The following is a 54,762-nucleotide window of genomic DNA, read 5'->3' on the forward strand; positions in this document are numbered from 1 at the left end:
GGAGTCGCCCGAGACGATGTCGGCGTCGATCCGGATCAGCCCGTCGAGGGTCTCGCCCGAGATGCCGTACTCGCTCTGCGTGGTGATGGTCTGCTCGAGTGCGGCAACGGCGCCGGCGGCGGCCACGAGGCCGCCCGTGCCCTGCGCGTTGCCGACCGCGGTGACGGCGTCGCCCGCGGCGAGCGCGCCCGAGGTGTCGAGGGCGGCCGTCGTGAGGCCGCTCGCGCCGTCGAGCTGCAGCACGGCGATGTCGTGGGTCTTGTCGGTGCCGACGACCGTGGCGGAGTAGCTCTCGCCCGTCAGCTCGTCGGTGACCCGGATGCTCGTCGAGCCCTCGATCACGTGGTTGTTCGTGAGGATCATGCCGTCGGAGGTCAGCACGATGCCGGTGCCGGCCGACTGGGCGCCCTGGTAGCCGAGGTCGGAGACGATGGTCACGACGCCGGCGGTCTGCGCCGCGGTCGCCGCGACCGCGGAGGTCTGGGTGCTCGTGCCGCTGCCGGTGCCGGATCCAGTGCCCCGGCCGTAAGGCGAGGAGTACCCGTATCCCGGAACCTGGGACGACGGAAGGTCGAGCACGGTGGTGGAGGAGGTGCCGGTGGGGGCGGTGCCCGCCGACGCCGTCGCGGCGGCGAGGCCAGAGGCGTACGAGGCACCGCCGACGATGAGCAGGGTGGCGGCGCCGAAGGCGGCGAGGCTCGAGACGATCGCGACGCGCCCGCGCCGGCTCCGCCGCCGAGCGGCGCGGTTCGGGACGGAAGGGGTGGGTGGGGCGGGCTGCGCGAAGTGCACGGGCCCGTCCGCGGTGTGGGCGATGAGCCGGGGCGGGAGGTCACGGGGGTCGGTGTCGGTCATGCCTCCATTCCACGGCGGCCGCCCGAGGGCCGGCTTCGGCCCGGCTAAGAGCTCCCTATGACCGACGGGCGGCGCGAGCATCCTGAGCCGTTTCACGGCACCTTCCGTTCACCGCCCGGCAGTACGGTAGGCGCATGACCGACGGCGCTCCCCTGACGACCACGTCCCCCGCCGCGGTGCGGCCCCAGCGCCGGCACGTGGTCGCCTGGGGGCTGTGGGACTGGGGCTCGGCCTCGTTCAACGCCGTGATCACGACCTTCGTGTTCACCGTCTACCTCACCAGCGACGCGTTCGGCGGCGAGACCGCGGTGTCGGCGCAGCTCGGCATCGCCATGACGATCGCGGGCGTGCTGGTGGCCCTGCTCGCCCCCGTCCTGGGGCAGCGCAGCGACCGGCGCGGCCGCCGCAAGCTCTGGCTCGCGGTCAACACCTACATCGTGGTGCTGCTGTCGGCGCTGATGTTCTTCGTCGCGCCCGACGCCTCGTACCTCTGGCTCGGGCTCATCCTGCTCGCCGTCGGCACGATCTTCTTCGAGTTCGCCTCGGTGAACTACAACGCGATGCTCTCTCAGGTCTCGACGCCGGCGACCGTCGGCAAGGTCTCGGGCCTGGGCTGGGGGCTCGGCTACGTGGGCGGCATCGTGCTGCTGCTGTTCGTCTACTTCGGCTTCATCGAGCCGATCGGCGGCTCGGCACTGTTCGGCGTGCCCTCGACCGACGGTCTCCCGGTGCGGGTGACCGTACTGGTCTCGGCGATCTGGTTCGGCGTCTTCGCCCTGCCGGTGCTGCTGACGGTCCCCGAGAACCGGCCGGTGACGGATGCTCGCGCCGCCCTGCCCCGCGTGGGCATCGTCGAGTCGTACCGGATCCTGTTCCGGCACATCCGCACGCTCTACCGCGAAGACCGGCAGACCGCATACTTCCTGATCGCGAGCGCCGTCTTCCGCGACGGGCTGACAGGCGTGTTCACCTTCGGCGGCGTGCTCGCCGCCGGATCGTTCGGGTTCAGCTCGGGCCAGGTCATCATCTTCGCGATCGCGGCGAACGTGGTGGCCGGGGTGTCGACGATCCTCGTGGGGCTCCTCGACGACCGCTTCGGGCCGAAGCCCGTCATCGTCACGGCGCTGGTGGGGCTGATCGTCTGCGCGGCCTTCGTGTTCGCGCTGCACGAGGGCGGGCAGATCGTGTTCTGGACCTTCGGGCTCGCCCTCTGCGCCTTCGTGGGGCCGGCACAGTCGGCGAGCCGCTCGTTCCTGTCGCGGCGCATCCCGAAGGGCCGCGAGGGCGAGCTCTTCGGGCTCTACGCCACCACCGGGCGGGCGGCGTCGTTCCTGGCGCCGGCGATGTTCACGCTGTTCATCGGCATCGGCGCCGCGGTGAGCCCGGCGGGCGCGAACGTGCAGTACTGGGGCATCGTGGGGATCGCGCTGGTGCTGCTCGCGGGGCTGCTGCTGCTCATCCCGGTGCGCTCCCGCACCCGCTAGCGGCTGCCTGGACGGCGGGCCGTCGGCCGCGGTCGGGTCGGCAGCCGGCACCCTCCCCGTCAGGCGGCGGGGAGGGTGCCGAGCCAGAGGCCGAGGGTCGCGACCGCGACCGACGCCACGAGCATCCCGAGCCCGTTGGCGAGCGCGGCGCCCGGGCGACGCAGCTGCAGCAGTCGCACGGTCTCGAAGCTCGCGGTGCTGAACGTCGTGTAGCCGCCGAGCAGCCCGGTGCCGAGCACGACGAGCCACTGCTCCGACACCAGCTGCCCCAGCGCGAGCCCCGTCAGGAGCCCCAGCAGGAACGACCCCGTCACGTTGATGATCGTCACCCCGACGGGATAGCTCGAGCGGATGCGCGCGCGCACCACCCCGTCCACGACGAAGCGCAGTGCCGCGCCGACACCCCCGGCCGCTGCCACGGCGAGGAACAGCAGCGGCGTCATCGCGGGTCTCCCGACGCGTCGGAGTCGACGGGCATCCGGTCGCGGCCCTCAGGGGAGCCGAGTGCCGCCCCGAGCGCGATGCCGGCCCAGCTGGCCAGCGCGCCGAGCACGACGGTGGCGAGGCCGTAGCCGAGCGCCAGCGCGACGCCGCCCGAGGTGAGCAGCACCGCGCTGTCGGACGAGAGCGCGCTGTAGGTGGTGAAGCCGCCGAGCACGCCGGTGCCGAGGAGCAGGCGGAGCGTGCGCCGTCGCCCCGTGTCGGGGCCGCGGGCGGTGAGGGCCTGCAGCAGCATCCCGAGCACGAAGGCGCCCACGATGTTGATGCCGAAGATCGCCACGGGGAACCCCCCGATCGGATGCACGAGCAGCCCGATGCCGGCCCGCAGCGCCGTTCCCACCGCTCCCCCGGCGGCCACGAGGGCCACCGGCCCGGCCCGGAGGTGGTCGGCCCGTCGCGCTCTCGTCACGCGCTCAGGCTACTCCGACCTCCGCGCCGGACCGGTCGCCCCGGCCACCCGGGTCAGGCGCTGGGGCGCCTCCTCAGCACGACCGCCAGCACCACGACGACCGCGAGGAGCAGCAGCACGGCCGCACCGACACCGACGAACACGAGCGGCACCGCCGCGGAGCCGTCGGCCGCAGCGGGCGCGGGCATCGCCGAGGCGGTGGCCGACGAGGTGGGCGCGGCAGGCGCGGCGGTGGCCGTCGCGCTCGGCGCCTCACTCGGTGCCGCAGGTGTCGGCGCCGCGGCCACCGGCCCCTGGTAGTCGAAGGCGTACTCCCCCGACACCGGATGCCCGTCGGACGAGACCGTCTGCCAGATCACCGTGTACGAGCCGACGGTGGTCGGCGCCACCGCGATGCCGAGCGTGCTGTCGACGATCGACACCTCACCGCTGGAGACCGTCGCCCCGGCCGGATCGTTCACCTGGACGGCGATCCCCGCCCCGAGCTCGGTCAGCGGCGGTTCGTTGAACGTGAGCGACACCTCGGTCAGCGCCTCGGTCACCGTCGTGTCGGCGGCCGGCGTGGTCGACACGAGGAAGTCGTGAGCGGATGCGGCGGAGCCGCCCGCCACGAGACCCGCCAGGCCGAGTCCGGTCGCGAGCACCCCGGCCACCAGACCGCGGAGCACGCGCCGCCGCGCCCCGGCGACCGCCGGGCGCCGGTCGTCCCCGCGCCTCATCGGCCGACCGTCCCGGCTCCGGCACCCGGACGGCGGCGCACGAGAGCCACCGCGGCCAGCACCAGGGCGCCGGCGCCGAGCACGAAGCCGCCGATGCCGAAGCCGAGGCCGAGGGCCCCGAGGTCATCCGATTCCGAGCCGGAAGCCGTCGCATCCGATCCCGAACCCGCCGTCACCGGCGCCATCCCCGCGTGCTCGTCCACCGGCGGGGCGTCGTTCACGTACAGCACGGGCGCCGGGTGCTCGGGCTCCGACCCGTCGTCACCGAGCGGCTCGTCCCAGTGCACGACCGAGCCGTCCGAGTACCCCTGATGTGCAGGCAGCGCGATCGACCCGGTGTCGGGCACCGGCCCGACCGAGATCGGGAAGAGCTGGAACTCCCCGTCCCCGATGCCCTCCCCGGTCGCGGTCCAGGTCACCGACACCGGGGCCTCGGTGATGGTGGCGTCGCCGACCTCGATCGGTTCGGGCAGCGCGGCCTCGGTGACCTGGGCGGTCCAGCCGGGCACGGGCTGGTAGCTGACGCTGGTGAAGGGCGTGCCGGTCGGCAGGTCGACGGTGAGCGAGGTGGTGCTCGCCGTGGCCGACTCGTTCGGCACCTTGAAGGTGAGGGTGGTGTAGCCGCCGGGGCTCGCCTGGCCGGGGTCGACGCGCACGTGCGCGCTGGCCGAGAGGGGTGCCGCGATCGCGAGGGCGAGGGCGGCGAGACCCGAGAGGGTCGCGATTCCGGTCGTGCGGGCACGCCGGGAAGAGGTCTGAGAGGTCATGGTTTCCGATTTCGTTCGAAGGAGAGGGGTCGCGGGAGCGCGCGCACCGGCCCTTCGGAACTCGCAACGAGCTCAGAACGACGGATGCGCGGCGAACCCCGTCGGCGGCCCTCGGTGACCGCGGCTTCCGAGCGCGAGCATCCACTCCCTCAGGGCCGGCCCCACGGCGACGCTGAACTGCCGCAGCCGGTGGACCGGGGGTGAATTCTCGGTGACCGCCCCGTGCAGCACGACGGCGAGACGCGCGAGCGTCACCGTCGCCACCCGTCCGGCGAGCACCCGCACGGGCTCCCAGATCCGGTGCCGGCCGAGCGCCAGGAGCCGCCGCGCCGCGAGCTCGCCGCGGGCCAGCACCAGCACCGTGAGCACCGCCGCGACCGCGTGCGAGACCCACATCCAGCCGGAGTCGTGGGCGTGCGCGGGGGCGGTGGCGAGGGAGCTCTGCAGAGCATCCGGAACCAGGGTCGACACCGGGCGGCCGTGGTGGTGGGAGGTCGCGACGGCGAGCCCGGAGCCCGTGCCGCTGCCGACCGCGAAGAGCAGGTGGAAGGCGAACTGGCTGATCAGCACGGCGATGGCGAGGCGGGGAACCGAGAGCCGCCGACCTGCGAGGCCGACGCAGACGAGGGCGGCGAAGGCCGCGGCGAGCGCCGCGCCGGCCTGGCCGGGGGCTCCTCCCCCGGCCGCCACGTGCGAGAGGGCCGCGAGGAAGAGGGCGATCGCGGCGGCGGCGAGACCGCGTGCGGCCCTCGTCGTCCTGCTCGTCATCCGCTCGCCTCTCCCGCGTGCGCGAGTGGCGCCGCACCCTCGATCTTAAGTCGCGAAACGAACCGGCTCGGCACCCACTTGACTTAACTTCTGACAGACGAGAAGTTAGACGAACTAGATACATGGCGTTAAAGCCGGCGGATGTCAACCCCCTATGTCCCCATTAGGGGGCACAGCCGGAGGCGGGCTAACCTGCCGATACGACCGGGATGAACGCACTGCACCGCACGGCTCGGGTGCAGTCGCAGTGCAAGCGAAGCAGTCGAAGCAGATACGGAGATGAAGATGTCACGCTCAACAGTCACGACCGCACCGGAGATCGACGAGGCCGAGCCGCAGGCACGGCTGAGCGACATCCGAGGCGCCTCCGAAGACCCCGTGAAGGACTACCTGCGCCAGATCGGGCGCACCGCCCTTCTCACCGCCGAGGACGAGGTCGACCTCGGCCGCCGCATCGAGGTCGGCGTCATCGCCGACGCGAAGCTGGCCGAGAACCCCGTCATCGACGCCACCCTGAAGCGCGAGCTGCAGTACCTGGCCCGTGACGGCCAGGCCGCGAAGCGCCAGCTGATCCAGGCCAACCTCCGCCTCGTGGTCTCGATCGCCAAGCGCTACCTCGAGCGCGGCCTCCCCTTCCTCGACCTGATCCAGGAGGGCAACATCGGCCTCGTGCGGGCCGTCGAGAAGTTCGACTACCAGGCCGGCTTCAAGTTCTCGACCTACGGCTCCTGGTGGATCAAGCAGTCCATCAACCGTGCCCTCGCCGACAGCGGCCGCATCATCCGCATCCCGGTGCACACCTCGGAGAAGATCTCCTCGATCACCCGCATGCAGCGCCGGCTGATGATCGAGCTGGGCCGCGAGCCCTCCATCGACGAGGTGGCCGCCGCGGTCGACCTGCCGCCCGCCAAGGTGCAGGAGCTCATCCGCCACGGTCGCGACACCGTCTCGATCCACACGCCCGTCGGAGACGACGACGCCGAGCTCGGCGACCTGATCGAGGACACGACCCAGGCCCAGCCGTTCGACGCCGCCGCCGCGACGCTGCAGCACCACGACCTCTCGGTGGCGCTGGCCACCCTGCCTCCCCGCGAGGCCCGGGTCGTCTGCATGCGCTTCGGTCTCGACGGGGAGGACCCCATGTCGTTCGACCAGATCGGCGACGTGCTCGGCGTCTCGCGTGAGCGCGCCCGCCAGATCCAGCGCCGTGCGCTCGGCATGCTGCGCGACGAGGCACTGCACGACTACCTGATCGCCTGACGACCCCGGCTCGCCATCCGGTCGCATCTCCACTGACGCCCGTCCCTCCGGGGGCGGGCGTCAGCCGTATCCGGTGCCCGCCCGTCCCTCCCGGGGCGGGCGTCAGCCGTGTGCGGGCGGTTCGGGTCCAGACTGGATGCAATGACCTCCCCCGACACCCGACCCGCCCGAACGCCCCTCGACCTCGTGCGGGTGCGGGGCGCCCGCGAGCACAACCTGCAGGACGTCGACGTCGACCTGCCCCGCGACGCCCTCGTCGCCTTCACGGGCGTCTCGGGCTCGGGCAAGAGCTCTCTGGCCTTCGGCACGCTCTACGCCGAGGCCCAGCGCCGCTACTTCGAGTCGGTCGCCCCGTACGCCCGCCGCTTGATCGACCAGGTCGGCGTGGCCGACGTCGACTCGATCGAGGGGCTCCCGCCGGCCGTCGCTCTGCCGCAGCAGCGCTCGGGAGGCAGCGCGCGCTCGACCGTCGGCAGCGCCACCACCATCTCCAGCGTTGTGCGCATGCTCTTCTCGCGGGTCGGCACCTATCCTCCCGGCGCCCCGATGCTCTTCGCCGAGGACTTCTCGCCCAACACCGTGCAGGGGGCGTGCCCCACCTGCCACGGCATCGGCCGGGTGTTCGACGTGCCGCTGGAGCTGATGGTGCCCGACGACTCGCTGAGCATCCGTGACGGCGCCCTGGCCGCCTGGCCCACCGCCTGGCACGGCAAGCAGCTGCGCGACAGCCTGATCTCGCTCGGCTACGACATCGACGTGCCGTGGCGCGACCTCCCCGAGGAGCAGCGCGACTGGGCGCTCTTCACCGACGAGTCGCCGCAGGTGCCCATCTTCACCGACCGCTCGCCGGCCGAAGTGCAGAAGGCGGTCGCCGCCGGACGCCAGCCGCGCTACATGAGCACCTTCCTCGGGGTGCGGCGCTACGTGCTCGACACCTTCGCCAACTCCAAGAGCGCCCGGATGCGCGAGCGCGCCTCCTCGTTCATGAGGAGCGTGCTCTGCCCGAGCTGCGGCGGGCGGCGCCTGAAGCCCGAGGCCCTGGCCGTGACCTTCGAGGGCCGCGCCATCACCGACATCGCGGCGATGCCGCTCGACGAGGTGGCGGAGCTGATGGGCGTCGCGCTGGCCCCCGGGTGGGAACCGCAGGGCGCCGGGCCGCTCGCTCCCGAGAAGCGGCTGGCCGCCCAGCGGCTGGTGGCCGAGCTGCTCGCCCGGCTCTCCCCCATCACCGACCTCGGCCTCGGCTACCTCTCGCTCGACCGCACCACGATCACGCTCTCCTCGGGCGAGCTGCAGCGGATGAGGCTGGCCACGCAGGTGCTCTCGCAGCTGTTCGGCGTGGTGTTCGTGCTCGACGAGCCGTCGGCGGGGCTGCATCCGGCCGACACGACGGCGCTGCTCGGCATCCTGCGCCGGCTGCGGGACAGCGGGAACACGGTGTTCTTCGTCGAGCACTCGCTCGACGTCATCCGCGAGGCCGACTGGATCGTCGACATCGGCCCGGGTGCGGGGGCGACGGGTGGACGGGTGGTCTACTCCGGCGAGCTCGAGGGCCTGCGCGACGTGACGGAGTCGGTCACCCGCCGGTACCTCTTCGGCGGACACGGCGGCGACGCCGGAACGCCGGCCCGCGCATCCGCCGCTCGCGACACCGGCACCCGGACGACGTTCAGCGACGTGACCCGCAACAACATCGAGGGGCTGTCGGTGTCGTTCCCGCTGGGCTGCCTGACCGCGGTCACCGGCGTCTCGGGGTCGGGCAAGTCGACGCTCGTGAACCAGGCGGTGCCCGAGCTGCTGCGCACGAGCCTGGCCAGCGAGGTCGACGAGCGGGACGGCGGCGCCGGCGGCGGCGGCGGCGGCGAGACGACGGTCGAGGATCCGCCCGCCGACGCGCTGCTGCTCACCCCCTCCCCCGTGGCCACCGCGGGGCGCGCCTCCGGCCCGGCCGAGAGGCTGCGGCGGATCGTGCAGGTCAGTCAGAAGCCGATCGGCCGCACGCCACGATCGAACGTGGCGACGTACACGGGCCTGTTCGACCGCATCCGCTCGCTCTTCGCCGCGACCCCCGAGGCGAAGAAGCGCCGGTACGCCGCGAGCCGCTTCTCGTTCAACCTGCCGAGCGGCCGGTGCCCGACCTGCAAGGGCGAGGGCACGATGGAGGTCGAGCTGCTGTTCCTGCCGACGGTGCACGCGCCCTGCAGCACCTGCCACGGCGCCAGGTACAACAGCGAGACGCTCGAGATCCGGTTCGAGGGCGCGACCATCGCCGAGGTGCTCGGGCTCAGCGTCGCCCGGGCGCGCGAGCTGTTCGCCGGCGATCTCGAGGCGGTGCGGCACCTGGATGCCCTCCTCGACGTGGGGCTCGGCTACGTCGCCCTCGGGCAGCCGGCCACCGAGCTCTCGGGCGGCGAGGCGCAGCGGGTGAAGCTCGCCTCCGAGCTCCGCCGGGTGCAGCGCGGCGACACGCTGTACCTGCTCGACGAGCCGACCTCGGGCCTCCACCCGGCCGACACCGACCGCCTGCTGGAGCATCTGCAGCGGCTGGTCGACGGCGGCAACACCGTGATCATGGTGGAGCACGACATGCGGGTGGTGGCGCAGGCCGACTGGGTGATCGACCTGGGCCCGGGCGCCGGTGACGCCGGCGGCCGCGTGATGGCCGAGGGCACCCCGCGCGAGGTGGCCCGCGCCGAGCAGAGCGTCACGGCGCCCTTCCTGGCGGCCGCCCTCCCCGCCGACTGACCGGCCCCCGGCTCGGCGGCAGGCCCGGCGGCAGGCCCGTCAGCGGGTGGCGGCTCAACCGACGCGCCCGCGACTCCGGCCGACCGCGCGCACCACGAGGCGGCCGAGCAGCCCCACCGCCACCACCGCGGCGCCCGCCACCACCGAGGGCACGGGCAGCGTCACCACGAGCACCGCGCAGCCCACCGCGCCGAGCACCGGCAGGGCGCGCGGGTACCGCCGCGCATCCGGAGCCTGGGTGAACGCCGCCGCGTTCGCCACGAAGTAGTAGAGCAGCACCCCGAACGACGAGAAGCCGATCGCCCCGCGCAGATCGACCGTCAGCACGATCAGCACCACCACGGCGCCCAGCACGAGCTCGGCCCGCCGGGGCACCCGGTGGAGCGGATGCACGGCGGCGAGCCCCCGCGGCAGATCGCCCTCCCTGGCCATCGCCAGCGCGGTGCGTCCCACCCCTGCCACGAGCGCGAGCAGCGCCCCGAGGCACGCCAGCGCGGCGCCGACCCGCACGACCGGCGCCGCCCGGTCCCACCCGTTCGCGCGCACCACGGACACGAGCGGATCGGCCGACGACGCCAGCCCCACCGGCCCGAGCGCGCCCAGGGCGACCGCGGCGATGACGGCGTAGAGCACGAGCGCGATACCGAAGGCGACGGCGATCGCGCGCGGGATAGTGCGGGTGGGGTTCCGCACCTCCTCCCCCAGGGTCGCGATGCGGGCGTAGCCGGCGAAGGCGAAGAAGAGCAGGCCGGCGCCCTGCAGCACGCCGTAGGCATCGGGAGCGACGGCGACGGATGCGCCAGCCGCCGCTTCCGCACCGCCCGACGCCGCACCGCCGACCAGCGCCGGCACCGCCGACACGGCCACGAGCACCAGCACGGCCAGCACCGCGACCACGAGCACCCGTGCCAGCCGCGCAGTGCGGGTGATGCCGAAGGAGTTGACCGCGACCAGGGCCGCGACGGCGAGCGCCGCCACCGGCCGCTGCCACGCGGGCGGAACGGCGTAGGCGGCGAAGGCGAGCGCCATGGCCGCGCAGCTCGCGGTCTTGCCGATCACGAAGCACCAGCCGGCGGCGAAGCCCCACCACTCCCCCAGCCGCTCGCGCCCGTAGACGTAGGTGCCGCCGGCCGAGGGGTACTGGGCGGCGAGCTGGGCCGACGAGCTCGCGTTGGCGTATGCCACGACCGCGGCCACCAGCAGCGCGACGAGCAGCAGCGACCCGGCGGCGCCCGCGGCGGGCGCGAGCGCCGAGAAGATGCCGGCTCCGATCATCGCGGCCAGCCCGATCACGACGGCGTCGCCGAGCCCCAGCCGCCGGGCGAGGGGTGCGGCGGCGTCGGGCGCGGAGGGCGCTGAGGTGCTCACGCCCGCACCCTACCCGTCCCCTGTGAACGGCTGGCGGAAGCCGCTCTCAGAGCCGCGGCACCGGCACGAGCCCCGCGATGATCGAGTGGCCGCGCGCCGAGAAGTGGATGCCGTCCGCGTCCACGTCGGGTCGGAGCAGCGAGGGCTGCAGCGGATCCCGCAGCGCGTAGTCCGCGTCGATCACCCGGTCGACGCCGGGCGGCACGAGCCCGAGCCACGCGTTCCAGTCGAGCCGCGTCTGCTCCTCGGCGGGGCCGAGATCGCGGGGCGGCTCCGTCATCGCGTACACCCGGGCATCCGGCCACAATCGCTTCACCGTCGACACGATCGCCGACCAGTCGCGCTGGATGTCGGCGAGCGGTCGCCCGTGGGCGATGTCGTTCGAGGCCGTCCAGATCGTGACGACGTCGGGGTCGAGCTCGCCGTACTCCTGCCACTTCGCGGATGCGGGCGCGAACACCGGCGTCTGGGCCCCCGGCGACGCGAAAGTCACCGCGGCCGCGTCGTTCGACAGGGCCCACTGCTGCGGCCACGCGGTGGCCTGACCCCGGGTCGGCGAGGCGGCCTCGTCGTAGCTGCCCGGCGCGTTCAGCGAGTGCCCGATGCTCACCAGCACCGGCACGCCGGGGTCGACCTGGTACTCGATCCAGATGTCGAAGTAGCCGAGCGACACCGCCTGCCCCACTGCGCCGGCCGCCGCGAAGCGCTGCGACGCCCCACCGGTGTCGAGCCACGAGACGCCCGGCGTCGTGGCGAGCGTGGCGCCGGCCGGCGTGCTGAAGCCCAGGGCGAGCAGGTAGCTCGTATGAGCGTCGAGCTCGAAGCGGTCGGGCTCGATCCAGTCGGTGACGATCCCCTCGGCCGCGAGGTTGACCGTGCCCGAGACGCCGACGGGCGTGCCGTCGAACTGGCCGGTGAGTCCGGTGACGGATGCTCCGCCCGCCCCGATGGGCGCGGCCAGCTGCTCCCCCACCGCCATGCCCGTGATCGTCACGGGGTCGGTGAACACCTCCTCGGTGTTGAACTGCCAGTTGCGGAGGTGGATGCGGAACGCCCCCGCGTCGGCGCCGAGCTCGAACGGCAGGCGCATGCTGGCGTCCAGCCGGGCCGACGGGCTCGGCACCGCCCGGTCGATGGTGTGGCCGAAGCTGTAGTCGACCGTGCGCTCGGGACTCCCGGCCTGGCGCTGCAGGGTGAGCCCTGATGGTCCGGGCCCCTCGGCGGCGAGCGTCGGCTCAGGAGCCGGCTCGGAGGCGACCGCCCAGACCGAGACCCCGGTGGCCACGAGGGCGAGCGCCGCGCTGGCGGCGGCGATGCCGATCAGCAGCCGGGGCCGGCGCTCGGCCGCACCGCGCACGCGCGCACGGGCGTCGCCGATCCGGTCGCGTGCGGGCCTGCGTTCCATCACAGAAGTGTAGGCAGACCTCCGGGGGTGCTAGGGACGCAGCACCCAGGTCCAGATCAGCAGCATGGTCACCACGAAGCCGCTGAGGAAGTTGAACCAGAGGAAGCGCTTCCACCCCTTGTTGGCGGTCTCCGCATCCTCGTCGCGCACCGACCAGTAGGGCACGACGCTCAGCGCGTAGGGCAACGCGAGCACCGCCGCGATCGGGCCGGGCCACTCCGAGGCGAGCAGCAGCAGCCCCGCCAGCACGTAGCACGCGAACGCGAACCGCACGGTCGCGCGCCCGCCGATGACGGTCGCGATCGAGGAGATGCCGCCCTCGCGGTCGGCCACGATGTCCTGCACCGCCCCGAAGGCGTGGCTCGCGACGCCCCAGAGGAAGAAGGCGCCGAGCACCGCCCAGAGCGCCGGGGTGAACACCGCCCCCGCCAGCACCAGGCCGTAGACCAGCGGGCTGACGAAGTGCGTCGACGAGGTGAGCGAGTCGAGGAAGGGCCGCTCCTTGAAGCGCAGCCCCTTCATGCTGTACGCGATCACGGCGAAGACGCTCACCGCGAGCACGAGCCACGACAGCGGCGACCCCACGGCCACGAGATAGACGAGGAACGGGATGTTCGTGATCACCACGGCCCAGAGCGTGACCTTGTGCAGCGAACGGTCGAGCACCGCGCCCTCGACCCCGCCCTTCCGGGGGTTCCGCAGGTCGGACTCGTAGTCGAACACGTCGTTGATGCCGTACATCGCGAGGTTGTACGGGATCAGGAAGTAGATCGTGCCGAGCACGAACACGAGGTCGACCTCGCGCGTGGTCATCAGGTAGCCCGCCGCGAACGGGAAAGCCGTGTTCACCCACGACAGCGGGCGTGACGAGACCAGCAGCTGGCGGATCATGCGCGGCTCCTCGAACCCAGCAGCAGCCACAGCGAGGGCAGCAGCACGGCGGCCGCGAGCGCGTAGGCGAAGTCCTCGAGGGGCGCGATGCCGATGAACGCACCCGAGATGCGTCCCTCGTCGTAGCCCACGAGGCCGATCGCGATCATCACGTTGTCGAACAGCGCCGTGAGCACGAGCAGCAGGCCGGCCGTGAGACCGAACACGCCCAGAAGGTTCCGCCGGGCATCCGGATGCGCGCGCCGCACGACCACGGCGGCGAGCACCGCCACGACCGCCACCACGCCGAGGAACACGGCGTTCAGGGCCCAGTAGGTCATGCCGCCCTCCGCCGCTCGAGAAGGAGCTGCGCGCCCCGGAACACGTTCATCGTCAGGTAGCAGAGCAGGGTGAGGAAGAACAGCTCCTCGACCGGCAGCTCGGGCGCCACCTGCAGCCCCGTCATGAACGAGGTCTCGCCGCGGAAGAAGATGCCGAGGCCGATGCCGAACAGGTCCCAGACCACGAAGAACAGCACGCCGGCCACCAGCACGATCGCCGCTCGCCGCGGCCGGTCGAAGAAGAACAGCCCGAAGCGCCGGTCGAGCACCACCATGCCGGTGAGTGACACCAGCAGGGCGGCGAGGTACAGGATGCCCATCCGGGCGCGCCCTAGAGCGCGAGCGGCTCGGGCAGAGCCGTCGTCGTGGTGTCGCCGTGCAGGCGCTTCAGCACCAGCTCGGCGCTGATCAGGCACATCGGCAGGCCGATGCCGGGGGTGGTCGACCCGCCGGCGTAGTAGAGGCCGTCGACCTTGGTGCTGACGTTGCGGGAACGGAACATGGCGCTCTGCCGCAGCGTGTGCGCGGGGCCGAGGGCGGTGCCCCGCCAGGCGTTCAGCGTCTCGAGGAAGTCGGCCGGGCCGATGGTGCGGCGCACGACGACGCGCTCGGCGAGGTCGGGCACGCCCGCCCAGGTGGCGATCTGCTCGATCACGGTGTCGGCGAGCTGCTCGATGCGCGGGTCGCCCGCGCCGTCGACGCCGCCCTTGCCGATCGACGGGTCGGGCGGCAGCGGCACCAGCACGAAGAGGTTCTCGTGACCCTCGGGGGCGACGCCGGGATCGGTGGCGCTGGGCTTGCAGACGTACAGCGAGGCCGGGTCGGGCACCTCGAGGTCGTCGAAGATCTTGCTGAAGTTCGACTTCCAGTCCTTCGTGAAGAACAGGGTGTGGTGCTCGAGCTCGGGCAGCTCGCCCTTCACACCGAGCAGCACCAGCAGAGCGCTCGGCCCGGCGGTGCGCTTCTCCCAGTAGGACTCCGGGTAGGTCTGCAGCTCAGGCAGCAGCATGCTGGTCTCGGTGTGCCAGAGGTCGGCGGTCGAGACGACCACGTCGGCCTCGAGCGAGTGGGCGCGGCCCTCACGGTCGGTGTAGTGCACGCCGCCGACGTGCGGGCGGCCCGCGGCGGGGGTCTCCTCCTCGGCGTCGCCCTCGCGGGTGGGCTCGCCGCTCGGCTCCTCGCCGGCCAGCAGGCGCGCGAGCTGGTCGCGGTCGATCACGTCGGTGTCGTACATGGTCGTCTCGTAGTCGAAGGCGTCGACCGGCTGGGGCACGTCGGCCGCCGCACCGTCGACGGCGGTCACGATGCGCTTCACATCGGCGCCGGTGACGATCTCGACACCCTCGGCACGGGCGATCCGCTCGATCGCGGCGATCACCGTGGTGATGCCGCCCTGCGGGTAGAGCACGCCCTCGTCGAGGTCGAGGTGACTCATCAGGTGGTACATGCTCGGAGCGGCATACGGCGAGCTGCCGAGGAAGACGGCCGGGTACCCGAGCACCTGCACGAGCCGCGGGTCCTTCACGGTACGGCCCGCGAACGAGTTCAGCGGCTCGGTCAGCAGTCGCAGCAGGCGCGGGAGGCGCTTCAGCACCGGCTTGGCGGTGAACACCGGCCCGAGCTTCTCGAAGGTCGAGTAGAGGAAGTACTCCTTGGCCAGCTCGTAGGTCTGCTGCGCCGAGTCGAGGTAGCCGGCCATCCGCACGCCGGAGCCGGGTTCCAGCGACTCGAAGAGGTCGAGGTTCTTGGCGCGATCGGCCTGGAGGTCGATCGGCTGCTCCTCGCCCTCGAAGTAGACGCGGTAGCCCGGGTCGAGCTTGACCAGCTCGAGCTCCGCCTCGGCGGTGGTGCCGAAGAGCTTGAAGAAGTGGTCGAACACCTCGGGCATCAGATACCAGGAGGGGCCGGTCTCGAAGTGGAAGCCGTCCTTCTCCCAGGTGCCCGCACGGCCGCCGAGCTCGTCGTTCTTCTCGAGCAGGGTCACCGTGTAGCCGTCGCGCGCCAGCAGGGCGGCGCTCGCGAGTCCGCTGATGCCGCCGCCGATCACGAGTGCTGTCTTCGCCGTCACGTGGTCGTGTCTCCCTCGGTGGCCGCAGGGGCCGTGGTGGTCGTGTTCCGCTCGCGGGGCAGCCGCCCCACCGCCGCCGCCAGCGCGAGTCGCGCCTTGACCGGGTTGGGCACCCGGATACGCGAGGTCGCGAGCACCGCGGCGGGCGTCGCGCGCAGCCGGTCGGTGAGCTCCTCGAACAGGCTCTGGGCGAGCGCCACCGCGCGGCGACTGCTCGTCGGCAGGCCGGGCAGGCTCGCTCGCGCGATGCGCAGGTCGTCGTCGATGTCGGCGATGATGCGGATCTTCTCGGCCTCGGTGAACGTGGTCACGTCGATTCCGGGGAAGTAGCTGCGGCCGAGCGCGCCGAAGTCGGCCGCGAGATCACGCAGGAAGTTGATCTTCTGGAACGCCGCCCCGAGGTGCCGGCCGCCGTCGACGAGCACCGCATGCTCGGCCGGAGTGACCCGTTCGCCGCGCAGGAAGGCGGCGAGGCACATCAGTCCCACGACCTCCGCGGAACCGTAGACGTAGTCGGCGAACGACTCGGGTGTGTGCCGGCTGGCCGAGATGTCGGCCCGCATCGAGCGGAAGAAGGGCGTGGTGAGCTCGTCACCGAAGCCGGTGCGGCGGGCGGTGAGCACGAAGGCGTGCACCACGAGGTTCGTGCTGTAGCCGCAGAGCAGCGCGCTGCAGGTCTCGCGCTCGAGGGCGTCGAGCCGCTCGGTGATCTCGACGGTGCTGAGCTCGGCCGAGGCGGCGACCCCGTCGACGACCTCGTCGGCGAGGCGCACGAGGGCGTAGATGTTCTCGATGTCCTGGCGCACGGCGGGAGCGAGCAGGCGCGACGCCAGCCCGAAGGAGGTGGAATACCGCCGGATGACGACCGACGCGGTCTCCATCGCGACCTGGTCGTAGAGGCTCGGCCCGGTCATGGCCTCAGCGTACCCGCCCCAGCACCGAGGCGACCACGGGCTGGAACTCCTGGCGGACGGCCTCGGGGAGGGCGTCGGTGACGAGGGCCTCCCAGGCCCGGTTGGCGAAGTCGCGGGCGAGAGCCTCGGCGAAGCGGCGCGATCCGCCCTCCTCCAGCACCGAGCGGATGCGGTCGGCGCCCTCGGGAGTCAGCTCGGGCGAGCCGAAGAGCGTCTCGACCGCGGCCCAGCCCGGCTGGGTGACCGCGTGGGCGAGCAGCACCGTGCGCTTGCCCTCGCGGAGATCGCCCATCGTGGTCTTGCCGGTGTCGCCCTCGTCGCCGAAGACGCCGAGCAGGTCGTCGACGATCTGGTAGGCGATACCGATGCTGCGACCGTACCGTCCGAGGGCGTGGACCGCCTCGCCCGAGGCTCCGGCCAGCACGGCACCCGCCTGCAGCGGACCCTCGAAGGAGTAGCCGGCGGTCTTCAGCCGCTCCATGTCGACGATCTCGTCGACCGTCGGCGGCTCGGCGCGGATGGAGAAGTCGACGTCGTAGAGCTCGCCGGCGGCCGAGACGAACATCGCCTCGTCGAAGATGTCGTGCAGCCGAGTGCGCACGACGCCCTCCGCGCCGGAGCGGTCGAGCATCCGGTAGCTGTTGAAGAGCGCGAGGTCGCCCGCGATGACCGCCACCGACATGCCGCGGTGCTCGGCGATCGGCAGCGGGATGCCGGCGGTGGTGGCGATGTCGCGGTAGCTGCCCGAGACGTTGGGGTTGCCGCGGCGCACGAAGTCGCGGTCGATCACGTCGTCGTGCACGATCAGCGCGGTGTGCAGCAACTCGAAGGCCGCCCCGACGTGGGCCGCCGCGTCGAGGTCGGTGCCGCCGAGCGCCTCGTAGGCCGCCATGACCATGCGCGGCCGGAACAGCTTGCCGCCGGAGGCGTTGCGCTCGAGGGTCTGCCAGAGGGCGGCGTATGGCGCTCCCAGCGCCCGAGCGCGATAGTGGGAGTCGCTGAAGAACGACGTCAGAACCCGTTCGACGTGCTGCTGCCGGCGTTCCGACGTCGCGACCAGATCGTGCGTGTCCACGGTTCGACTTTACATGGCTGTCTTGTAATAAAGGAGAATAGCTAAATGACCCTTGTGAACGAACAGGTCGTGCTGCTCTCCGACGACGGCGCCGCGATCGGAGTGGCCGACAAAAGAGCGGTGCACACCGAGAGCACGCCGCTGCACCTCGCCTTCTCCTGCCACGTCTTCGACGACGAGGGGCGCATCCTGGTGACCCGGCGGGCGCTCGGCAAGCTGACCTGGCCGGGTGTCTGGACGAACTCGTTCTGCGGTCACCCCGCACCGGGCGAGTCGATGACGGATGCGGTGGTGCGGCGGGCCGAGAAGGAGCTCGGTCTCGAGGTCACGGCCCTCGAGCTCGCGCTGCCCGACTTCCGCTACCTGGCGATCGACGCCTCGGGCATCGTGGAGAACGAGATCTGCCCCGTGTTCACGGCGCGCGCCGCCTCGCCGCTCCGGCCGAACCCGGAGGAGGTGGCCGAGTGGCACTGGGCCGACCCCGCCGAGCTCGGCACCGCCGTGGCGCTCACCCCGTGGGCGTTCAGCCCCTGGCTCACCCTGCAGCTGCCGCAGCTGCAGTCGCTGCCGACGCACTGAGCAGTCCTGCCCACGCACTGAGCAGTCCTGCCAACGCACTGAGCAGTCCCGCCAACGCACTGATCCGGCGGCGCCGGAACGCCCCCGGCCTGGGGGTCCCGCCGCTCCCCCGCGGCCCTGGGCGCTGTGCGAAGCTGGTCGCATGGACGCCCACGAGATCCGCAACTCCTACCTCGCCTTCCTCGAGACGAACGGGCACACGGTGATCGAGCGGGCCCCGCTCGTGCCCCGGGGTGACACCAGCACGCTCTTCAACGGCAGCGGCATGCAGTCCCTGCTGCCGTACCTCCTCGGCGAGCCGCACCCCGCGGGCAACCGCCTCGTCGACTCCCAGCCCTGCGTGCGCGCCCAGGACATCGACGACGTCGGCGACAACCGGCACACCACCTTCTTCGAGATGCTCGGCAACTGGTCGCTCGGCGACTACTTCAAAGAAACTCAGATCCGGCAGTTCTACGCGTTCCTGACGGAGATCGTGGGCCTTGACCCCGAGAACATCTACGTCACCTGCTTCATCGGCGACCAGGCGAACGGCATCCCGCGCGACGACGAGGCCGCCTCGATCTGGGCGCAGGTCTTCGCCGAGAAGGGCGTCTCGAACGGCATCGCCGAGATCGGCTCCCAGGCCGACGGTGACGCCCGCGGCGTGAAACCCGGCGAGCGCATCTTCTTCTACGACGGCGGCGAGAACTGGTGGTCGCGCGGCGGCTCGCTCGAGGCGACACCCATCGGCGACCCCTGCGGCCCCGACAGCGAGGTCTTCTACGACTTCGGCGCCGACAAGCAGGACCCCTCCTACGGCCTCGCCCACCCGGCGAGCGACGGCGGCCAGTTCATGGAGATCGGCAACCAGGTCTTCATGCAGTACCAGCGGCTGGCCGACGGCTCCTTCGAGGAGCTCGCGAAGCGCAACGTCGACTTCGGCGGCGGACTGGAGCGCATCGCCGCGGCCTCGCTCGGCTCGGACGACGTCTTCCGCATCTCGCTGCTCTGGCCGATCGTGCAGAAGCTCGAACAGCTCACCGGCCGCTCCTACGACGACGAGACCGCCGCGATGCGGATCATCGCCGACCACCTGCGCGGGGCCACCTTCCTCGCGGTCGACGGGGTGCGCCCCTCGAACAAGGAGCAGGGCTACGTGATGCGCCGGCTGCTGCGCCGCGCCATCCGCCTCGCCCTGTCGCTCGGCCTGAGCGAGAACTTCTTCAGCGAGATCGTCCCCGTGATCGCCGACCTCTACGAGGCCGACTACCCCGAGGTCGCCGCCTCGCGCGACGAGGTCGTGGCCGTGCTGGTGAAGGAGGAGAACGCCTTCCGCCGCACGCTGGAGGGCGGGCTCGCCGCGCTCGCGCTCTACGAGGGCCAGACGCTCACGGGCACCGAGGTGTTCCGGCTCTCCGACACCCACGGGTTCCCCAAGGAGCTCTCGGTCGAGGAGGCCCGCCGCCTCGGCATCGACGTCGCCGAGGACTGGGAGGCGAGCTTCGCCGAGGCGCTCGAGGAGCAGCGGGCGCGCTCGCGCGGGGCGACACGACTCGGCGCGGCGGGCCTGCCGGGCGGCGCCGCCAAGTAGCGGGCTCCTCGCGCGTTACTCCCCCGCCGACCCCTCGGTCAGCGCGGAGACGTCGGTGCGGTGGAAGTTCAGGTGCGAGCGCGACGCCGTCGGCCCCCGCTGCCCCTGGTAGCGCGAGCTGTACTCGGCCGACCCGTACGGCCGCTCGGCCGGGCTCGAGAGCTGGAAGAAGCACAGCTGCCCGATCTTCATGCCCGGCCAGAGCTTGATCGGCAGCGTCGCGACGTTGCTCAGCTCGAGCGTGACGTGACCCGAGAACCCGGGGTCGATGAAGCCTGCCGTGGAGTGCGTCAGGAGACCCAGCCGACCGAGCGAGCTCTTGCCCTCGAGCCGGGCCGCCAGGTCGTCGGGCAGGCTGACCCGCTCGTAGGTGGCACCCAGCACGAACTCCCCCGGGTGCAGGATGAACGGCTCGTCGGGCTTCGCCTCGATCAGGCGGGTGAGTTCGGGCTGGTCGGCCGCGGGGTCGATGAAGGGGTACTTGTGGTTGTCGAACAGCCGGAAGTACCGGTCGAGCCGCACGTCGACCGAGCTCGGCTGCACCATGGCGGGATCGAAGGGCTCGAGACTGACCCGGTTCTCGCGGATCTGGGTTCGGATGTCGCGGTCGGAGAGGAGCACGCAGTCAGTGTATAGACTTGATGCGTCCGCCCGCCGTGGCGGATGCGCGGATGTAGTTCAATGGCAGAACTTCAGCTTCCCAAGCTGATAGCGCGGGTTCGATTCCCGTCATCCGCTCCGAACGGAGCATCATTGCTCCATGGCCCTTCCTCTCCGCACCATCGCCCGCGTGGCGCTCGGCTCGGCTCTCGTCTTCGCCGGTACCAGCCACCTCACCTTCGCCCGCCGCGACTTCCAGGCCCAGGTGCCCGAGTTCGTGCCGGTCGACACCGACACGGTCGTGCTCGCCTCAGGTGTCGCCGAGATCGCCCTGGGCGCCGCCCTGGTCGCGCTCCCCGGGCACAAGAAGGCCGTCGGCACCGTCGCGGCCCTGTTCTTCACGGCGATCTTCCCCGGCAACGTCTCCCAGTGGCTGCACGGCCGCAGCGCCTTCGGACTCGACACCGACCGCCGACGCGCGGTGCGGCTGGCCTTCCAGCCCGTGCTGGTGGCGTGGGCTCTCTGGTCGACGCGCGCCCCGCGCTAGATTGGGCCCGTGGCCCATCGTGTACTGCTCGACGTCGACACCGGCGTCGATGACGCCCTCGCCGTGCTCTTCGCGGTCGCGCATCCCGAGATCGAGCTCATCGGCATCACCTGCGTCGCCGGCAACACCTCGCTCGAGAACGTGGTCGCCAACACGCTGACGGTGCTCGACATCGCCGGCGCTCCGCCGATCCCGGTGTCCGCCGGGGCGCAGCGGCCGCTGATCGCGCCGCCGCGGGCCTCGCACGTGCACGGCAGCGACGGTCTCGGCGACCTGGGTCTGCCCGTCTCCGAGCGGGTTCCGGATGCGCGGCACGCCGTCGATCTCGCCCGCGACCTCCTGCTCGCCTCCGATCGTCCCGTCACGATCGTCGCGCTCGCCCCGCAGACCAACCTCGCCCTGCTGCTCCGCCTGCACCCGGAGGTCGCCCCGAGGATCGAGCGCATCCTGTTCATGGGAGGGTCCGCCTCGGGCGGCAACGCCACCGCGGTGGCGGAGTTCAACGTCTGGCACGACCCGGAGGCGGCCGCCGTGGTGCTCGACTCGGGCGTGCCCACCTTCATGTACGGGCTCGACGTCTTCAACCAGGTGACCATCGACGAGCCGGCCGCGCGGCTCCTGCTCGAGTCGTCGTCGGCGTCGGAGCGGTTGGCCGGTGCGTTGCTGCACTTCCAGATGGCCGACCCGGAGTCGGACGACGCCCACGACCCCTCCGCGTTCGGCGGGCACATCGGCGACGCGGGGGCGCTCTGCGCCCTGGTCGATCCCGGGGCCCTCCGGGTGGAGCGCCATCCGGTTCGGGTGGAGCTCGGCGGGGAGAGCCGGGGCCAGACCGTCGTCGACCGGCGCCGGCGAGTGGGCGAGGACACGGTGCACGCCGGGGGCGCGTCGGTCGCGCATCCGGTCGATGTCGCCCTCGACGTCGACGTGGCGCGCTTCGCCGGGCTGTTCCTCGAGACGATCAGCCGGCTGCCGTGAGGACCACGCCCGTGCCGGGGGTCGAGGCGATCAGCGAGGAGGAGCTCCGCGCCGAGACGTCAGGGGAGGGTCTGCCCCCTCTCGCGCCGGTGCGGGACTGGCTGCACGTGCTGCCCCAGGCGCTCGGGTCGACCCATTCGCCCCGCTACACGCTGAGCTACCTCGTGCTCGACGACGCCGGCGGCGTGCACGTCGTCGATCCCGGATGGGACTCCGAGGAGAACCGGGCCCGCCTCGAGAGCGCGCTCGACTCGCTCGGCCGAACCGTCGCCGATGTGCGCAGCACGGTCTCGACCCACCTGCACCGGGACCACCTCGGCCTCGCCGAGCACCTGCGGGAGCGCGCCGGCGCCCGCATCGTGCTGCACGAGCGCGAGCAGGCCGCCATCGAACGCCTCGCCGACGCCCGCGATCGGCAGACCCCGGGTGCGACGACCGCCCGCCTGATCAGCTGGGGTGTGCCGGCCGCCCGGCGAGAGGAGCTGGAGCCGATGTCGATCGAGGTGACCGCCGCGTGGTCCAGCGCCGACCGGCTGCTCTCCGACGGCGACCTGCTCGACATCCCGGGTCGGCAGGTGGAGGTGCTCGACACCCCTGGTCACACGCCGGGCCACGTCGCGCTCGTCGACCGCGACGCGCGGTTGGTGCTCACCGGCGACCATCTGCTGCCCGCGATCTTCGGCGGCATCGGGCTCGGCGGTCCGGCCGAGGACGCCATCGGCGACCACCTGGCCTCGCTCGACCGGCTCGAACAGCTGGAGTCGGGGAACTCATATGCCTCGGGCGGCATGTACGAGGTCCTACCCGGTCACGGCTACCGCTTCACCGGCCTCACCGCCCGCGTCCGCGAGACCCGCGAGCATCACCGCGCCCGCTCGGCGGAGATCGCCGCGCTGCTGGAGCAGAGCCCGGGTGCCACCGTGTGGAAGGTGGCGGAGGGGGTGCGCTGGTCGGCCGGCTGGGAGAACCTCCGCCCGTTCCACCGCTTCTCCGCGCTCGCGCAGACCGCCATGCACATGAACCATCTGCGCCTCGCCCACGAGCGGGGGGTCGGCTGATGGCGGAGTTCGTCGACATCCCCTCGCCCGGCTGGCCGCTGCAGTTCGGCGAGAGCGGGCGGCCCGCCGTCGTGATCGTGCACGACGCCTACGGCCGCCTGCCGTACCTCGAGGCGTACGCCCGCGCTCTCGCCGGCCAGGGCTTCTTCGTGGTGATGCCCGACCTGTTCGACGGGGTCGCGACGACCGACCCCGACGGGGCGGCCGAGCTCGAGGCGCGGCTCGACCCGGGCTTCGCCCTGGCGACGCTCGACGACGCCGTGGCGCTCGCCCGAACCCCGGAGGGTGCCGCCGAGGGCAGCCCGGCCCGGGTCGGGCTGATCGGGCTCGGGCTCGGTGGTCGCTACGCCCTGCGTCTCGCTCAGCGCGGGGCGGCGGATGCGGTGGTCGCCTACTACGCCCTGCTCGGCGACGACGAGGGCGGGGTCGTCCCCGCGCCCGTGCTGCTCCACCGAGCCGAGGACACGGCCTGGGCCGGAGGGGCCGACGTCGACGGCTTCGTCAGCCGGCTGAAGGAGCACGGCACCCCCGTCACCCAGCACAGCTACGCCGGAACCACGGCCGGCTTCGCGAACGCCACGGTGCTGCCGCTGGTCGATCGCAACGCCGCCGCCCTGGCCTTCGCCCGGAGCACCTATTTCCTGCAGGCGCAGCTCCTGGACTAGCGTTCGGGAGCATGACCGCATTCGCTCCCGAGGTCGTCGAGGCGATCCTCCGCCACATGAACGGCGACCACACCGACGACAACCTGCTGATCGCCCGCGCCTTCGTCGACCCGTCCGCGGAGTCGGCCGAGATGGTGGGCCTGGACGGGGACGGCGGGGTGTGGGACGTCACCACCGCCCGGGGAGCGCATCGCGCATCCGTCGCCTGGCCGGCCGGGGCGATCACCGAGCGCGGAGAGGTGCGGCGGGAGATCGTGGCGCTCTACGACGAGGCGTGCGCGGTGCTGGGTGTCGAACCGCGCCCGCATTCGTGACGAACTCGTAGACATTCCGGCCGTTCCCTCCGCTACAGTTAGGGCAACCTAACCTCCGACGGCTTGGACTGAACGCATGGCTGCAGTGATCCCCTTCTCGCAGGCGCTCCGCGAGCGCACCTGGACCGGACATTCCGACAGCGAGGGCGCCGGTTTCATGACGGATCTGATGAGCGGCAAGGGCTCGCGCGACGACTACATCGCGCTGGTGGCCCAGCACTTCTTCATCTACGAGTCGCTCGAGGCGGCCGCCGACCGGATGAAGAACGATCCCGTGGCGGCGTCGTTCATCTCGCCGAAGCTCACCCGGCTGCCCGCGATCGTCGAAGACCTGCGGTTCCTGATCGGCGACGACTGGCGGGAGCAGATCGTGCCGCTGCCCACCACCGCCCGCTACGTGCGGCGCATCGACGAGGTCGCTGCCACCTGGAACGGCGGCTTCATCGCCCACCATTACACGCGCTACCTCGGCGACCTCTCGGGCGGGCAGATCATCCGCACGCTGATGCAGCGCCAGTTCGGCTTCGAGACCAACGGCGTGGGCTTCTACCTCTTCGGCGACATCGCGAAGCCGAAGGAGTTCAAGGAGACCTACCGCACCCAGCTCGACGCGGTCGACTGGGACGCGGCGGAGCGGGAGCGGGTGATCGACGAGGTGCTCGTCGCGTATCGATTCAACACCGAGCTCTTCCTCGACCTGGCGCAGGCCAAGGCCGCGCAGGTCGCGTAGCCGGCGAGCCCCGCCGGGCGCCCGGGGTCAGGCGGTCGCCGCCCGGGGCCCTGCGGGGAGGGCCGGCTGGGATGCGATGACCACCACGTCGCGTGATCGCTGCCGCGACGCGGCGACGAGGCCGAGCGCGAGACCGATCAGCCCGAACACGGCGAGCGCCGCAGCGGCACCGAGCACCGTGTCGAGCGATCCGCCCGCGAGCAGCGCCTGCAGCCCGGTGATGGCGTTGGTCAGCGGCAGCAGCGACGCGATCCCGGTGTAGAGCGACGAGCTCAACCCGGCCGGGACGATCACGGCCGCGGCGGCGACCTGCACCGCGAGCAGGGCGATCGAGAGCACCCGTCCGGTCTGGCCGAGCAGGGCGATCAGCCCCTGGTGCAGGGTGACGAACACGAGCGACATCAGCAGCGAGAACAGGATGCCGCCGGCGAGCCGGGCCGGATCGACACCCACGGCGAACAGCACCGCGGCCACGACCGCGGCCTGCACGAGGCCGAGCAGCGCGGCCGGGATCAGCGCCCCGACGACGACCCGGACGGTGGACGCCGTGGAGTCGAGGGCGCGGCGCGTGAACGGCGCCAGCAGGAGGTAGACGGCGAACGCGCCCAGCCAGAGCGCCAGCGGGATGACAACGGCGGCGATCGCGGCAGCGGGGGAGGGCGCCCCGCCCACGCTGGTCTGCGCGGTCAGGATGGGCTGCGTGACGACGGTCGCCAGCTGCGTCTGCTGGTCGGCGGTGTACGCCGGGATCTGGTCGGACCCCTCCTGCAGCTTGGTCGCGAGCTCCTGAGGGGCGGTGCTGAGCTCGTGCAGGCTGCCGCCCAGCTCGGAGGCGCCCTTGGCGGCGTCGCGGAGGCCACCCGTCAGCGACACCATGCCCGTGGCCAGCTGGGACGACGCACCGGCGGCATCCGAGATCCCCTTCGTCAGCAGGGGGGTCGAGGCCGCGAACGCCGACTGAGCCTCACTGAGCTCGGTCGAGTACCTCTCGAGTTCGCCGACGCCCAGCGCGTCAGCACCCAGCGCGAGCGTGACGGTGAACGACGAGACCCGGATCCCGGCCGCCGTCTCCTGCAGCTGTGCGAGCCGGGCCTGGGTCTCTTCGGGCGTCAGGGTCGGCACGTCGGCGCTCAGGGCGGCGATGTCGGACTCGAGGGCCTTCTGGCGCTCGTCGATGGCATAGCTCGCCGCCGTCTCGTCGTCGAGAACGGTCTTCAGGAACGAGATGCCGCTCGAGATGCCGGAGGAGGCCTCGGCGAAGCCGTCCGCCACCTGCGGCAGGGGTGCGACGACGGTCGACAGGGTGCCGAGCCCTGAGGCCAGACCCTGGACCCCCGTGGTGAGCGGCACCGCTCCCTTGTCGACCGCGTCGGTCAGGCCGCCGGCCAGCCCGTCGGCACCGGTGCCCGCCTGGTCGACGTAGCCTGCTATCTGGGTCGCCCCGCCCGCGGCCTGGGAGAGGCTGGTGCGCACTCCGCCGAACGCCTCCAGCGACTTGGTGACGTAGCCCGAGGTGATCTGGCGGGAGACCGCGGCCTGGAGGTCGGTCGAGAGGGCGTTCGCGAGCAGCTGGGTGGCGTAGCTGCTGCCGGCATCGGTCTGCACCTGCAGCGTCGACTGCACCGGGTTCGCCGTGCCCACCGACTGGAACGAGGCGCTGAAGTCGGAGGGGATCGTCACGACGGCGGCGAAGTCGCCCGACGCCAGGCCGGCCGACGCGGTCTTCGCGTCGGTGAGGGTCCAGCTGAAGCCGGTGCCCGAGGTGCCGTCGGTGAGGTCGGTGGTCAGCAGCTTGCTGAACACGGCCTTCGACGTCGTCCCGTCCGCGGCCGTGACGTCGACGTACTCGTCCTCGTTCACCAGGGCGGCGGGCAGCAGGGGAGCGGTGCTCGAGGAGGAACCGGCGGTGCTCGAGGGGGAGCCGGCGGTGCTCGACCCCGCCTCGGCTCCGGCCGGGCTCTGGAACGCGCTCACGGCCACGCCCGCGATCAGCAGCGGCGTGAGGACGGCGAGCCCGATGGCGATGCGGCGTCCGAGCGGGGAGACGGGGGCGGTGTCGCCGCGGCGCACGAGGGATCGGAGGCTCGTCATGCGGTCACTTCTTCTCGAGGGGTGCTGTCGGTGGGGGAGGACGGGGCGGCGGCGGTGGTGTCGGAGGCGGTGCCGGCCGGGTCGGCATCGAGCGCCGCAGCCCCGGGCGCAGCCGACGCCGGCGCCGCGAGCTCCTTCGCGGGCAGGTGCACCGTCAGCTCGAGCCCCGGGGGAGCGGGAACGAGGGCGAGCACCCGCACGTTCCGGCCGCTCAGTTCGAGCCGGGCGCCGTGGTGCGCCACGGCGAGGGTCGCGGCGAGCGGCAGCGCGTCGTGCAGCACGGCGAGCGCCCGCTGCAGCAGCGGGGTCGGGATGCCGGTGGCGTCGATCGCGACGAGCCGCGCCCGGGCGGTGGTCGCCACCGCGAGGCTGCGCAGCCACTCCCCGGCGACCGGGGCACCCCAGAGCTCGTCGAGCTCGGCCCCGAGCTCGCGCTCGAGCCGGGCGAGCACGCCGGGGGCTCCGGACGCCAGCGCCCCGCCCGATTCCCCGAGCGACGCGTCGACGGGGCGCTGCACCAGCACCGAACTCCGCCGCAGGGCCGCCGCGTGGAACGGCAGCGGCTGATCGAGCACCCGCAGGTGCCCTCCGCGCAGCTCCTGCCGCCCGGCGAACGCGGCGACCACGGCCTCGGGGTGCGTCGACGACGCCCCCGTCACGAGCACGAGCTCGCCCGCCTCGGCGCGCAGCTCGAACGGCGCGGCCCCGGCGCCCACCACGACGGCTCCCGCAGCGGCGACGGCGAACGGCCGCCCCGCCTCGTCGAGTGGCCGCCACTCGGTGGCGGAGAGCAGCTCGCGCACGCCCTCACCCTCGAGGTCGACGTTCGGCAGGATGCGCCCGAGCCAGGCGGGCAGCGCCCAGCCCCAGCGACCCAGCAGGATCATCACCGCGGGGATGAACGTCATGCGCACCAGGAAGGCGTCGATGAAGACGCCGGCCGCGAGCCCCAGCGCGATCGGCTGCAGCACCGCTCCGCCGCCGGGCACGAACGAGGCGAACACCGCGAACATGATCAGCGCCGCCGCGGTCACGACGCGCGCGGCGCCGATGAAGCCGTGCCGCACCGCGGTGTGCGGGTCGCCCGTCTTGACGAACTCCTCGCGCATCCGGGAGACCAGGAAGACCTGGTAGTCCATCGCCAGGCCGAACAGCACGGCCATCAGCAGGATCGGGAAGAAGCTGATCACGGGCCCGACCTTGGCCACGCCGAGCACGTCGGCGAGCCACCCCCACTCGAACACCGCGGTGACGATGCCGAACGACGCGAACACCGACAGCAGATAGCCGACGGTCGCCGTCACCGGCACGGCGAGCGAGCGGAACACGATGGTGAGCAGGATGATGCACAGCCCCACCACGACGATGCCGTAGGGCACCAGGGCGCTCTGCAGCCGCTCGGAGACGTCGATGCCGAGGGCGGTCTGCCCCGTCACCTGGTAGCCGAAGCCGTTCGCCTTCTCGAACGCCGGCTCGCTCGAGCGGATGCTCTGCACCAGGTTCTGCGTGGCGGCACTGTCGGGAGCCGAATCGGGCGTGATCGAGACGATGAGCATGTCGGCCGTGGCGTTCGGCACGACCTGGCTCACCGATTGGACGTCGTCGAGGCCGCCGAACCGGTCTCCGAACGAGGTGATGGCGTCGCCGAGGTCGGTCGCGGCCACGGTCGAGACGTCGGCGGTCACGAGCAGCGGCCCGTTGAAGCCGGGCCCGAAGCCCTCATCCAGCAGGTCGTAGCCGGTGCGCGACACCGAGCCCTCGGGGTTGTAGCCCGCATCCGGGAGCGTCAGGCGCATCGAGCCCACCGGCAGCGCGACGATCACGAGACCGATCACCACGACCGCGACGGTGATCACCGGCTTGGCCGTGACGACAGCGACCCAGCGGGCGCCGAGGGTGCGGTGCGTGCCCTCGGCCGCCAGCTCCCGCTTGGTCGAGCGCGAGGTCGGCTTCGGCACCAGCTTCCGGCCGAACAGGCCCAGGATGGCCGGCAGCAGCGTGAGGGCCACGAGAACCGCCACGACCACGGCCACCGCGGCGCCGAGCCCCATGACGGTCAAGAACGGGATCTGCACGACTGCCAGGCCGAGGAGCGCGATCACGACGGTGAGGCCGGCGAACACGACCGCGCTTCCGGCCGTGGAGGTCGCGACGGCGGCCGACTCCTTCGGATCCATCCCCCGGATGAGCTGGGCCCGGTGCCGCGAGACGATGAACAGGGCGTAGTCGATGCCCACCGCGAGGCCGAGCATGGTCGCGAGCAGCGGGGCGGTCGAGGAGACGTCGGCGAAGGCCGTCGACAGCACGATCAGCGAGTAGGCGACGGCCACACCGATCACGGCGGTGACGAGGGGCATGCCGGCGGCGAGCAGCGAGCCGAAGGTGATCAGCAGCACGACGAAGGCCACGGCGAGACCGATCAGCTCGGTGTCGGCCGCTGCGGTGCTCACGTCGGTGAGGCCGGAGTACGCGACGGTCATCCCACCCGTCGCCGCCGTCTCGGCCGCGGCCTTCAGCGCGGTCGCATCGGCCTCGGTGAAGTCGGAGCTCGCCACCGTCAGCTGCACCGTGCTGAAGGCGAGGCGACCGGAGTACTCTCCGGAGTCGGAGACCTGGCCCGTCACGTTCTCATCGAAGGGACCGCTCACCCCGACCACGTCGGGGGACGCCTTCATCGCCTCGTCGGCCGCCGCGATCTGAGGCTCGAAGTCCTGGATGCTCGACCCCTCCGGCACCTCGAAGATGACGCGCACCGAGCCGCCCGCGGCCTGGGGGAAGCGCTGGTCGAGCATGTCGATCGCCTGCTGCGACTCGGTGCCCGGGATCTCGAACGCGGAGGCGAACGACTTCTGCAGCAGCTGTCCGCCGCCGACGATGAGCACGAGCAGAACGATCCAGCCCACGATGACGACGATGCTCCGCCGTGCGGCGAACCGGCCGATGCGATACAGCACAGTTGCCATGGTGAACCCCCTCGCCGCAAGGCTATCGGCGCTCCCTCGCCGACGCGGGGCCGCACCCGCCCCAGTAAGGGGGGGCCGGCCCCAGAGCCGAGGTCCTGTCTCAGCGCAGGTGTCCCTCCAGCTGGTTCATCGTCAGCGCGCTGATCGCCGCCGGGCCGCCGAGCACGACGATGCGCGACGGCCTCAGCCGGTCGAGCTCGTCGAGGGTGGCCTGGGGGAGCGAGTCCCGTCTGGCCAGCAGCACGGGAGCCCAGGTGGTGACCGCGGCCGGCGACCCGGCCAGGGCGTCGGGGAAGCTCTCGCCCGAGGCGATGTAGACCGTATCGGTTCGTACCACCGGGAAGGACTCGTGCGAGACGGAGGCGGAGACCGCGAAGCGGTCGGCCCCCGACAGCCTGGTCGTCGGCGCGATCAGGCGCAGGTGCGACTCGGCCTCCTCCGACACGGCTGCCGGCCCTCCGAGCAGCACGATGCGGTCTGGCTTCAGGCGAGTGAGCTCGGCCGTCACCGCAACGGGAACCGCGTCTTTCCTCGTGAGCAGAACCGGGGCCCGATCGAGGCCGGCCGCTGCTCCGCCCGCCAGCGCATCGGGGAAGTCGGCGCCCGACGCGACGTAGGCGACCGTCGGATGCTCGGCGAACGTCTCGGCCGAGACCGCCGCCGAGACCTCGAACCGATCGGCGCCCCCGATCCGATCGACCTTTGGAGCGAACGCCTCGAGCGCTGCGAGCACTCCGTCGGAGACCGCGACACTCCCTCCGAGCACCACGATCCTCGAAGGCCGCAGCCGGCTCAACTCGCGAGCGACGACGTCCGGCACACCATCGGGCGGCACGAGGAGCACCGGTCCCCCTTCCGCGGCAGCAGCAGCACCGCCGGAGAGCGCATCGGGGAAGGTGGAGCCCGAGGCGATGTAGGCCACGGGAACCTGCGGCGCGAAGGTCTGCCGCGACACCTCCGCCGCCGTCGCGTAGCGGTCGGCGCCGGCCTGCCGCTCGATCGTCGACATGCGGGAGCGTCCCGAGCCGACGACGGCGATGGAGCCGGTGGGCCAGCTCAGCACGTAGGCCGTCGACGTCGATTCGTCTACGGCGACGGCCGACGGGCGCGGCCCCGTGCCGTATCGCCCACCCTGCTCGAGGGTGGTCAGCACCCGGTCCTCCATGGCATCGATCACACTGACGGTCTCGCCCTCGAGGTTCATGACGTGGATCAGCTGCGACGAGGAGTCGACCGCGACCGCCATCGGGCCCGATCCGACCGGGACGGTGCCCACCGCGACGTCTCGCGTGGTGTCGATGATCGAGACCGACTGGGTCGTGTAGTCCGCGGTGTAGGCGCGATGCCGTACCGCATCGACGACTATGTCACGGGGGAACCCCCCGATGCCCGAGATGATCGTCGATGAGGCCCTACCGGAGAGCGTGTCGAACACGGACACCGTGCCCGCACCGGAATCGATGACGTAGCCCTTGTGCAGCCCGGGATCGATCGCCAGGTCGGACGCGCCGGCGGTCACCCCGCCGAACTCGTCGATCGCGCCGACCACCCTGAGCGACACGGTGTCGATGACTGAGATGAAGGACGCTCCGAAGTTCACGACATAGGCGCGATGAGCGATGGGATCGACCGCGACCTCATGAGACCGGAGTGTCTCACCCGCCTGCGCGAGCTCGATCCGCGCGATGACGGTATTGCTCGTCACGTCGATCACGGACACCGTGTCGTCGGTCTCGTCGGCCACGAACACCCGCCCGAGGCTCGAGTCGATCCCGATTCCCGAGGGGTACATGCCGGGGCCGCCGTCCGGCCCCGTCGCGATGGACGTCGTGAAGCGCCGGGTCGTCGTGTCGAACACCGAGACGCCGTTCACCCCGTCGCCGGTGAGGTACAGCTGGCGGCTGACCGGGTCGACGGCGAGCTCATCACCTGACTTCGGCCCGTGCGGCACCGTGATCGTGTCGCGCACGAAAGGCACGGCACCGAGGCTCTGGGCACCGAGGCTCTCGGCCGCCGCACCCGGTGCGGCGCCGGCGACCAGCAACGCGGCCACCAGCACGATCACTAGTCGAGGACGTCCGGTCATAGTCGGATCGTACTCGAGAAATCCTCAGAGAGGAAGAAGATCAGGCCCGGGCGGCGGCCGCCTCGTCGCGGCGTCGGCGCATGAAGGCCTGCACGGCCGGGTCGACGATGATGTCGGAGGGGCGGAGCGGACGGCTGAGGTACAGGCCCTCGAGCGAGGTGAGGCGGGAGAGCGCCACGTAGGTCTGGCCGGGGCTGAACACGCGGGCCCCGAGGTCGACCACGGCCTCGTCGTACGTCTGGCCCTGCGACTTGTGGATGGTGACCGCCCAGGCGAGCCGCAGCGGGAACTGGGTGAACTCGCCGATCACCTCCTTGCTCAGCTTCTTCGACTCGGGCGCGTAGGAGTAGCGGTGCTTCTCCCAGGCCACCGGGTCGACCTCGTGCACCTCGCCGTCGACCTCGACCCACACCGTCGAGGCGATCTTCGTCACCGTGCCCACCGTGCCGTTGACCCAGCGCTGATCGGCGTCGTTGCGGAGGAACATCACCTGCGCTCCCACCTTGAGCTCGAGGTTCAGGTCGGCCGGGTAGGCGCGACCCCCGAAGTCGCCGCTGATCTCGGCCTTGGCGCTGAGCACCCGGCCGGGCAGCCGGCCGAGCGCCGTCTGGTTGATGCGGTTGACCGCGTCGTTGCGGGTCGCCAGCGTGATGGCGGTGTCGGGCGCGGGGGAGCGGGCGCCCGTGGCGTTCAGCACGTCGGCGATCTCCTTCGTGACCATGCCGAAGCGCACCGCGTTCAGCATGTGCTTGAACTCGTCGTCGTGCTGCCGGTGGATCTCGGTCAGCTCGACGATCTCGAGCTCCGTCTCCTCCCACACCTTGGCGTCGAAGAACCACATCGAGCGGTAGTGGTCGGCGAAGTAGGCGCGCTCCTCGCCGTCTCCCGGCACGGGGGCCAGCTGATACGGGTCACCGAACAGCACGACCTGCACTCCGCCGAACGGCTCGGCCTTGCGCCCCCGTGCCTGCCGGAGCGAGCGGTCCATCGCATCCATCAGGTCGGCGTTGACCATCGACACCTCGTCGATCACGAGGGTGTCGATGGTGTTGAGGAGCTTGCGCACCTCGGCGTTCTGCTCGATCTCGCTGTCGGCGATGACGCCGATCGGCAGCCGGAAGAGCGAGTGGATGGTCTGACCGCCCACGTTCAGGGCGGCGACGCCGGTGGGGGCCGAGATGACGAGCTGCTTCTCGGTGTTCCAGGAGAGGTGGTTCAGCAGGGTCGACTTGCCGGTACCGGCCCGGCCGGTGACGAAGACGTGCTTGCGGGTGCCCTCGATCAGCTCGAACACGCGCTGCTGCTCGGCGGAGAGAGTGGGCCTGGCCATCCCTCCAATCTACCCGCCGCCCGAAGCGGTCTCCCGGCTCCCGCCTAAACTGTGCACATGGATGCGGGAGGTGTGGACAGGCGCGAGGCCCTGCACCGATCGATCGTGATCTGGGTGGGCCTGTTCGTGCTCACGATCGCCGCCCTCGTGTCAGCCGTCGGCATCCTGAACCGCGAGCTGTTCAGCGCCACCACGTTCGTGCGGCTCTACCTCGAGGCCCTCGCCGACCACGACGTGCCCGGCGCCCTCGCGACCCCCGGCGTGAAGCTCACGAGCGGCGACGAAGCCGGCACCGGCGAGGCGGCCCTGGTGACCCCGGATGCGCTCGGCGGCATCACGCGCATCAGCGAGGTCAGCGACACCGAGATCATCCCCGGGCGCCACCGCATCGTCTACTCCTACACACTGACCGGCACCGGCGACCAGCAGGTCGAGGGCCAGACCGAGTTCGACGTGGTGCAGACGGGCACGAGCTGGCTCGTCTTCCCCGAGTGGGAGTTCCTGCGCTCCCCCACCGCGCGGGCCGAGGTCACGGTCTCGCACGCGAGCACCTTCACCGCGGGCACGGTGCAGGTGTCGGCCGGCGACGCGGGCGCGTTCCGCGCCAATCGCAGCTACGACCTGCTGGTGCCGAGCCTGACGGCGCTCGGGCACACCTCGCACTATCTCGGCGCCTACCCGTCCAAGCTCGTCGCGACCAGCACCGGCAGCTCGGTCAGCGCCATCGTCGACGTGCAGCCCACCACCCGCTTCCTCGACGAGGTGCAGACGACGGTGCACGACTTCCTGGCCGACTGCGCGACGGAGACGCTGCTCTACCCTCCGGGCTGCCCGTTCGGGCTCGAGGTCGACGACCGCATCGTCTCCGAGCCGGACTGGTCGATCGAGACCTTCCCCGCGCTGACGATCATCGCCGGGCAGGACAGCTGGGTGGTGCCCACGGCGTCGGGCAGCGCGCACGTCCGGGTGGACATCCGCTCGCTCTTCGACGGCGCTGTCACCACGATCGACCGCTCGATCCCCTACGACGTGACCTTCGCGCTGAGCATCGAGCCCGACGGCGCGATCCAGTTCGCGCCGCGCGGCTGAGCTCGGGCGGTCGATCTAGCGCGCCGTGTCCTTCTCAGCCAGGCGCTCGAGCATCGCGTTGTACTCGCCGAGCTCGGCCTCGTTGGTGCGGTCGGCGTTGCGGTCGCGCCGCTTGGTCTCCTTCTTGTCGACCCGGCTCCACTGGATCGCGACGATCAGGGCGAGCGTGAAGGTCGGGATCTCGCCGATGCTCCAGGCGATGCCGCCGCCGTTCTGCTGGTCCTGCAGTGCGCTCGGGCCCCAGTCGCGGCCGGTGGCGCCGAACCAGTCGGCGAGCAGCAGGCCCGTGCCCTCCATCAGGGCGAGCCCGAAGAAGGCGTGGAAGGCCATCGTGCCGAGCAGGAGCAGCAGCCGGAACGGGTAGGGCAGCTTGTACGGCACCGGGTCGACGCCGATCAGGGCCTGCACGAAGAGGTACCCGACGATCAGGAAGTGCACGATCATCCACTCGTGGCCGAAGTGGTTCTCGGTCGCCCAGCGGAACAGCGGCGTGTAGTAGAAGGTGACGAGGCTGGTGGCGAAGAGCACCCCGGCCACCACCGGGTTCGCGATGACCGTGGCGACCTTGGAGTGCACCGCCAGCAGCACCCACTCGCGCACGCCGCGGCTGCCGTCACCGCGCTTCTTCACGGCGCGCAGAACGAGGGTGACGGGGGCGGCGGGCACGAGCAGCAGCGGCACCATCATGCTGAGCGTCATGTGTCCGAACATGTGCGCACTGAACAGGAACTTCTCGTAGACGTTGAGGCCGCCGTTGGTGACGTAGAAGAGCAGCAGGATGCCCGCGATCCAGAGCACGGTGCGGTACCAGGGCCATCGGTCGCCGCGGCGGCGCAGGCGCAGCACCCCGGCGACGTAGAAGAAGATCGCGAAGGCGCAGACGAGCACCCAGATCAGGTCGAAGTTCCACTGGGTGAGGAAGTTCGAGACCGTCAGCTCGGGGGGCAGCTTCTCGCCGGTGAGGATCTGCGCGGCGGTCTGGGTCTCGGGCACCTCCTGCGGCACCGGGGTGGCGGTGCGGGCGAGCGCGGCGGCGAAGCCGGTGGCGATGCCCATGAAGCCGAGCTCGGCGACGACCAGCCACCAGAAGTGCCGGCGCCGCTCGGTCGTGCCGAGCTTGCCGATGACGTAGCGGCGGTGCAGGGCCCCGATCAGCCCGAGGGCGAGCAGGGCGCCCACCTTGACCAGCACCAGGATGCCGTAGGGCGTGAGCAGCCGGTCGAGCGAGCCGACCCGCAGCTCGGCGCTGACGTAGCCCGAGGCCGCGACCACGACGAAGCAGACGATCGCCACCGTCGAGTAGCGCGCGACGACGTCGACGAGCACGGCCGTCGACAGCTGCCGGCTGAGCAGCACGATGACCACGAGCCCGCCGAGCCAGGCCGCGGCGAAGACGAGGTGCAGGCCGAGTGCGGTGATGGCCGCGTCGTGGCCGTCGACGCCTGCCGCGTGACCCTGCTGCGCCATGGGCACCAGGCAGACGACGGCGACGAGGCCGACGAACACGAGCGCGGTGTGGTTGCGCACGGCGAAGCACAGCACGGTGACGACCGCGCCGAGCAGTGTGGTCTGCAGCCAGGCCTGACCGAGCTCGATCTGGGTGAGGAACTGCCCGAGACCCTGGCTGAACGCGTCGTCGAAGCTGAGGGCGCGCGCGGTGACGCTGAGGTAGCTGAAGAAGCCCGTCATCGCCGCCGCGACGGTGAACAGGCCGGCGGATGCGGCGGCGACGTCGAGGGCGCGTCCCCAGGCCGGGCTCGACGGCGGGATGGCGAAGACCACCAGGCCGATGGCACCGATCATGCCGGCGGCCGAGATGTTGACGAGCGTCGAGGTGATCGGCAGACCGAAGCGCACGACGGGCCCGGGATCCTCGAGCAGCTGCGGTGCGGCGCCGCCGCCGATGGCGAGGGCGATCAGGAGGGCCGCGAAGGCCGCCACCACCAGTACGGCGGGGCCTGACACGCGGACGACTCTCAGCACCCGTCCACTGTACGCGCGTCGGCCTGGACCTTTGCCGGAACGGCCGGAACGGCTGCAACGGAGCCAACGGCCGCAACGCCGGGTGCGTTAACAGCGGAAGGGCGGCGGCCGAAGCCGTCGCCCTTCTGAGCTGGTGGTGAAGCGACTACTTGGCAGCAGCCTTCAGCTTCGAACCGGCCGAGATCTTGACCGAGTGACCGGCCGGAATCTCGATGGTGGCGCCGGTCTGCGGGTTGCGGCCGGTGCGAGCGGCGCGCGAGGTGCGCTCGACGGCGAGCCAGCCCGGGATCGTGACCTTGGTGCCCGAGGCGACCGAGTCGGCCAGCGTCGAGAAGAGAGCGTCGAGCACCTCGTTGACGGAAGCCTGCGTCTGGCCGGAAGCGGCGGCGACGGCTGCGACGAGCTCGGTCTTGTTGAGTGACTTGTCAGCCATTTAAGGTGTCCTCCTCGGACCTCTTCGCTACCTGGGTAGCTCTTTCAGTGGAACGGTCCCGGCCACAGGGCCAGTTCGGTTGGTCGGTACGACCGTGGGTAATTTACCAGCTGGACTTCGTAATGCCCGGCAATTCGCCCCGGTGCGCCATGTCGCGGAAGCGGACACGGCTGATTCCGAACTTGCTGAGGTTTCCGCGGGGGCGGCCGTCGACGGCGTCGCGGTTGCGCACGCGGATCGGCGACGCGTTGCGCGGCAGCTTCTGCAGGCCGAGGCGGGCGCTCTCGCGCTCCTCGTCGGTGGAGGTCGGGCTGACCAGGGCCTTCTTCAGCTCGAGGCGCTTCGCGGCGTACCGCTCCACGATGACCTTGCGCTGCTCGTTCTTGGCGATCTTGCTCTTCTTAGCCATGTGTTTACCGCTCCTCTCGGAAGTCGACGTGCTTACGGATGACCGGGTCGTACTTCTTCAGCACGAGACGGTCGGGGTCGTTGCGACGGTTCTTCTTGGTCACGTAGGTGTAACCGGTGCCCGCCGTCGAGCGGAGCTTGATGATGGGACGGACGTCCTGCTGCTTTGCCATTAGATCTTCTCCCCACGAGCGAGGAGGTCCTTGACGACCGACTCGATTCCACGAGCATCGATGACCTTGATGCCCTTCGCCGACAGGGTCAGCGTGACGTTACGGCGAAGCGAGGGCACGTAGTACTTCTTCTTCTGCACGTTCGGGTCGAAGCGGCGATTGGTTCGCCGGTGCGAGTGCGAGATGTTGTGACCGAAGCCGGGAACGGCTCCTGTCACCTGGCAGACTGCTGCCATTGCTTCCTCCATTTGGTTACCGTGAGACGAGCGTCTCACCCAAGATGACTTGTCGACAGGCCCGTCTCGTGACGGCCCCGCAGAGGGCGGAGGATTCCACCCAACCTCGCTAGCTTACACCATCGCCCGGCGGGGCTCGAAAGCGATCAGGGGATGGGCACGCAGGCCGAGCAGAACCCGAAGATGTCGACGACGTGCTCGGGCCGGCTGAAGCCGTGCAGGGTCGCCGTGCGCTGCGCCCACGACTCGACCTCGTCGGCCTCGATCTCGACCGTGAGACCGCAGCTGCGGCAGATCAGGTGGTGGTGGTGCGCCAGCGAGCAGGCGCGGTAGAGCGCCTCGCCCTCGGGTGACTGCAGCGAGTCGGCCTCGCCCTCCTGGGCGAGATCGGAGAGCGCGCGGTAGACGGTGGCCAGACCGATCTGCGAGCCCGAGTTCTTCAGGGAGGAGTGCAGGCTCTGCGCGCTGACGAAGCCCATCTGGGTTCCCAGGGCGCTCCGCACCGCCTCGCGCTGCCAGGTGTTCCTCTTCACTGCATCACCGTCCTCGTGTTCAACGGTACCCGCCCCGACAGGCCCCGACGTCGGCGCCGCCAGGACACCAGGCGGCAGATCAGGTAGATCGCGAACGAGATGGTGGTCACGTAGGGGCTGATCGGCACCGAGGCGCCGAGCGCGAGCATGATCCCGCCAACGAGCGACAGCACGGCGAACAGCGTGCTGAGCAGCGGCACGACGACGGGCGACGACGAGAGCCGCAGCGCGGCGGCGGCCGGCGTGACGAGGATCGAGAGCACCAGCAGCGAGCCGACGATCTGCACCGAGACCGCGACGGCGAGCCCGAGCAGCAGCATGAACACGATCGACAGTCCGCGCACGGGCACGCCTCGGGCGGAGGCGACGTCGGCGTCGGCGCTGGCGAAGGTGAGCGGCCGCCAGACGAGCAGCAGCCCGAGCACCACGACGATCGAGATCGCGATCAGCGAGTTCAGCCGCGGGTCGTCGACGGCCACGATCTGCCCGGTCAGCAGCCCGAACTTGTTGGCCGACCGGCCGGGGTAGAGCGAGAGGCAGAGGATGCCGAGCCCCAGCCCGAACGGCATCAGCACCGCGATGATCGAGTTGCGGTCGCGCGCCCGCGAGCCGAGCAGCCCGATGATCAGCGAGGCGATCAGCGAGCCGATGATCGAGCCCTCCACGACCCCGATGCCGAACAGCAGCCCGGCCGCGGCGCCGGCGAACGAGAGCTCGCTGATGCCGTGCACCGCGAACGCCATGTCGCGCGACATCACGAAGACGCCGATCAGGCCGCCCACGACGCCGAGCACCGCGCCCGCGATGATCGAGTTGCGCAGGAGCACCACGAGCTCGCCGTAGTTCGCGAAGTTGAAGACCTCCGACCAGATGTCGCCGTTCACGGCAGCCCTCCGAGGAGCCCGGGGGAGGGCCGGTGGTCGTGGTCGTCGTGGTGCGCGAGCTGGTCGTCCGGATGCCCGTGGGCCCCGTCGGGCGTGCCGACGACGATCACCCGGCCGTGCGTGCGGATCACGTCGACCCGCGAGCCGTAGAGCTCGCTCAGCACCTCCGAGCGCAGCACCTCCTCCGGCGTGCCGATCCGGAAGCCGCCACCGGCCAGGTACAGCACCCGGTCGACCATGTCGAGGATCGGGTTGATGTCGTGGGTGACGAAGAGCACGCCGAAGTCGCGCTCGCGCCGCTGCCGGTCGATCAGCTCGCTGACCGCGCGCTGGTGGGTGAGGTCGAGCGAGAGCAGCGGCTCGTCACAGAGCAGCAGCCGGGGTTCCCCGGCGAGCGCCTGGCCGATGCGCACGCGCTGCTGCTCGCCGCCCGAGAGGGTGCCGACGCCCACGTTCGCGTAGTCGGTGGCGCCGACCCCCTCGAGCAGGGCGTCGACCTCGCGGCGACGGGCCGCGGAGGGAAGGGGCACGCCCCAGCGGTGCCCGGAGAGGCCGAGAGCCACCAGGTCGCGGGCGCGGAGCGGGGTGCCGTCGTCGGCGAGCTTCTGCTGGGGCACGTAGCCGATACGGCGGTCGCCGCGCCGGCCGGGCGCCCCGAGGAACGACACCGACCCGCCGCTCAACCGCTGCTGCCCGAGGATGACCTTGAGCAGGCTCGACTTGCCCGAGCCGTTCGACCCGAGCACGGCGATGAACTCGCCCGGCTGCACGTCGAGGTCGAGCCCCGACCAGAGGGTGCGGGGCCCGAACGCGAGGCTCGCGTCACGCAGGGTCAGCACCGGGTCGGTCACCTTGACACCCTACTGCCGCGGGCGGATCGGCCGACCGCCGGGCCCGAGCGGCAGCCCGAGCCCGACCGGCGCCTAGCCGAGGGCGTCGGACACCGCCTTCAGGTTCGCCGTCATCCACTCGACGTAGTCGACGCCGTCGGGGAGGGTCTCGGTGACCGGCACCGCCGGGATGCCGTTCTTCTCCGCGGCCTCGAGCACCGCATCCGTCTGCGGGCCGCCGGTCTGCTCGTTGTAGACCAGCACGTCGATGCTCTTGTCGTCGAACAGCGCGAGGGTCTCGTTCAGCACCAGCGGCGGCACGTCGGTGTCCTCCTCGATGGCCTCGCTGAACTCATCGGGCGTCCTGTTCGCCAGGCCCGCCGCGTCGAGCAGGTACAGCGGCACCGGCTCGGTGATGGCGACGCCGGCGCCCTGGTGCGCCGAGGCGATGTCGGCCTCGCCGCTCTCCAGCGTCGCGAGCTGCTGCTTGAGCTCCTCGCCGTTGGCCGAGAAGACGGATGCGCTGCCCTCGTCGAGCGCGCTCAGCTCGGTCACCAGCTGATCGACCAGCTTCTGCATCGTGGGGAAGTCGTACCAGAGGTGCTCGTTGAACTCGCCCTCGGCCGGCTCGGTGTCGTAGCCCGAGATGTCGGTGACGTTCAGCACGGTCGCGCCGGAGTTCTCGGCGGCCGAGAGCATCGTGTCGACGAAGTCGTCGTAGCCGCCGCCGTTCTCGATCACGATCTGCGCCTTGGAGAGCGAGAGCTGGTTCTGGCCGTCGGCCTGGTACTCGTGCGGATCCTTGTCGGGGCTGTCGATGATCGAGGTCACCGTGGCGGCGTCGCCGGCCACCGCCTCGGCGATGCTGCCGTAGACGTTGGTGGAGGCGACGATGCTGATGCCGTCGGAGGAGTCGGCGGTGGTGTCGGCCGAGCTGCCGGACGAGCATCCGGCCAGGCCGAGGGCGAGCACCGCGGAGGATGCGAGGACGGGGAGGAGTCGAGAGGTCACAGCCCCCACACTATTGATAGTGATTATCAATAGCAAATCTGCGCGGACGTGCGGCCGTCGAGCTCAGTCGAGCAGCAGCGCCGGCTCCTCGAGGATCGAGGCCACGTCGGCGACGAACCGGCTCGCCACGTCGCCGTCGACCACGCGGTGGTCGAAGCTCGCGCCCACGGTCGTGACGAAGCGCGGGCGCACCTCGCCGTCGACGACCCAGGGGCGCTGCTTGATGGTGCCGAGGGCCACGATCCCGACCTCGCCGGGGTTCAGGATGGGGGTTCCCGTGTCCATGCCGAAGACGCCGATGTTCGTGATGGTAATGGTGCCGTCGGCCATGTCGGCGGGGGAGGTGCGGCCCTCCCGCGCGGTCAGCGTGAGCTGCTCGAGCGACTCGGCGAGGGTGCGCATGGACATGTCCTGCGCGTCCTTGATGTTCGGCACGATCAGCCCGCGCGGCGTGGCCGCGGCGATGCCGAGGTTCACGTAGTTGCGCACGATGATCTCCTTCTCGGTGAACGCCGAGTTGACCATGGGGTTCCGCTGCACCGCCCAGATGATGGCCTTCGCCATGATCAGGAGCGGCGAGATCTTGACGCCGGTGAAGTCGGCCGAGGCCTTCAGGCGCTTGACGTAGTCCATCGTGCGGGTGGCATCCACGTCGACGAAGAGGCTCACGTGCGGGGCGGTGAACGCGCTCGCCACCATGGCCTTCGCGATCTGCTTGCGCATGCCCTTCACGGGGATGCGCTCCTCGCGCTCCGGCGCCCACTGCGGCGTCTCGATGTTGTGGAACACCTTCGCCTGCTCGGCGTGCCGGATGACGTCGTCGCGGGTGACGTCGCCGATCAACCCGGTGGGGGTCACCTCGTTGAGGTCGACCCCGAGGTCTTTCGCGAGCTTGCGGATCGGCGGCTTCGCGATCACGGGGAGCCCCGGGATCGGCTGCTGCACCCGGGCGACCCGCTCGGCCGGGCGGGCGCCCTCGGGGGTCTCGCCGATGGCCGGGATCGCACTCGTGCTGCGGCGCGAGGAGCGGCGACTGGCGACGTGGCCCTTGATGCCGTAGCCGACGAGCACCGCGCCCGGCTTCTCCTCCGCACCCGGTCGCTCGGCGGTGGCGGTGCGCTCGGCGGTGGCCACCATCGACTCGGTCTCGGTGAGGTCGGCCGAGGGCACCACGCGGATGGGGGCGGGCGGAGCATCCTGAACCGGCGCCGCCGAGCCCGCCGGGGCCGCGGCACCCGACGACACCGTGATGATCGGCGTGCCGACCTCGACGGTCGTGCCCTCCTCGACCAGCACGCTCTCGACGGTGCCGGCGAACGGCGAAGGCAGCTCGACGAGCGACTTGGCGGTCTCGATCTCGACGATCACCTGGTTCACCGTGACGGTGTCGCCCGGGGCGACCTTCCACGAGACGATCTCGGCCTCGGTGAGGCCCTCGCCGACATCGGGGAGGTTGAACTGCGACGACATGGGTTCTCCTGACGTACCTGGTCGGATGCGGATGGCCTAGTAGGCCATCACGCGGTCGACGGCTTCCATGACGCGGTCGGCGTCGGGCAGGAAGACGGTCTCGAGCTTCGCGGGCGGGAAGGGGGTGTCGAAGCCCGCCACCCGCAGCACGGGGGCCTGCAGCGAGTAGAAGGCGCGCTCGGCGACGGTCGCGGCGATCTCGGAGCCGACGCTGACGAAGCCCGAGGCCTCCTGCGCCACGACGAGGCGGCCGGTCTTGGTGACCGAGTCGATGATCGGCCCGTAGTCGATCGGGCTGATGGAGCGCAGGTCGATCACCTCGACGCTGATGCCCTCGCCGTCGGCGATCTCGGCGGCCTGCATGAGCACGCTCACCATCGCGCCGTGCGCGAGCACCGTCACGTCGCTGCCGACCCGCACGACCCGGCTGGCGTGCAGCGGGGCGGCCGAACCGCTGAAGTCCACCGGGCCCTTGGGCCAGTAGCGGCTCTTGGGCTCGAAGAACATCACGGGGTCGTTGGAGCGGATCGCCTCCTGCATCATCCAGTAGGCGTCGTTCGGGGTGGACGGGCTCACCACGCGGAGGCCGGCGGTGTGCGCGAAGTAGGCCTCGGGGCTCTCCTGGTGGTGCTCGACGGCGCCGATGTGCCCGCCGTAGGGCACCCGGATGACCACGGGCATCGAGAAGGCGCCACCGCCGCGGTTGGTGAGCTTGGCGAGCTGGCTGGTGATCTGGTCGAAGCCCGGCCAGATGAAGCCGTCGAACTGGATCTCGCAGACCGGTCGGTAGCCCCGCATCGCGAGGCCGATGGCCGTGCCGATGATGCCCGACTCGGCGAGCGGGGTGTCGACGACGCGATCGGCGCCGAACTGAGCCTGCAGGCCCTCGGTGACGCGGAAGACGCCGCCGAGACGGCCGATGTCCTCGCCCATCAGCAGCACCTTGGGGTCGTCGGCGAGCGCCTTGGCGAGGCCGAGGTTCAGCGCCTTCGCCATCGGCAGCTCCTGCACCTCGGGGGCGGCGGCTGCGGTCGTCGGGTTCGACGGGTTCACGGTGGTCATGCCTGCTCCTCCTGGAACGACGCCTCGTAGCGCTCGAGCCACAGCTTCTGCTCGGTCATCACCGGATGCGGCTCCGAGTACACGTGGTCGAACATGGTGCCGATCGGCGGGGCCTCGAGCACCAGCGTGCGGGCCCGGATGTCGGCCGCGAAGTCGTCGGCCTCGGTCTTCACGCCGTCGAAGAAGGCGTCGCCCTCGCCGAGTGAGCGCAGGTACTTCTCGAACCGCACGATCGGGTCGCGCTTCACCCAGAACTCCTGCTCGGCGTTCTCTCTGTACTTCGTGGGGTCGTCGGAGGTCGTGTGCGCCCCGATGCGGTAGGTCAGCGCCTCGATGAACTGCGGGCCGCCGCCGCCGCGGGCGTCGTCGAGCGCCTTCGCGGTGACCGCGTAGCTCGCGAGCACGTCGTTGCCGTCGATCTGCACGCTGGGCACGCCGAAGCCGCGGGAGCGGAGGTACAGCGGCACGCGCGACTGCACGCTGACCGGCACCGAGATGGCCCACTGGTTGTTCTGCAGGAAGAACACGTTCGGCGTCTGGCTCGAGGCGGAGAACACGAAGGCCTCGCTGACGTCGCCTTGCGAGGTGGCGCCGTCGCCGAAGTAGCAGAGCACGGCCGCGTCGACCTCGGGGTCGCCGGTGCCGACCACTCCGTCGCGCTGCAGGCCCATGGCGTAGCCGGTGGCGTGCAGCGAGTGCGAGCCGATCACCAGGCAGTAGCCGTGGAAGTTGCCGTTGGTGGGGTCGGTCGGGTCCCAGCCGCCGTGGGTGTTGCCGCGCAGGAGCTCGACGATGGCGAGCATGTCGATGCCCCGCACCAGACCGACCGCGTGCTCGCGGTAGCTCGGGAAGAGGTGGTCCTGCGGGCGCGCGGCGAAGGCCGAGCCCACCTGGGCGCCCTCCTGGCCGTGGCTCGGCACCCAGAGCGCCATCTGCCCCTGCCGCTGCAGGTTCGTGGCCTCGCCGTCGAAGCGGCGCACCACCACCATCTTCCGGTAGAAGTCCTGCAGGTCGGTCTCGCTCAGGCGGTCGAGATAGGAGCGGTACTCCTCGGCCGACTCGGTCGGGGCGAACTCGCCCTCGACCGAGAGGAACTGCACCGTCGGGGTCTCGGTCATCGGAGGATCCTCGCTATCTCGTCGGCGGCGGTGAGCACGTTCTGCACGCTCTCCTCCTCGCCGATCGTCAGTCGGACGCCGTCGGGCAGATAGCCCCGGGCGATGATGCCGTGCCGGCGGAACACCTCGAGCACCTCGGGAGTGCGCTCGCCCACCGGGAACCAGACGAAGTTGCCGTGCGGCTTCGGGATGCCCGTCCAGCCCTGCTCGAGCAGGGCCTCGTAGACGGCGTCCCGACGCACCGCGATGTTCGCCACCCGCTCGCGCAGCTCGTCGCCGCGGTCGAGCGACGCGAGCGCGGCCACCTGGGCGTGGTCGGTGAGGCTCAGCGGCACGATCGTGGTGCGGGCCGGCGCGAGCACGTCGGCGCGACCGATGCCGTAGCCGATGCGGAGGCCGGCCAGGCCGTAGGCCTTGGAGAAGGTGCGCAGCACGACGAGGTTCGGGTACCGCCGCACCAGCGCCCGGCCGTTCACGGCTTCGGGGTCGGTGACGAACTCGGCGTAGGCCTCGTCGAGGACGACCAGCACATCGGTGGGCACCTTCGCCATGAAGGCCTCGAACTCGGCCTTCGTCACGACGCTCGAGGTCGGGTTGTTGGGGCTGCAGACGAGCACGAGGCGCGTGCGATCCGTGATCGCGGCGGCCATCGCGTCGAGGTCGTGGCGGTGGTCGGCGGTGTTGGGCACCGGCACCGCGGTGGCTCCGGGGAGCACCGTCATCCACGGGTAGACCTCGAACGAGCGCCAGGAGAAGACGACCTCGTCGCCGTGGCCGGCGGCGGCCATCGTGAACTGCATCAGCAGCGCCACCGATCCGGCGGCGACGATGACCTCGTCGGGCTCGACCCCCCACTCCTCGGCCAGGCGCGCCGTGATCTCGGGGGCGGCGGCGTTCGGGTAGCGGTGCAGCTGCCGGGTCGCACGGTCGACGGCCTCGAGCACACCGGGCAGCGGGTCGTAGGGGTTCTCGTTCGACGAGAGCTTGAACCCGGTCGGCGCGGCCTGGCCCTGCCGGTACGCGGGCAGCGCGAGGATCTCGGGGCGCATCCTCACCGGAACGGCGGGGGCTGCTTCGGAGCCGGAGGTCATCCGTCCAGTGTAGTTCTCGGTCTCATCCCGCCTCGGGAATATGCTCCGGGCGGTGCTCCCGCGCGAGCATCGCGTAGACGAGGGTGTCGGTCCACTCGCCCTTGAAGTGCTCGTCCTCGACGAAGAGGGCCTCCCGGCGCATCCCGAGCCGCTCCAGCAGGGCGGCGGATGCGCGGTTCCTGGCATCGAGGCGGGCGATCACGCGGTGCAGCCCGAACCCGGCGAAGGCCAGGTCGAGAACGGCCCGGGCGGCCTCGGTGGCGTAGCCGTGCCCCTCGGCGTCCCGGGCGATGGCGTAGCCGAGCTCGCCCCGGGCATCCGCCTCGCTGTCGAACTTGAGGAGCACCTCGCCGATCACCCGGCCGCCGTCGACCTGCCCGACGTCGTCGCGGAGCTGGATGGCGAGCACCAGCCATTGGCCCTCCTCGGTCACCGCGCCCTGGCGGGTGCGGGACTCGATCGCGGCTTCGGTCTGCTCCCGCGTGCGCACGGGCCACGGGATGTAGCGCACCACCTCGGGGTCGGAGTGGTACCGCAGGAGGTCGTCGAGGTCGCTCCCGCGATGGGGGCGCAGGGCGAGGCGGGCGGTCAGGATCGGGTACTCCGGCTGCCAGGGCAGGTTCACCATGCCTCGACTCTGCACCACGCAGCTGGGATAGTGGGGGTCATGCGCAGATTCCTGGTCTCCCTGGTCGTCAACGCGATCGCCCTGTGGCTCACCACCCTCATCGTCGCCGGTGTCAAGATCGACCCGATCGGCGACGGCGGCACCGTCGAGCTCATCGTCAGCTACCTCCTGGTGGCGCTGGTCTTCGGCATCGTGAACGGCATCATCGGCAGCATCATCCGGGTCGTGGCGTTCCCCCTCTACATCCTCACCCTCGGCATCATCTCGTTCTTCGTGAACGCGCTGCTGCTCTGGCTCACCTCGGTGTTCACCGGCCTGTTCGGCTTCGGCCTCACCCTGGCCGGCTTCTGGTGGACGGTGCTCGGCGCCCTGGTGCTGGCCATCCTCTCGGCCATCATCGGCGCGATCCTCCGGCCCCTCGCGGGCCGCCGCGACCGCCGATGAGAGACTAAGGGCATGTCCCGCGAGCCCGACGATCCCCCCGAGGCCGCCTTCCGCATCTGCATGGTCTGCACCGGCAACATCTGCCGCTCCCCGATGGCCGAGATCGTGCTGCGCGACCTCGTCGAGAAGGCCGGGCTGTCCGGCCGCGTCGTCGTGAGCTCGGCGGGCACGGGGGAGTGGCACGTCGGTGAGCACGCCGACCCGCGCACGGTCGCCTCGCTCGAGAGCCGCGGCTACGACGGCAGCACCCACCGAGCCCGCCAGTTCGAGCCGGCCTGGTTCGACTCGCTCGACCTCGTGGTGGCACTCGACCGCAGCCACGAGCGGGTGCTGCGCTCCTGGGCCCGAACCGAGGAGGACCGACAGAAGGTGCGCCTGCTGCTCTCCTTCGACGCCGACTACGCCGGGCGCACCGACGTCCCCGACCCCTACTACTCCGACGCCGCCCTGTTCGACTCGGTGCTCGCGATGATCGAGCACGCCGACCGGGCGCTGTTCCGGCAGCTCGAACCCGCGTTCCGGCAGCCGGCCGCATCCTGAACCCCGCCCTCCACACCGAAAGTCCCCGCCCCGCCATGCCTCCTCTGCCCCCTCAGCCGATCAGCCCCCTCGACGGCCGCTACCGCCCCGCCGTCACCGAGCTCGGCGAGTTCCTCTCCGAAGCCGGCCTGAACCGTGCGCGCGTGCGGGTCGAGATCGACTGGCTGCTGTTCCTCACCGAGCACCGGATGTTCGGGGCCACGCCGCTCGAGCCCCAGCTCGCCACGGAGCTGCGCGCCGTCGTCGACGACTTCGGCCAGGCCGACATCGACCGCATCGCCGAGCTCGAGGCGACCACGCGGCACGACGTCAAGGCGGTCGAGTACTTCGTGCGCGAGAAGCTCGCGGCACTGGAACTTAACGACATCGCCGAGCTCACCCACTTCGGCTGCACCAGCGAGGACATCAACAACCTCAGCTACGCCCTGACCATCCGCGACGCCGTCGAGGGTGTCTGGCTGCCGGCCTTCGAGCGCGTGATCGCCGAACTCCGCCGCCAGGCCGTCGAGTACCGCGACGAGCCGATGCTCGCGCACACCCACGGCCAGCCCGCGACGCCCACCACCATGGGCAAGGAGCTCGCCGTCACCGTGCACCGGCTCGAGCGCGTGAAGGCGCAGATCGAGGACACCGAGTTCCTCGGGAAGTTCAGCGGCGCCACCGGCACGTTCGCCGCCGACCTGGTGGCCGACCCCTCCGCCGACTGGCAGCGCATCTCGCGCGAGTTCGTCACCTCGCTCGGCCTCGTCTGGAACCCGCTGACCACCCAGATCGAGTCGCACGACTGGCAGGCCGAGCTCTACAACCGGATCAGCCACGCCAACCGCATCCTGCACAACCTCTGCACCGATGTCTGGACCTACATCTCCATCGGCTACTTCACGCAGATCCCGGTCGCCGGCGCCACGGGCTCCTCGACCATGCCGCACAAGGTGAACCCGATCCGCTTCGAGAACGCCGAGGCGAACCTCGAGCTCTCCAGCGCGCTGCTCGACTCACTCGCGGCGACCCTCGTGACCTCGCGGCTGCAGCGCGACCTCACCGACAGCACCACCCAGCGCAACATCGGCGTCGCCCTCGGCCACTCGCTGCTGGCGCTCGACAACATCCTCGGCGGCCTCGGTCAGATCTCATTGAACCGCGATGCGCTGGCCCGCGACCTCGACGAGAACTGGGAGGTGCTCGGCGAGGCGATCCAGACCGTCGTGCGCGCCGAGATCACCGAGGGGCGATCGCAGATCAGCGACCCCTACGCGCTGCTGAAGGAGCTCACCCGCGGGCGGCGCATCGGGCAGGCCGAGCTCGTGGCGTTCGTCGAGGGGCTCGACATCGGCGCCGAGGCCAAGGCGCGGCTCGTGGCGCTCACGCCGGCGGGCTACACGGGGCTGGCGTCGGCGCTGGTCGACCACATCCTCGACTAGGGCTGCGGCTGCGCGGATGCGCGCATGCCCGGCCGGGCCTCGTGGCTTCGTGGCCTAGTGGCCGGCCGGGCCCTGCGGCTCGTCGCCGTCGATCTCGTGCTGCTCGCGGTCGTTCGGCTTGATCGAGAGCGACAGCATCGCCATCACGACGAGCACGACGATGAAGGCGACCCCGAAGAAGATGCCCGCCAGCAGGAACTCCCGCGAGACCATCAGCACCACCAGCCCGACGAAGGCCGAGAGGATGGCGGACAGGACGATCAGCTCGGCCGGCTTCAGCCGGTCGCGCCTCGTTGGTTGGTTCACGATGCCCTTCTGGTGGGTTCAGGCCCGGTCGCGGCGACGGGTGCGGTGGTTCCCCAGCGCAGCGAGAGGCCGCCGATCACGAGGAACAGGCCGATGACGGCGGAGTAGGCCCCGAGCATCCCGACCGCGAAGACGGGGTCGGTGGGGAAGAAGATCAGCACCAGCGCGAAGACCACGGTGAGTGCGCCGACGACCGCCCAGTCGCGGCCGGCCGGGTTCTTGCCCGCCTTCAGGCCCGCGTAGAGCTCGAGGAAGCCGCCGATGGCCGAGTTCATGGTGGCGCAGAACAGCAGGAAGCCGAGGCCACCGGCGTTGAAGCCGAGGGCCAGGGCGCCGAAGAGCACGCTCGCGACGCCCTGCACGAGGAAGACTACCCGGGTCGATCTGACCTCGATCGTGCGCCACGACAGTGCGGCGACGATCAGCCCCGAGACGACCGCCAGCACGCCGTAGGCGAGCAGGCCGACCTGCGCCGAGTGGTTCGGGCTGAAGGTGATGACGAGTGCGGTCACGATGAACGGGATCGCCCGGGCCACGGGCACGCCCCAGTAGGGCGACCGCTCGGTGCTGCGGCGGGTCTCGGTCACTCCGGATGCCTCGTTTCGACGGTAGGGATGCCCCCAGTCTATTTCGCCCCGGCTGAGTGCCGGTCGTGCCCGGCGTGCCGGGCGGGTGCGGGTCCGGCTGCGTGCGCGGCACCCGTTGCGGACGCGGCTCCGGCTGCGGGCTTCGACGGCCACCAGAACCGGTCGCCGGTCAGGAAGACGAGCGCCGGCACGAGCACCGTGCGCACCACGAGGGTGTCGAGCAGCACGCCGATGCAGACGATGACGCCGATCTGGGTCAGCGCGACCACGGGCAGCACGCCGAGCACCGCGAAGACGGCCGCCAGCAGGATGCCCGCACTGGTGATCACGCCACCGGTGCTGCTGAGCGCCCGCACCATCCCCTCCCGGGTACCGTGCTGCCCGGCCTCCTCCCGGGCCCGCGTGGTGAGGAAGATGTTGTAGTCCACGCCGAGCGCCACCAGGAAGAGGAAGGCGAACAGCACCACGTTGGAATCGAACGCCGGGAACCCGAGCACGTTCTGGAACAGCACGTTAGAGGCGCCGAGGCTCGCGAAGAACGTGGCCAGCACGCTGGCGATCAGCAGCACGGGCGCCACCAGCGAGCGCAGCAGCAGGGCCAGGATGACGAAGACGATCGCCAGGATCAACGGGATGATCAGCGCCTGGTCGGCCTCGGAGGCCGTGTTCGTGTCGAGCGCGGTCGCGTCGTTGCCGCCCACCAGGGTGTCGGCTAGCTCGCCTCCGGCGTCGGCGTAGGCACTGCGGAGGGCGGTGACGGTCGCGAAGGCCTGGTCGCTCTCCGGCTCGGCGTCGAGGGTCACGTCGAGGCGGGTCACGCCGGCGGCGCTCTCGCCGGGACGCACGGACTCGACACCGGCCACGCCCTCGGCGAGCGTGCTCGCGTCGGTGACCACCGCATCCGGGGTCAGCACGATCGTCTGACCGGTCAGGCCCGCGTTGAACGACTCGTCGATCACGGCCTGGGCCTTCACCGAGTCGGGCTCCCCGATCAGCTGGTCGGTCTGGGAGAGCCCGACCTGCACGCCGATCAGGCCGAGGGAGAGCGCGCCGATGCCGAGCACGGCGACGATCGCCACGACGGCGGGTCGCTTCGCCACGGCGCGGCCGAGGCGCATCCAGACGCCGGGCTTCCGCGGGTGGGCCGCCGCGTCGGCCTCGCTCTGCACGCGGGGGACGAACGGCCAGAACAGGCCGCGGCCGCAGACGACGAGGGCCGCCGGCAGCACGAGCAGGGCGAACAGGATCGCGATGGCCACGCCCAGGGCGCAGGCGATGCCGAGGGCGCGGTTGCCCGAGAGCTGGGCGAGCAGCAGGGTGAGCAGGCTGAGGGCCACGGTGCCGCCGCTCGCCGCGATGGCGGGGCCGGCGCTCCGCCAGGCGGTGAGCATGGCGGTGTGCCGGTTCTTGACTCGCGTGAGCTCCTCCCGGTAGCGGGCGACGAGCAGCAGGGCGTAGTTCGTGCCGGCGCCGAACACCAGCACCGAGAGGATGCCCCCGATCGACGCGTCGATGGTGATGCCGAGGGGCTCGGCCAGAGCGGTCACCACGACCCGGGCGAGCCCGTCGGCGAGGCCGACGACCGCGAGCGGCACGATCCAGAGCACCGGGCTGCGGTAGGTGACGATCAGCAGGAACGCGACCACCAGCACGGTCACGAGCAGCAGGCGGAAGTCCGCTCCCGCGAAGGCGTTGGAGATGTCGGCCTGGAAGCCGACGGGCCCGGTCAGCAGGGCGGTGAGGCCGTCGACGCCCGGATCGGCGTCGGCGCGGAGCTCGTCGGCGATCGCCCCGACGTCGGCGTCGGCATCCGCTTCGAGGGGGACGGCCACGAGTGCAGCGGCGCCGTCGTCGCTGAACTGCGGCACGACCGCCTGGGGAGCGAGGGAGCCCTCGGCGAGCCGGGCCGCCGCCTCGGTGATCGCGGTGCGGTCGGCCTCGGTCAGGGCGGCGCCACCGCGTGAGTAGACGACGATGCCCGCCGTGGTGTCGGCGTCGGGGAACTGCTCGAGCAGCGCAGTGACCTGCGCGGCCTCGCTCGACTCGGGCAGCCCGGAGGGCGGGAAGGCGTCGCTCTCGCCCTGGGGGAGCAGGGCGATCAGCAGCGCCACGGCGACCGCGGTCAGGGCCAGCGTGACCCAGGCCGTGCCCCGGCCGCTGACGAATCGGGCGATGGCGCGCATGGTTCTCTCTCCTTCGACCTACAAGATCCTTGGTTGCTAAGCAGCTTAACTACATATGGGTTTAGCATGTCAGTCATGACTGATGCCCGCAACTCCTCGAGCACCACCCGGTGGTCGCGCGACGAGCTGCCCGACAGCGGTATGCCCGCCGTCTCCCCGATCTCGCAGCAGCTCCGCGACGTCGACGCCCTCTCGCGGGCCTTCGAGCGCCGCCTGGGCACCGTTCTGACCGTGAATCAGACCGACCTGACCGCGATGGAGCACCTCATCCAGGACGGGCCGCTCACACCGAGCGAGCTCGCGACGCGCCTCAAGGTCTCGACGGCGGCCTCAACCCTCGTGGTCGACCGGCTCGTCGCGCTCGGCCACGCGGAGCGTCACCCGCACGAGCGCGACCGTCGCAAGATCGTGGTGGTGCCGGCCCGCGCGTCGGTCGACCGCACGGTGCAGGAGCTCCTCCCCGTCATCCTCGGCATCGCCGCCATCGTCGACGAGATGCCCGAGGCCGACCGCGAGGTCGTCTCGACGTTCCTCGACCGCGTGGCCTCCGTCTATCGGGCGGCCGTCGCCGCTCCGTAGGCTCCGCGCGGAGGTCGCCTGGCCCGGGTGCGTTGCACCCTCCGCGCTCTCCGCGCCCTCTTGCGGACATGTCCGCTTGCGGGCGTCGGAGACGCCTCCTCGCCTCGGCGCGCCCGCCTAGCGTGATGAGGTGACCCGACACGAACCGAACCCGCCGAGCCCCTCCGGCCCCACCCGCCGCGCCGTGCTGCACGGCGCCTGGGCCGCCCCCGTGGTGCTCGCCGCCGTCGCGGCCCCCGCGGCCGCCGCCTCCACGCCCGCCCCGAAGCCGGCCCTCTCGGTCTACTTCAGCGGCTCCGGCGACTCGGGCTTCATCTTCGTCGAGCTCCTGGGCGCCGACGGCAAGCCGCTCCAGCAGCAGTTCGACATCGAGGGAAAGCCCCGCGGAACCGACTCCTGGGTCACGGTCTTCCGCCAATCGACTCGCGCCGACGGCACCTTCTCGTCGACGATCCCCTCGGGCATCACCCAGGACTACTCCGCCGTCCGCGTCTCGGCGACCGTGCCCGGCTACCCCACCCTCATCTCGCAGGAGCAGCAGCTCCCCTTCTCCTGAGCCCTTCTCGCGGCGCTTGGGCGGACCCACGGAACGGGAGATGTGTCCGGGGCAGCGACGGCAATATTCGCGAAGGTCGGAGATGACCGACTTCCTGTAAGCACGCTGTTAGGGAGTGACAGTTCATGGGAAAGCGCGATAACAGGCGCCCGCAGTTCCTTCGTCATGAGCTTGAACGCTCGGGAGAACTTTGAGCCTCCTGCCTGCGGGTCTCGACCTTCTTGCCGCTCGTCATGAACTGAAGGTTAACGATGACGACGAGCGTCAGGCTGACTCTCCGCTTCAGCTGACGGCAATTCGATCGAATTTTTACGAGCGTCCTGTTGGTCGCGTCGTCGCGGTAGAAGGGCGGCTTGTGGGGTCGGTTAGACCGCCGGTACACGTTGGCCTCTTGCTCGCACGAGGAACATAACGTCATGATGAGCGAACCCTCCTAAGGAGAGAAGTCAGTTTAGACGCGGACCTTCGTCGGGGATGAACGGGGACTAATCATGCATGTCGTCTATCTGAAACTCGACGAGTCTGTCGTGAATGTCTGCAAGACCCATCAGCGGTGCTCGCGTCTTGGCGGATCTCCTTCAGCAGAGTGTGACTGGCGGTGGATTATCGGGGTCGGCGTCGCTGTTTACGAATCATTCCAAGACCTGGATGACCTACGGCAGCGCCTAGATGTTGTGCGAGCAGAAATTCTGTCGCGAACCGGTATCGAAGACGCGCCTCGTATGGCTGGCTTCAGATCCCATGGGTGGCACGCAACAAAGGACGGAGCGGAATTCGCGGAGCCCCTCCTCGCCGAGCTCGATCGCGGTGCCACTTTTAAGGGCCACGTCCGCTACTTAGTTTCATCGGTCGCCTTAGATGCTACAAAAAAGAACCAGGCTTTCGACGCGCTGTTTGTCTCGTTGCTTCGAGTACTGATGCAGCGGTACAGAACCTGGGAACAGATCGACGTCGTATTTGAGGCAGACCAAAGCCCACCTTCCCGTTACGAATCGATCATTGCCAAGGCTCGACCCGGCGCAAACGTAACCGTGAGTGCTGCGCCGAAGGGTGATGCAGGCCTGGCGATGGCCGATTACCTTCTTTACGCAACGCTGAAATACGTGGCGCGTGTAGTGGAATGCTGCCAGGTTCAGGGTTGCCCAGTGTCACACCTTCCACCGAATGCGAATTCGCTCACGTACAGCGATGAAGGTGGCGTGCAGATCGAAGGTCATCTCACCGGGGGTGACTATGCACTTCGCATGTACAAAACCTTCGTTCGCAACATGTCCTCGGTAGTCGAACAAGGGGAACTTCTTGGCCAATGATCGATCTGACGGTAGCCTTACCACGCCGTCCGGGGAAGACGTTTCGGTTGAATTCAACCGTCGAAGCGCATGCCTTCGGGTGAGCGTTGGGCTACCGTCAAGGTGCGATGCCTCGAAAGAGGTATCTGCCATGGTATATATGCTTCCCCGGAGGGCACCTTGATTTCATGGGAGCAATTCTCGGTTCGAATCCAGGTGTGGGACCTGGGTCCGCGGACCGTTGCCGAATGGCGGAATTGGGCACGCGCCAACGAGCGCACTCTATCGTTCCGGACGAAGGGCCGCTGGCGGCAAGCACATCGCGCTTTGGGTCGTTTAGATACGGCACACCGTCAGGCGCGGGGGATGCTTGCAGTTGGATGGACACCGTCGGACGCCGTATATGGATTCATTCGCGGTAGAAACACGAAGTCCGCGGCGACGATACATGCTGGTTCGCGTGCGGCTTTGGCTCTCGACCTTGCGGATTTCTTCGGCCAGATATCCTTCGACCGCGTTGAGGACGTTCTGCGTCTCAATTTCGACTCCCGAGTTTGCGACTGGATTGAAGGCGCATGTTTTCGAGATGGTGCCCTCCCGCTGGGCTACCGCACAAGCCCCGTATTGTCGAACCTCGCCTTTCTAAATATGGACGACATCATCCAGACGATCGCGAACGGGCACGGTGTCCAATACACCCGCTGGGTGGACGATCTGACGTTCTCGGGAGCAGGTGTATCCGATCAATTGCTTTCTGACGTCGGATTTGCGCTCGCCTCCGACGGATGGTCGATCAACGACCACAAGACCAGGTTCATGCGGAGGTCACCGTATGTCCTCGGCCT

The 54,762-nt window shown here is 70.7% G+C and carries 56 protein-coding genes and 1 tRNA gene (2 of these 57 only partly in view); 20 read left to right on the forward strand and 37 right to left on the reverse strand.

Translation table 11 applies throughout. The features are described 5' to 3' along the window. Positions 1–855: the 5' portion of a S1C family serine protease gene (locus tag BJ984_RS03435; RefSeq protein ID WP_179546845.1), read on the reverse strand. The gene continues 432 nt to the left of window position 1, outside the view; the window shows 855 of its 1,287 coding nt (coding positions 1–855); its start codon is at positions 853–855; its stop codon lies off the left edge, out of view. 134 nt (positions 856–989) lie between these two features. Between BJ984_RS03435 and BJ984_RS03440 the strand changes: the two genes are divergently transcribed. After that, a complete protein-coding gene (locus BJ984_RS03440; RefSeq protein WP_179546846.1) occupies positions 990–2,339 on the forward strand; it encodes an MFS transporter in 1,350 nt (449 codons plus the stop codon). A gap of 59 nt (positions 2,340–2,398) precedes the next feature. Here the strand turns inward: BJ984_RS03440 and crcB are convergent, their stop codons facing one another. The 5 genes from crcB to BJ984_RS03465 all read right to left on the reverse strand — a co-directional run bounded on the left by crcB (position 2,399) and on the right by BJ984_RS03465 (position 5,503). Beyond that, positions 2,399–2,782, reverse strand: a complete 384-nt coding sequence (gene crcB, locus BJ984_RS03445) for a fluoride efflux transporter CrcB (protein WP_173182159.1) — start codon at positions 2,780–2,782, stop codon at positions 2,399–2,401. Further along, entirely contained in the window at positions 2,779–3,249 is a 471-nt protein-coding gene (locus BJ984_RS03450) for a fluoride efflux transporter FluC (RefSeq protein ID WP_179546847.1), read from the reverse strand. The genes crcB and BJ984_RS03450 overlap by 4 nt, the downstream gene beginning before the upstream one ends. Before the next feature lie 53 nt (positions 3,250–3,302). After that, complete coding sequence (locus BJ984_RS03455) at positions 3,303–3,968, reverse strand: copper resistance CopC family protein (protein ID WP_179546848.1); 666 nt, start codon at positions 3,966–3,968, stop codon at positions 3,303–3,305. Next, positions 3,965–4,735, reverse strand: a complete 771-nt coding sequence (locus tag BJ984_RS03460; protein WP_179546849.1) for a YcnI family copper-binding membrane protein — start codon at positions 4,733–4,735, stop codon at positions 3,965–3,967. The genes BJ984_RS03455 and BJ984_RS03460 overlap by 4 nt, the downstream gene beginning before the upstream one ends. A gap of 72 nt (positions 4,736–4,807) precedes the next feature. Next, positions 4,808–5,503, reverse strand: a complete 696-nt coding sequence (locus BJ984_RS03465; RefSeq protein ID WP_179546850.1) for a hypothetical protein — start codon at positions 5,501–5,503, stop codon at positions 4,808–4,810. Positions 5,504–5,788: 285 nt separating this feature from the next. Between BJ984_RS03465 and BJ984_RS03470 the strand changes: the two genes are divergently transcribed. Both BJ984_RS03470 and BJ984_RS03475 read left to right on the forward strand, forming a co-directional pair. After that, entirely contained in the window at positions 5,789–6,763 is a 975-nt protein-coding gene (locus tag BJ984_RS03470; RefSeq protein WP_179546851.1) for a sigma-70 family RNA polymerase sigma factor, read from the forward strand. 141 nt (positions 6,764–6,904) lie between these two features. Next, the gene (locus BJ984_RS03475; RefSeq protein ID WP_179546852.1) at positions 6,905–9,508 is read left to right on the forward strand and encodes an excinuclease ABC subunit UvrA; all 2,604 of its coding nucleotides are present in this window, start codon (positions 6,905–6,907) and stop codon (positions 9,506–9,508) included. Positions 9,509–9,562: 54 nt separating this feature from the next. On the opposite strand, the gene BJ984_RS03480 is transcribed toward BJ984_RS03475, so the two are convergent. From BJ984_RS03480 to BJ984_RS03515, 8 genes are read right to left on the reverse strand one after another with little or no spacing between them, the layout of a single operon-like run. Then, entirely contained in the window at positions 9,563–10,876 is a 1,314-nt protein-coding gene (locus BJ984_RS03480) for an APC family permease (protein WP_179546853.1), read from the reverse strand. A 46-nt stretch (positions 10,877–10,922) separates the two neighbouring features. After that, positions 10,923–12,281, reverse strand: coding sequence for an SGNH/GDSL hydrolase family protein (locus BJ984_RS03485; RefSeq protein ID WP_179546854.1), 1,359 nt, complete (start codon positions 12,279–12,281; stop codon positions 10,923–10,925). A gap of 30 nt (positions 12,282–12,311) precedes the next feature. Beyond that, a complete protein-coding gene (locus BJ984_RS03490) occupies positions 12,312–13,172 on the reverse strand; it encodes a prenyltransferase (protein ID WP_179546855.1) in 861 nt (286 codons plus the stop codon). Beyond that, on the reverse strand, positions 13,169–13,492 hold the full coding sequence (locus BJ984_RS03495) for a lycopene cyclase domain-containing protein (protein ID WP_179546856.1): 324 nt from the start codon (positions 13,490–13,492) through the stop codon (positions 13,169–13,171). Before BJ984_RS03495 ends, BJ984_RS03490 begins: the two co-directional genes overlap by 4 nt. Further along, positions 13,489–13,812, reverse strand: coding sequence for a lycopene cyclase domain-containing protein (locus BJ984_RS03500; RefSeq protein WP_179546857.1), 324 nt, complete (start codon positions 13,810–13,812; stop codon positions 13,489–13,491). The genes BJ984_RS03495 and BJ984_RS03500 overlap by 4 nt, the downstream gene beginning before the upstream one ends. Positions 13,813–13,823: 11 nt before the next feature. Further along, positions 13,824–15,560: a phytoene desaturase family protein gene (gene crtI / locus BJ984_RS03505; protein WP_179546858.1), complete on the reverse strand. Its 1,737-nt coding sequence runs from the start codon at positions 15,558–15,560 to the stop codon at positions 13,824–13,826. After that, on the reverse strand, positions 15,557–16,474 hold the full coding sequence (locus BJ984_RS03510; protein WP_179546859.1) for a phytoene/squalene synthase family protein: 918 nt from the start codon (positions 16,472–16,474) through the stop codon (positions 15,557–15,559). Before BJ984_RS03510 ends, crtI begins: the two co-directional genes overlap by 4 nt. Positions 16,475–16,478: 4 nt before the next feature. Further along, the gene (locus BJ984_RS03515) at positions 16,479–17,549 is read right to left on the reverse strand and encodes a polyprenyl synthetase family protein (RefSeq protein WP_271206380.1); all 1,071 of its coding nucleotides are present in this window, start codon (positions 17,547–17,549) and stop codon (positions 16,479–16,481) included. Positions 17,550–17,594: 45 nt separating this feature from the next. Here BJ984_RS03515 and idi point away from each other — a divergent pair, with 45 nt between their 5' ends. Both idi and BJ984_RS03525 read left to right on the forward strand, forming a co-directional pair. Beyond that, positions 17,595–18,128 carry an isopentenyl-diphosphate Delta-isomerase gene (gene idi / locus BJ984_RS03520; protein WP_179546860.1) on the forward strand — a complete coding sequence of 178 codons (534 nt, stop codon included), beginning with the start codon at positions 17,595–17,597 and terminating at the stop codon, positions 18,126–18,128. 142 nt (positions 18,129–18,270) lie between these two features. Continuing rightward, positions 18,271–19,701 (forward strand): alanine--tRNA ligase-related protein, encoded by a 1,431-nt coding sequence (locus tag BJ984_RS03525; RefSeq protein WP_179546861.1) that lies wholly within the window; start codon positions 18,271–18,273, stop codon positions 19,699–19,701. 15 nt (positions 19,702–19,716) lie between these two features. On the opposite strand, the gene dcd is transcribed toward BJ984_RS03525, so the two are convergent. Continuing rightward, positions 19,717–20,322 (reverse strand): dCTP deaminase, encoded by a 606-nt coding sequence (dcd, locus tag BJ984_RS03530; protein ID WP_179546862.1) that lies wholly within the window; start codon positions 20,320–20,322, stop codon positions 19,717–19,719. Positions 20,323–20,368: 46 nt separating this feature from the next. On the opposite strand from dcd, the gene BJ984_RS03535 reads away from it, so the two are divergent. From BJ984_RS03535 to BJ984_RS03565, 7 genes are all read left to right on the forward strand, one after another. Beyond that, positions 20,369–20,439, forward strand: a tRNA-Gly gene (locus BJ984_RS03535). Between the two features lie 22 nt (positions 20,440–20,461). Next, positions 20,462–20,848 (forward strand): DoxX family protein, encoded by a 387-nt coding sequence (locus BJ984_RS03540; RefSeq protein ID WP_179546863.1) that lies wholly within the window; start codon positions 20,462–20,464, stop codon positions 20,846–20,848. Positions 20,849–20,857: 9 nt separating this feature from the next. Then, positions 20,858–21,826: a nucleoside hydrolase gene (locus tag BJ984_RS03545; protein ID WP_271206381.1), complete on the forward strand. Its 969-nt coding sequence runs from the start codon at positions 20,858–20,860 to the stop codon at positions 21,824–21,826. Next, positions 21,823–22,884, forward strand: a complete 1,062-nt coding sequence (locus BJ984_RS03550; protein WP_179546864.1) for an MBL fold metallo-hydrolase — start codon at positions 21,823–21,825, stop codon at positions 22,882–22,884. The genes BJ984_RS03545 and BJ984_RS03550 overlap by 4 nt, the downstream gene beginning before the upstream one ends. Next, a complete protein-coding gene (locus BJ984_RS03555; RefSeq protein ID WP_179546865.1) occupies positions 22,884–23,549 on the forward strand; it encodes a dienelactone hydrolase family protein in 666 nt (221 codons plus the stop codon). Before BJ984_RS03550 ends, BJ984_RS03555 begins: the two co-directional genes overlap by 1 nt. A gap of 11 nt (positions 23,550–23,560) precedes the next feature. After that, a complete protein-coding gene (locus tag BJ984_RS03560) occupies positions 23,561–23,863 on the forward strand; it encodes a DUF2470 domain-containing protein (protein ID WP_179546866.1) in 303 nt (100 codons plus the stop codon). A 76-nt stretch (positions 23,864–23,939) separates the two neighbouring features. Then, positions 23,940–24,593: a biliverdin-producing heme oxygenase gene (locus BJ984_RS03565; protein ID WP_179546867.1), complete on the forward strand. Its 654-nt coding sequence runs from the start codon at positions 23,940–23,942 to the stop codon at positions 24,591–24,593. 27 nt (positions 24,594–24,620) lie between these two features. Here the strand turns inward: BJ984_RS03565 and BJ984_RS03570 are convergent, their stop codons facing one another. The 4 genes from BJ984_RS03570 to BJ984_RS03585 all read right to left on the reverse strand — a co-directional run bounded on the left by BJ984_RS03570 (position 24,621) and on the right by BJ984_RS03585 (position 33,063). Beyond that, the gene (locus BJ984_RS03570; protein WP_179546868.1) at positions 24,621–26,684 is read right to left on the reverse strand and encodes a YhgE/Pip domain-containing protein; all 2,064 of its coding nucleotides are present in this window, start codon (positions 26,682–26,684) and stop codon (positions 24,621–24,623) included. Then, positions 26,681–29,647 (reverse strand): MMPL family transporter, encoded by a 2,967-nt coding sequence (locus tag BJ984_RS03575; RefSeq protein WP_179546869.1) that lies wholly within the window; start codon positions 29,645–29,647, stop codon positions 26,681–26,683. Before BJ984_RS03575 ends, BJ984_RS03570 begins: the two co-directional genes overlap by 4 nt. 100 nt (positions 29,648–29,747) lie before the next feature. Next, a complete protein-coding gene (locus BJ984_RS03580) occupies positions 29,748–31,733 on the reverse strand; it encodes a cell wall-binding repeat-containing protein (RefSeq protein WP_179546870.1) in 1,986 nt (661 codons plus the stop codon). Positions 31,734–31,773: 40 nt separating this feature from the next. Beyond that, positions 31,774–33,063, reverse strand: a complete 1,290-nt coding sequence (locus BJ984_RS03585; RefSeq protein ID WP_179546871.1) for an ATP-dependent DNA helicase — start codon at positions 33,061–33,063, stop codon at positions 31,774–31,776. Positions 33,064–33,120: 57 nt separating this feature from the next. Here BJ984_RS03585 and BJ984_RS03590 point away from each other — a divergent pair, with 57 nt between their 5' ends. Then, a complete protein-coding gene (locus BJ984_RS03590; RefSeq protein ID WP_179546872.1) occupies positions 33,121–34,152 on the forward strand; it encodes a hypothetical protein in 1,032 nt (343 codons plus the stop codon). Between the two features lie 15 nt (positions 34,153–34,167). Here BJ984_RS03590 and BJ984_RS03595 read toward each other — a convergent pair whose 3' ends face one another. The 14 genes from BJ984_RS03595 to BJ984_RS03660 form a co-directional block, all read right to left on the reverse strand. After that, positions 34,168–36,135, reverse strand: a complete 1,968-nt coding sequence (locus BJ984_RS03595) for a bifunctional copper resistance protein CopD/cytochrome c oxidase assembly protein (RefSeq protein WP_271206383.1) — start codon at positions 36,133–36,135, stop codon at positions 34,168–34,170. 145 nt (positions 36,136–36,280) lie between these two features. Further along, the gene (locus tag BJ984_RS03600; RefSeq protein WP_022897485.1) at positions 36,281–36,568 is read right to left on the reverse strand and encodes an HU family DNA-binding protein; all 288 of its coding nucleotides are present in this window, start codon (positions 36,566–36,568) and stop codon (positions 36,281–36,283) included. A gap of 103 nt (positions 36,569–36,671) precedes the next feature. After that, the gene (gene rpsN, locus BJ984_RS03605) at positions 36,672–36,977 is read right to left on the reverse strand and encodes a 30S ribosomal protein S14 (protein WP_179546873.1); all 306 of its coding nucleotides are present in this window, start codon (positions 36,975–36,977) and stop codon (positions 36,672–36,674) included. Positions 36,978–36,981: 4 nt separating this feature from the next. Further along, on the reverse strand, positions 36,982–37,149 hold the full coding sequence (gene rpmG, locus BJ984_RS03610) for a 50S ribosomal protein L33 (RefSeq protein ID WP_022897487.1): 168 nt from the start codon (positions 37,147–37,149) through the stop codon (positions 36,982–36,984). Further along, the gene (rpmB, locus tag BJ984_RS03615) at positions 37,149–37,385 is read right to left on the reverse strand and encodes a 50S ribosomal protein L28 (protein WP_173182131.1); all 237 of its coding nucleotides are present in this window, start codon (positions 37,383–37,385) and stop codon (positions 37,149–37,151) included. The genes rpmG and rpmB overlap by 1 nt, the downstream gene beginning before the upstream one ends. A gap of 146 nt (positions 37,386–37,531) precedes the next feature. Continuing rightward, complete coding sequence (locus tag BJ984_RS03620; RefSeq protein ID WP_179546874.1) at positions 37,532–37,918, reverse strand: Fur family transcriptional regulator; 387 nt, start codon at positions 37,916–37,918, stop codon at positions 37,532–37,534. Beyond that, positions 37,915–38,802: a metal ABC transporter permease gene (locus tag BJ984_RS03625; RefSeq protein ID WP_173182129.1), complete on the reverse strand. Its 888-nt coding sequence runs from the start codon at positions 38,800–38,802 to the stop codon at positions 37,915–37,917. The genes BJ984_RS03620 and BJ984_RS03625 overlap by 4 nt, the downstream gene beginning before the upstream one ends. Beyond that, entirely contained in the window at positions 38,799–39,653 is an 855-nt protein-coding gene (locus BJ984_RS03630; RefSeq protein ID WP_271206384.1) for a metal ABC transporter ATP-binding protein, read from the reverse strand. The genes BJ984_RS03625 and BJ984_RS03630 overlap by 4 nt, the downstream gene beginning before the upstream one ends. A 72-nt stretch (positions 39,654–39,725) precedes the next feature. Continuing rightward, positions 39,726–40,643, reverse strand: coding sequence for a metal ABC transporter solute-binding protein, Zn/Mn family (locus BJ984_RS03635; RefSeq protein WP_271206385.1), 918 nt, complete (start codon positions 40,641–40,643; stop codon positions 39,726–39,728). Between the two features lie 63 nt (positions 40,644–40,706). Further along, positions 40,707–42,113, reverse strand: coding sequence for a dihydrolipoamide acetyltransferase family protein (locus tag BJ984_RS03640; RefSeq protein WP_179546876.1), 1,407 nt, complete (start codon positions 42,111–42,113; stop codon positions 40,707–40,709). Positions 42,114–42,149: 36 nt separating this feature from the next. Continuing rightward, the gene (locus BJ984_RS03645; protein ID WP_179546877.1) at positions 42,150–43,175 is read right to left on the reverse strand and encodes an alpha-ketoacid dehydrogenase subunit beta; all 1,026 of its coding nucleotides are present in this window, start codon (positions 43,173–43,175) and stop codon (positions 42,150–42,152) included. Further along, positions 43,172–44,293: a thiamine pyrophosphate-dependent dehydrogenase E1 component subunit alpha gene (locus BJ984_RS03650; RefSeq protein WP_179546878.1), complete on the reverse strand. Its 1,122-nt coding sequence runs from the start codon at positions 44,291–44,293 to the stop codon at positions 43,172–43,174. Before BJ984_RS03650 ends, BJ984_RS03645 begins: the two co-directional genes overlap by 4 nt. Then, positions 44,290–45,384, reverse strand: coding sequence for a histidinol-phosphate transaminase (locus tag BJ984_RS03655; protein WP_179546879.1), 1,095 nt, complete (start codon positions 45,382–45,384; stop codon positions 44,290–44,292). Before BJ984_RS03655 ends, BJ984_RS03650 begins: the two co-directional genes overlap by 4 nt. A gap of 22 nt (positions 45,385–45,406) precedes the next feature. Continuing rightward, positions 45,407–46,012, reverse strand: a complete 606-nt coding sequence (locus BJ984_RS03660; protein WP_179546880.1) for a GNAT family N-acetyltransferase — start codon at positions 46,010–46,012, stop codon at positions 45,407–45,409. 39 nt (positions 46,013–46,051) lie between these two features. Here BJ984_RS03660 and BJ984_RS03665 point away from each other — a divergent pair, with 39 nt between their 5' ends. Genes BJ984_RS03665 through purB form a run of 3 tightly spaced genes read left to right on the forward strand, consistent with a single transcriptional unit; the run spans position 46,052 to position 48,417 of the window. Continuing rightward, on the forward strand, positions 46,052–46,456 hold the full coding sequence (locus BJ984_RS03665) for a phage holin family protein (protein WP_173182123.1): 405 nt from the start codon (positions 46,052–46,054) through the stop codon (positions 46,454–46,456). 12 nt (positions 46,457–46,468) lie between these two features. Next, positions 46,469–46,996: a low molecular weight protein-tyrosine-phosphatase gene (locus BJ984_RS03670; protein ID WP_179546881.1), complete on the forward strand. Its 528-nt coding sequence runs from the start codon at positions 46,469–46,471 to the stop codon at positions 46,994–46,996. Positions 46,997–47,031: 35 nt separating this feature from the next. Next, the gene (gene purB / locus BJ984_RS03675) at positions 47,032–48,417 is read left to right on the forward strand and encodes an adenylosuccinate lyase (RefSeq protein ID WP_179546882.1); all 1,386 of its coding nucleotides are present in this window, start codon (positions 47,032–47,034) and stop codon (positions 48,415–48,417) included. Positions 48,418–48,471: 54 nt separating this feature from the next. Here the strand turns inward: purB and BJ984_RS03680 are convergent, their stop codons facing one another. Genes BJ984_RS03680 through BJ984_RS03690 form a run of 3 tightly spaced genes read right to left on the reverse strand, consistent with a single transcriptional unit; the run spans position 48,472 to position 51,493 of the window. Continuing rightward, positions 48,472–48,723, reverse strand: coding sequence for a hypothetical protein (locus tag BJ984_RS03680; protein ID WP_179546883.1), 252 nt, complete (start codon positions 48,721–48,723; stop codon positions 48,472–48,474). Beyond that, positions 48,720–49,310, reverse strand: a complete 591-nt coding sequence (locus BJ984_RS03685; protein WP_179546884.1) for an HdeD family acid-resistance protein — start codon at positions 49,308–49,310, stop codon at positions 48,720–48,722. Before BJ984_RS03685 ends, BJ984_RS03680 begins: the two co-directional genes overlap by 4 nt. A gap of 38 nt (positions 49,311–49,348) precedes the next feature. Next, positions 49,349–51,493 (reverse strand): MMPL family transporter, encoded by a 2,145-nt coding sequence (locus BJ984_RS03690; RefSeq protein WP_179546885.1) that lies wholly within the window; start codon positions 51,491–51,493, stop codon positions 49,349–49,351. Between the two features lie 75 nt (positions 51,494–51,568). Here BJ984_RS03690 and BJ984_RS03695 point away from each other — a divergent pair, with 75 nt between their 5' ends. Further along, complete coding sequence (locus BJ984_RS03695; protein WP_246306426.1) at positions 51,569–52,072, forward strand: MarR family winged helix-turn-helix transcriptional regulator; 504 nt, start codon at positions 51,569–51,571, stop codon at positions 52,070–52,072. Positions 52,073–52,202: 130 nt separating this feature from the next. Beyond that, on the forward strand, positions 52,203–52,628 hold the full coding sequence (locus BJ984_RS03700; protein ID WP_179546886.1) for a hypothetical protein: 426 nt from the start codon (positions 52,203–52,205) through the stop codon (positions 52,626–52,628). A gap of 163 nt (positions 52,629–52,791) precedes the next feature. On the opposite strand, the gene BJ984_RS18525 is transcribed toward BJ984_RS03700, so the two are convergent. Continuing rightward, the gene (locus BJ984_RS18525) at positions 52,792–53,046 is read right to left on the reverse strand and encodes a DnaB-like helicase C-terminal domain-containing protein (protein ID WP_373877386.1); all 255 of its coding nucleotides are present in this window, start codon (positions 53,044–53,046) and stop codon (positions 52,792–52,794) included. A gap of 73 nt (positions 53,047–53,119) precedes the next feature. Here BJ984_RS18525 and BJ984_RS03710 point away from each other — a divergent pair, with 73 nt between their 5' ends. Further along, on the forward strand, positions 53,120–53,938 hold the full coding sequence (locus BJ984_RS03710; RefSeq protein ID WP_179546887.1) for a hypothetical protein: 819 nt from the start codon (positions 53,120–53,122) through the stop codon (positions 53,936–53,938). Positions 53,939–54,283: 345 nt separating this feature from the next. Continuing rightward, on the forward strand, positions 54,284–54,762 hold the 5' portion of the coding sequence (locus tag BJ984_RS03715) for a reverse transcriptase family protein (protein WP_179546888.1). 244 nt of this gene lie beyond the right edge of the window; 479 of the gene's 723 nt are visible here — the first part of the coding sequence; the start codon lies at positions 54,284–54,286; the stop codon falls past the right edge of the window.

Origin of the sequence: Herbiconiux flava (assembly GCF_013409865.1) — a bacterium.
Classification (GTDB): domain Bacteria; phylum Actinomycetota; class Actinomycetes; order Actinomycetales; family Microbacteriaceae; genus Herbiconiux; species Herbiconiux flava.

Excerpts from the sequence above, each read along its gene's own strand:
- BJ984_RS03590 (WP_179546872.1), top strand. The coding sequence starts at position 33,121 with ATGGATGCGGGAGGTGTGGACAGGCGCGAGGCCCTGCACCGATCGATC.
- BJ984_RS03485 (WP_179546854.1), bottom strand. The coding sequence starts at position 12,281 with ATGGAACGCAGGCCCGCACGCGACCGGATCGGCGACGCCCGTGCGCGC.
- BJ984_RS03470 (WP_179546851.1), top strand. The coding sequence starts at position 5,789 with ATGTCACGCTCAACAGTCACGACCGCACCGGAGATCGACGAGGCCGAG.
- rpmG (WP_022897487.1), bottom strand. The coding sequence starts at position 37,149 with ATGGCAAAGCAGCAGGACGTCCGTCCCATCATCAAGCTCCGCTCGACG.
- crcB (WP_173182159.1), bottom strand. The coding sequence starts at position 2,782 with ATGACGCCGCTGCTGTTCCTCGCCGTGGCAGCGGCCGGGGGTGTCGGC.
- BJ984_RS03640 (WP_179546876.1), bottom strand. The coding sequence starts at position 42,113 with ATGTCGTCGCAGTTCAACCTCCCCGATGTCGGCGAGGGCCTCACCGAG.
- rpsN (WP_179546873.1), bottom strand. The coding sequence starts at position 36,977 with ATGGCTAAGAAGAGCAAGATCGCCAAGAACGAGCAGCGCAAGGTCATC.
- BJ984_RS03475 (WP_179546852.1), top strand. The coding sequence starts at position 6,905 with ATGACCTCCCCCGACACCCGACCCGCCCGAACGCCCCTCGACCTCGTG.
- rpmB (WP_173182131.1), bottom strand. The coding sequence starts at position 37,385 with ATGGCAGCAGTCTGCCAGGTGACAGGAGCCGTTCCCGGCTTCGGTCAC.
- BJ984_RS18525 (WP_373877386.1), bottom strand. The coding sequence starts at position 53,046 with ATGACGTTATGTTCCTCGTGCGAGCAAGAGGCCAACGTGTACCGGCGG.
- BJ984_RS03565 (WP_179546867.1), top strand. The coding sequence starts at position 23,940 with ATGGCTGCAGTGATCCCCTTCTCGCAGGCGCTCCGCGAGCGCACCTGG.
- BJ984_RS03665 (WP_173182123.1), top strand. The coding sequence starts at position 46,052 with ATGCGCAGATTCCTGGTCTCCCTGGTCGTCAACGCGATCGCCCTGTGG.
- BJ984_RS03440 (WP_179546846.1), top strand. The coding sequence starts at position 990 with ATGACCGACGGCGCTCCCCTGACGACCACGTCCCCCGCCGCGGTGCGG.
- BJ984_RS03695 (WP_246306426.1), top strand. The coding sequence starts at position 51,569 with ATGACTGATGCCCGCAACTCCTCGAGCACCACCCGGTGGTCGCGCGAC.
- BJ984_RS03525 (WP_179546861.1), top strand. The coding sequence starts at position 18,271 with ATGGACGCCCACGAGATCCGCAACTCCTACCTCGCCTTCCTCGAGACG.
- BJ984_RS03710 (WP_179546887.1), top strand. The coding sequence starts at position 53,120 with ATGCATGTCGTCTATCTGAAACTCGACGAGTCTGTCGTGAATGTCTGC.
- BJ984_RS03645 (WP_179546877.1), bottom strand. The coding sequence starts at position 43,175 with ATGACCACCGTGAACCCGTCGAACCCGACGACCGCAGCCGCCGCCCCC.
- BJ984_RS03460 (WP_179546849.1), bottom strand. The coding sequence starts at position 4,735 with ATGACCTCTCAGACCTCTTCCCGGCGTGCCCGCACGACCGGAATCGCG.
- BJ984_RS03495 (WP_179546856.1), bottom strand. The coding sequence starts at position 13,492 with ATGACCTACTGGGCCCTGAACGCCGTGTTCCTCGGCGTGGTGGCGGTC.
- BJ984_RS03650 (WP_179546878.1), bottom strand. The coding sequence starts at position 44,293 with ATGACCGAGACCCCGACGGTGCAGTTCCTCTCGGTCGAGGGCGAGTTC.
- BJ984_RS03510 (WP_179546859.1), bottom strand. The coding sequence starts at position 16,474 with ATGACCGGGCCGAGCCTCTACGACCAGGTCGCGATGGAGACCGCGTCG.
- BJ984_RS03490 (WP_179546855.1), bottom strand. The coding sequence starts at position 13,172 with ATGATCCGCCAGCTGCTGGTCTCGTCACGCCCGCTGTCGTGGGTGAAC.
- BJ984_RS03575 (WP_179546869.1), bottom strand. The coding sequence starts at position 29,647 with ATGGCAACTGTGCTGTATCGCATCGGCCGGTTCGCCGCACGGCGGAGC.
- BJ984_RS03585 (WP_179546871.1), bottom strand. The coding sequence starts at position 33,063 with ATGGCCAGGCCCACTCTCTCCGCCGAGCAGCAGCGCGTGTTCGAGCTG.
- BJ984_RS03455 (WP_179546848.1), bottom strand. The coding sequence starts at position 3,968 with ATGAGGCGCGGGGACGACCGGCGCCCGGCGGTCGCCGGGGCGCGGCGG.
- idi (WP_179546860.1), top strand. The coding sequence starts at position 17,595 with ATGACCCTTGTGAACGAACAGGTCGTGCTGCTCTCCGACGACGGCGCC.
- BJ984_RS03690 (WP_179546885.1), bottom strand. The coding sequence starts at position 51,493 with ATGCGCGCCATCGCCCGATTCGTCAGCGGCCGGGGCACGGCCTGGGTC.
- BJ984_RS03560 (WP_179546866.1), top strand. The coding sequence starts at position 23,561 with ATGACCGCATTCGCTCCCGAGGTCGTCGAGGCGATCCTCCGCCACATG.
- BJ984_RS03580 (WP_179546870.1), bottom strand. The coding sequence starts at position 31,733 with ATGACCGGACGTCCTCGACTAGTGATCGTGCTGGTGGCCGCGTTGCTG.
- BJ984_RS03555 (WP_179546865.1), top strand. The coding sequence starts at position 22,884 with ATGGCGGAGTTCGTCGACATCCCCTCGCCCGGCTGGCCGCTGCAGTTC.
- BJ984_RS03540 (WP_179546863.1), top strand. The coding sequence starts at position 20,462 with ATGGCCCTTCCTCTCCGCACCATCGCCCGCGTGGCGCTCGGCTCGGCT.
- BJ984_RS03655 (WP_179546879.1), bottom strand. The coding sequence starts at position 45,384 with ATGACCTCCGGCTCCGAAGCAGCCCCCGCCGTTCCGGTGAGGATGCGC.
- BJ984_RS03670 (WP_179546881.1), top strand. The coding sequence starts at position 46,469 with ATGTCCCGCGAGCCCGACGATCCCCCCGAGGCCGCCTTCCGCATCTGC.
- BJ984_RS03660 (WP_179546880.1), bottom strand. The coding sequence starts at position 46,012 with ATGGTGAACCTGCCCTGGCAGCCGGAGTACCCGATCCTGACCGCCCGC.
- BJ984_RS03465 (WP_179546850.1), bottom strand. The coding sequence starts at position 5,503 with ATGACGAGCAGGACGACGAGGGCCGCACGCGGTCTCGCCGCCGCCGCG.
- BJ984_RS03570 (WP_179546868.1), bottom strand. The coding sequence starts at position 26,684 with ATGACGAGCCTCCGATCCCTCGTGCGCCGCGGCGACACCGCCCCCGTC.
- BJ984_RS03500 (WP_179546857.1), bottom strand. The coding sequence starts at position 13,812 with ATGGGCATCCTGTACCTCGCCGCCCTGCTGGTGTCACTCACCGGCATG.
- BJ984_RS03600 (WP_022897485.1), bottom strand. The coding sequence starts at position 36,568 with ATGGCTGACAAGTCACTCAACAAGACCGAGCTCGTCGCAGCCGTCGCC.
- purB (WP_179546882.1), top strand. The coding sequence starts at position 47,032 with ATGCCTCCTCTGCCCCCTCAGCCGATCAGCCCCCTCGACGGCCGCTAC.